The sequence below is a fragment of the beta proteobacterium MWH-UniP1 genome (assembly GCA_036362785.1).
Classification (GTDB): Bacteria; Pseudomonadota; Gammaproteobacteria; order Burkholderiales; family Burkholderiaceae_A; genus Lacustribacter.
On the sequence record CP143625.1, the window covers coordinates 630823 to 688493 of the forward strand.

Below are 57671 nucleotides of genomic sequence, written 5' to 3' on the forward strand. Positions count from 1 at the left end.
GGCCTTGGGTAAAAGCTTGCCAGTGTTGAGCTGGAACCACTCTTCATGGTCAAAGTTTTTGGCACCCGGTAGTGTGCCAGCGCGTGCTGCAGCGGAGTGTTTGTCTTGCCCAAGAAAATAATCCTCTGGGCGCGAGTCGGTGAGCAACAGTTTCTTTTTGCCAGCATTACGCTGGGCGATTAATTCTGCGACTTGGGCAGTGGTTGGAATCTGCCGTTTATCCAAGGTGACTTGAATTTTTGTGGAGGTGATTTTTGGCGTAGCCGTCTCAAGCGGATACTTCAAGGCGCCCCAAGCACCCAGGCCGCCATCCAAGATGGAGATGCGTTGAATGCCAGCGAGTTTCAGTGTCCAGTAAAAACGGGCGGCGCCACCAAAGTCACTGCCGTCAGCACCGGTGTGGGCAATCACAACATAAGTGCTGCGATCAATGCCCCATTGGCTGAGTAATTCGGAGAGTTCTTTATCGGAGATGACTTCTCCAGGGTTTGATTCTGGCCCGCGAATCGACGAGTAGGGTGCAGCAACCGCGCCGGGGATATGGCCGGCTTCGTAATTGGGGGTCTTGCCATCGTTTTGAAATAACTCGCGGATATCCAATACGCGAACGGCCTTACGTTCAATCAGTGTGCGCAATTCTGCTGGCGTGACGATGGGGCTTACGGTTGCCGGGGATTTGGCCTGGGCCACGGGAGTGTGCAGCATTTGTGCGCTGATCAGTCCGATAGCAACGGTCAGGCTCATGAGAATGCGTTGAAAAAACACGGTTATGCTCACTTGAAGGATTGTCTTGTGCCGAAGGCCCGGCAAGAGATCATTAGAATTGGATCGGCAAGGATACGGGAATTTTCATGGCCGTTTTTATCCTTATCTTGATAACGATTTCTCAAATTGGAATATAGGAATGGACGTCGCGATTCTGGGTGGTGGGTGTTTTTGGTGCCTTGAGGCGGTTTATCAAAAGATGCGTGGGGTCCAGTCGGTGACCTCGGGCTATATGGGTGGGCATGTGGCCAACCCCAGTTACGAACAGGTCTGTGGCAAGCAGACTGGCCATGCCGAGGTGGTGCGGGTTGTGTTTGATCCTGCTGTGGTGAGTTACGAAGATCTGTTGGCGGTCTTTTTCACCATTCATGACCCAACCACGCCCAACCGGCAGGGCAATGATGTGGGGCCACAGTACCGCTCGGTGATTTTCGCCACATCGGATGCGCAGATGGCCACGGCTCGGGCAGCGATTGCTGTGTTAAACGGCGGCCCAGCAGCTGCAGATTGCCCCGCAGGCCTGGTGGCACGCTTTGCTGCCATGGCCCCAGGGGTGCCCATCGTGACCGAGTTGATTCAGGTCGGGGCGTCAGGCGAGGTGCCAGGCGAGGTGTCAGACACCCCGGGCAAGGTGTCTGACACCTCGCCTGACATCCCGCCTCAAGCAGTGCCTGACACCTTCTGGCCGGCGGAAGAGGAGCATCACAACTACTTTGAGCGCCACCCCTTCCAGGGCTATTGCCACTTCGTGGTGGCGCCAAAGGTGGTCAAGGCCCAGGCCTATTTTTCAGGGCTTATGCGCGACTAAGTTAGGGTGCCAGCCGCTCAATTGCCCACTGGGCGGGGCCGCCAAGGCCGGGTTGCAGGCGATAGCGGATGCGGTCATGAAGCCTGGACGGCCGCCCCTGCCAGAACTCAAAGGCGCTGGGGCTTAGCCGATACCCACCCCAATGGCTGGGCCGTGGTGGTTCCACCGACTGCTCTGCCGGGAATTTCTCCTGCAGGTTTTGCTGCCGAAGCTCCAGCCACTCTCGATTCGGAATCACTTCGCTCTGGGGCGAGGCCCAGGCGCCGAGTTTGCTGCCCAGGGGCCGCGAGTGGTAGTACTCATCGGACTCTTCGGCGCTGACCTTGGCCACCTTGCCATCAATTCGGACCTGGCGCTCTAGTTCAGGCCAGAAGAACACCAGACTGGCATAGGGATTGGCGGCTAAGCCCTGGCCCTTGCGGCTGTCGTAGTTGGTGAAAAAAGTAACGCCTTGTTCGTCGATGCCCTTGATCAGCACGATTCGGCCGGATGGCCGGCCATCGGGGTCGATCGTGCATAGGGTCATGGCGTTGGGCTCAAGTACCTCGGCCTGCATGGCCTCGTGAAACCAGCGCTCGAATTGGGCCTTGGGGCTGGGATCGACGTCGTGAATGTCTAGCGCCGCCTGTGCGTAGTCCTTGCGCAGGTCGGCAAGCCGTTGGGTATTGGATTTGGGAGTGACCATGGTTTTAGCGCTCTTCGGGGGATAAAAACAACCAGAAAACACCGCAACAGGGCGGTAGATCTCTCATTTTAGGCGGGATCCCCCTAGTGTTCGGCGTGGAAAGATGTCGATAAACTGTCCTAGACGTTCAATTGATTGTTTTAATCAATTAATAAGAAAGTATCAATTGGACTTTTCTAAACATCCTGCCTAGGATGCGGTCGTTCGAAGTTGGTCTTGGAAGGGCTCCAACCTCCAAAACCCATCTTCGGCACCGGTGCAAGTCCGCCTTAAAAAATCGGAAATTGTTGTTTAACTAAAGGAGATCGTAGTCATGCCTCAACTCAAAGGAAGCAAGACTCACCAGCATCTGAAAGATGCCTTCGCAGGTGAGAGCCAAGCAAACCGCCGTTACCTGTACTTCGCGAACAAGGCCGACGTAGAAGGCTACACCGAAGTCGCAGCACTGTTCCGCTCGACCGCAGAAGGCGAGACCGGCCACGCACACGGCCACCTCGACTACCTGGCCGAAGTGGGTGACCCCGCAACGGATATGCCCATTGGTGATTCCGCATCCAACCTGAAGTCTGCTGTTGCTGGCGAGACCCACGAGTACACCGACATGTACCCCGGTATGGCCAAAGACGCACGTGCTGAAGGCTTTGACGAAATCGCTGACTGGTTTGAGACCTTGGCCAAGGCCGAGCGCTCGCACGCCAACAAGTTCCAGAAGGCACTCGAAGCATTGGCAGCGTAATGCCGCGTGATTTGGGCTGATTCAGCCCAAATTGTGCTGAAGGAAAGCAGTTGATTTGCAAGGCCTCAGTCTTCTGGGGCCTTGCGGAACAGATGCTTCAAGACTCTGCGGTAAATCTGTTGTTCCCCTAATTCCCGGCAGTTCAAACAAGAGAGATCGGCTATGACGGTTCGTGAAGGTTCGTTAGAAGCGCCCACGCGGCATCCTATTGATTGGAAAAGCAAGGAGTTTTACGACGAGAAGGCCTGCTTCGATGAGATGGAGCGTGTCTTTGATATCTGCCACGGCTGCCGTCGTTGCGTGAGCCTTTGTAATTCCTTTCCCCGTCTGTTTGATTTGATTGACGAGGGCCCCACCGGCGAGATGGATGGTGTGCCCCGTGAAAAATATTGGGAAGTGGTCGACCAGTGTTATCTGTGCGATGTCTGCTACATGACCAAGTGCCCCTATGTGCCACCACACCCTTGGAACCTGGACTTTCCCCACCTGATGCTGCGGGCCAAGGCCATTCAGTTTAAGCAGGGCACGCCCACGAAATTCCGCGACACCACCTTATCGAACACCGCTGCCAACGGTAAGCTGGCATCGATCCCCATCGTTGTGCAGGCCGTGAACGCTTTGTCGAAAAACAAGACGGCCCGCGCATTAGGTGAAAAAGTTTTGGGCGTGCACAAAGACGCATGGCTGCCTGAGTTTGCAAGCAAGCCGTTTGAAAAGTCGCACGAAACATCCAAGCCGCTTCCTGTGAAAGACGGCGCCAAGACTCCAGGCAAGGTAGCGATCTATTCGACCTGCTATGTGAACTGGAACGAGCCGGGCATTGGCCATGACCTGATCAAAGTGTTACAGCACAACGAGATCCCGTATGTGGTGGTTGAAAAGCAGGCCTGCTGTGGCATGCCCAAGTTAGAACTCGGCGATTTGGAATCTGTCGAGGCCTTGGCGAAGCAGAATCTGCCGGTGTTGGCTAAGCTTGCCCGTGAAGGCTACGCCATCATGACGCCGATTCCTTCTTGTACGCTGATGTTTAAGCAAGAAATTCCGCTCATGTTCCCCAATGACGCCGATGCGCAGGCTGTCAAAGCCGCCATGTTTGATCCGTTTGAGTACTTTGTGAATCGAAACAAAGACGGCCTGTTGAAGACTGACTTCAAACAGGGCCTGGGCAATGTCTCGTATCACATTGCATGTCACCTGCGCGTGCAAAACGTCGGCCAAAAAACCCGCGAGATGTTGGAAATGGTGCCTGACACCACAGTGAATACTGTTGAGCGTTGCTCGGGCCATGCGGGTACCTGGGGCGTGAAGAAAGAGTTCCACGAGATCGCAATGAAGATCGGCCGCCCCGTATTTCGTCAGATGGGCGAGCACCCAAAGGCCAATGGTGGCAAGGGTGGCGAGCCTGATTTCGTGGCGTCGGACTGCCAGCTGGCGGGCCACCATATTGAGCAGGGCATGGCAGGAAAAGCAGACGGCAAGGTGGAACACCCGCTCTCCTTGCTGGCCAAAGCCTACGGGTATTAATTTATTTTTTAATAATGGAGTAACTGGAGAATGACCATGGCACAACTTTCACGTGATTCTCTTTGGACACTGGAGCACTACGCACGGATCCGTAATCAATTCCGTCAGGAAGTGATTGCCCACAAGAAGACTCGCCAAGTAGCGCTCGGGGATCACATCACCCTGTTTTTCGAAGACGAGAAGACCATTCGTTATCAAATTCAGGAAATGCTGCGCATTGAAAAAACATTTGAAGAAGCAGGCATTCAAGACGAACTCGATGCCTACAATCCATTGATTCCCGATGGTCGCAATTTCAAATGCACCATGATGATTGAGTATCCGGATCCTGAAATTCGTAAAGTCGAACTCGCCCGCTTAAAGGGTGTGGAAGACCGTGTCTGGATTCAAGTCGAGGGCCGCGAAAAAGTCTATGCCATTGCAGATGAAGATTTGGAGCGTGAAAACGACGAGAAGACGTCTTCGGTGCACTTTATGCGCTTTGAGTTAGATGAAGACATGGCCAGTGCATTGAAGTATGGCGTTGGTCTTGCCATGGGTGTTGATCATCCCAACTACAACGTTGTGGTTGATCCGGTGGCTCCCGAGACTCGTGCATCGCTGGTCAAAGACTTGGCCTGAGCCGTTTGTCCATGAGCGAGAAAGCAAAAAACGTTTTAGGGACCGAGCTGCAGCCCTGCAGCATGGACCCGCTCACTGGGTTTTTCCGTGATGGCTGCTGTAACACCTGCCAAGATGACTACGGTAGCCACACGGTCTGCGCCCAGATGACCGATGTGTTTTTAGAGTTTTCTAAATCCCGCGGCAACGACCTCAGCACGCCCAATCCTCAGTATCGCTTTCCTGGCCTAAAGGCCGGTGATCGATGGTGCGTCTGTGCGGCCCGCTGGCGGGAGGCTGCCGAGGCGGGCGTGGCACCCCCGGTGGTGCTGGAATCGACCCACGAACGGGCCCTGGAAGTGATTGCCTTGGCAGACTTGGAGTATCACGCCCTACAGGCGGCCTGATTTTTGGCCTATCTTTGATTCAGTTCAATAGAAGCGCTGGGGCGTTCCCGGCTTTCGGCGCAGAATTAAAAGCTGTTCATATCAAGGGAGAGGTCTGGGGGATTTCACATCTCAGGCCCGAAGCACCATGCCAGCATCAAAAGCCTCAGCCAAACGGTCAGCACCAGCCGTAAAGACCGCCAAGGTGACCACGAAGGTCACTTCGAGCACCCAAAACCCCAAAGCTATTCCCCGTAAGTCACGTGCCTCGAAAGCGGCATCTGTAGCGTCGACTGGCGAGAGGATTCGTTCGGTGGGGGCAGGTGATGTGCCGCCTGATCTCAGCCCCGAAGCATTAGAGCGCTATCTGGCAGATCGCGCCGTGCGATCAGCCCGTGGCAAACAAAAAGCAGCGGTCAGCGCTGTTTTGTCAGGTGCTTCTGCTGATCTTCCGCTGGCTCGGCGGGTAGACGATCTGCGCGCCATGATTGCTGGCGCATCGCCCGATGACGCGGCTGCGTTACGCAAGGCGATTATGTCAACGCCTTCTGCGGTAGATGCGGCCGGTGCCCTGCCAAGCAATCCAGATGATGAACTCTCAGCAGATTGGCGCGAAGGGGGCTATCCGTATAAAAACCTGATGCGTCGATCCACGTACGAGGCGCAGAAATACAAACTTCAGGTTGAACTTTTGAAGCTTCAGGCCTGGGTGAAAGAAAACGGTCAGCGTGTGGTGGTGCTGTTTGAGGGCCGCGATGCGGCCGGCAAAGGTGGCACGATTAAGCGCTTTATGGAGCATTTGAATCCGCGGGGTGCGCGTGTGGTGGCACTTGAAAAGCCATCAGAGATTGAGCGTGGCCAGTGGTATTTTCAGCGCTATGTGCAGCACCTCCCCACGGCGGGTGAGATCGCTTTGTTTGACCGCAGTTGGTATAACCGTGCGGGTGTAGAGCGGGTCATGGGCTTTTGCACCGATGCGGAATACAACGAGTTCATGCGGCAGGCCCCTGAGTTTGAGCGGCACTTGGTGCGTAGTGGTGTCTGGCTAATCAAGTTCTGGTTTTCTGTGAGCCAGAAAGAACAGCGCCGTCGATTCAAAGAGCGTGAGGTGCATCCCTTAAAGCAATGGAAATTAAGCCCGATTGATAAGCAATCACTGAACAAATGGAAAGACTACACCGCGGCCAAAGAGGCCATGTTTAGTCAGACCGATACCGCTGATGCGCCGTGGACAGTGATCAAGAGTGACTGTAAAAAACGGGCCCGTTTAAATGCCCTGCGTTATGTGTTGCACAAGCTGCCCTATGCGAACAAAGACGTGGAGCAAATCGGCCGGCTCGACCCTTTGATTGTTGGCCGTGCCCATGTGGTCTATGAGCGTGGCGAACGACCAGGAGAGCTTGGCACAGCGATTCTTTAGCAAAAAGGTGAAATAGCTTTATACGATTCATCACCACGCTAAAAGTCGACTCGTTCGCTTCTGTCATAATCGCCCAATGGATTTTGAGATTTTCCCGGTCACTGCCTTTCAACAAAACTGCTCATTGGTGGTCTGTCCTGAGACTCGCAAGGCCGCCTTTGTCGACCCTGGTGGCGACATTGAGCACCTGCAGGCGGTGGCCCAGCAGGCTGGCGTGGCGATTGAAAAAATCCTGCTCACCCACGGTCATATTGATCACTGTGGCCAGGCCGGTCTTCTGGCAGAGCGCCTGGGTGTGCCCATCGAAGGTCCCCATCAGGCGGACAATTTCTGGATCGAGCAGTTGAAGCATCAGGGCGACATGTTTGGCATGCATGGGGCAGATGCCTTCACGCCCGACCGTTGGCTCGAAGATGGCGACACCGTGACCGTTGGCCATCAGCGATTGGAAGTCATTCATTGCCCTGGCCATACGCCGGGCCACGTGGTGTTTGTGCATGCAAAAGATCGTGTCGCTTTTGTTGGCGATGTTTTGTTTGCAGGGTCGATTGGCCGAACCGATTTCCCCCAGGGCAATCACGCGCAACTGATTTCGTCGATCAAAGAAAAATTATTCCCGCTGGGGGACGACATTGAATTTGTCCCCGGGCATGGGCCCATGAGTACGTTTGGCGAAGAACGCCGATCCAATCCCTTTGTTGGAGAGTAAGTATGTCGAAGTATCAAACTGAAACCGTCTTGAGCGTGCATCATTGGAATGACACGCTGTTTAGTTTTACAACCACCCGCCGTCAGGGCCTGCGCTTTCGCAACGGTCATTTTTTAATGATTGGCTTGGAAGTCGATGGCAAGCCGCTGGTGCGTGCCTACAGTGTGGTCAGCCCAAACTATGAAGAGCACTTGGAGTTCTTGAGCATCAAGGTGCCTAACGGTCCGTTGACCTCACGGCTGCAGAACATCAAGGTCGGCGATCCGGTTTTGGTGAGTGAAAAATCAGTGGGCACCTTGGTGATTGATGACCTAAACCCGGGCAAACATCTCTATCTCTTTAGCACGGGCACTGGCATGGCGCCCTTCATGAGCATCATTCGTGACCCCGAGACTTATGAGCATTTTGAAAAAGTAATTCTGGTGCATGGGGTTCGCTTGGTCAGTGAGTTAGCCTATGCGGATTACCTGAAAAACGAACTGCCCAAAGATGAGTTTCTGGGCGAGATGGTCAGCAATCAGTTTATCTATTACCCCACCGTTACGCGCGAGGCCTTTAAGCAAACTGGCCGGCTGACCACGGCCATTGAGACCGGCCAGCTGTTTAAAGATATTGGCCTGCCACCGTTAGATCCTGCCGTTGATCGGGCCATGATTTGTGGAAGCCCTGCCATGCTGAAAGAAACATCTGAGATGTTGGATGCACGTGGCTTTAAAGTATCGCCCAGCCTGGGGTTGCCCGGCGACTATGTGTTTGAACGGGCCTTTGTTGAAAAGTAAAAAAAGGCGGTGTCAGACACCGCCTTTTTAAACAGCGGTGTCTGACACCGCCGGTTTTGTTTCGAGCGTTTGCTAAAGACTGCCCGGGCCTTTAGACCACCCCCTGGGCCAGCATGGCGTCAGCCACTTTCACAAAGCCAGCCACGTTGGCACCGGTGACATAGCTAAAGCTGCCGTCGGGGTTGCGGCCGTGGCGCAGGCAGGCCTCGTGGATATTGCGCATGATGGCATGCAACCGGGCATCCACTTCTTCACGCGACCAGGCCAGGCGGGTTGCGTTTTGGCTCATCTCTAAGCCTGATGTGGCCACGCCACCAGCGTTGCTGGCCTTGCCGGGGGCATAGAGCACGCCGTTACTTTCAAACACGCCAATTGCATCGATGGTGGTGGGCATGTTGGCGCCCTCGGCGACACAGATCACGCCGTTTTTCACCAGCTCTTCGGCGTCTTTTTTGTGAAGTTCGTTTTGGGTCGCGCAAGGCAGTGCGACATCAACGGGTACATGCCATGGCGTAGCGCCCGCGATAAATTTACTGCCGGGGACTTTTGCAGCGTATTCGCTGATGCGGCCATATTCCACGTTTTTGATGTGCATCAGCAGCTTGAGTTTTTCATCCGTCATGCCGGCCGTGTCGACCACGGTGCCGCTGGAGTCGGAAACAGTGACGACTTTCGCACCAAACTCCATGGCTTTTTCTGCGGCGTATTGGGCCACATTGCCAGACCCAGAGATGCTCACGCGCAGACCATCAAAACTGCGGCTCTTTTGTTTGAGCATTTCGTGGGCGAAGTAGACCGTGCCATAGCCGGTGGATTCGGGGCGAATGAGTGATCCGCCAAAACTGAGTCCCTTGCCGGTGAAAATGCAGTCCGAGCGGTTGCTCAGCTTTTTCATCATGCCGGCCATGTAGCCCACCTCACGACCACCTACACCAATGTCGCCTGCAGGAATGTCGGTATCAGAACCGAGATGGCGATAGAGCTCGCTGATAAACGCCTGGCAGAAACGCATGATCTCGCCGGGGCTTTTGCCCTTGGGATCAAAATCAGAGCCGCCTTTACCGCCGCCCATGGGCAGGGTGGTTAGTGCATTTTTAAAGGTCTGCTCGAATGCAAGAAACTTCAGAATCGACAGGTTGACCGAGGGGTGAAAACGCAGGCCGCCTTTGTAAGGGCCAATCGCTGAGTTGTGTTGAATGCGATAGCCCTTGTTCACGTGCACGTTGTTATGGTCGTCTACCCAAGAGATGCGGAACATGATCACGCGTTCGGGTTCGGTGAGCCGCTCCAGTAGACCGTGCTCAGAGTAATTCGGGTTCTCTTCGATAAAAGGCCACAGCGTTAAGAAAACCTCGGTGGCGGCTTGCAGGAATTCGGGTTCGTTGGGGTTGCGGCGGGCAAGGTTATTGAGAAAGTCTTGCGCAGATTTGTAATGAGACATGAGAGGGCCTGTGATTGGAGAATCTGTTTGAAATGTGACAAACCTGTGAATTTTTGCACTTTTAGGGTGCTTTTTTGGCCTCTTCAGCACTTTTTTTGTGCGGGAGATCAAAAAATATGATCCCGGGGGCCCCGCCGAACGGGACCAGCCATCAAGGCGGGTGTCAGCTTGGGTTGGCTTGGGTCAGATCGCCCCTGTGGGCCTGGGTCGACTGCTCGGGCGAAAAGCTGGCCTAGCGAACCTCGGGCTGAAGCGTGGCGTGATCAATGCCATGTTTTTCGCGAAGCATGGATTGGATTTTTGGCAGATCACGGGCCCAGTGGTCCAGGCTTTGGAGCTCTAAGTGGGCGGTCAGGGTGACATGTCCGGGACTGGTCTCCCAGATATGCAGGTTGTGCACTCTGAGTACTCCCGAAAGACTGGAGAGCTCTTTGCCCACAGTTTCGAAGTCGATATGGCTGGGCACATGCTCCATCAAGATCCCATAAGAGCTTTTCAGAAGGCCAGCGGTGGATTTAAGAATCAAGCCACAGACAAAGAGTGAGAGCAGTGGGTCGATGGGTGTCCAGCCGGTGAAATAAATCACCGCACCCGAGACCAGCGCTGCGACAGACCCCAGCAGGTCCCCCAGGACATGGACAAGCGCCGCCTTGGTGTTCAGGCTGTCTTGGTCTTTGGATAGCACCCAGGCCACGACGATATTGATCAACAAACCAACGCCAGCCACCAGCATGACAGTCTGGCCAGTGATTTCATGGGGGCTCTTAAAGCGGCCCATGGCTTCTATGGCAATCCAGATCGCCAGACCCAGCATGGCCAGTGAGTTGACAAAGGCGGCAAGCGCCTCGATCCGGCCATCACCGTAGGACCGCTGCGCAGACGGTGGGCGACGGGCCATCCACTGGGCGACGAGTGCCAAAAAGAGCGCGGTGGAGTCGGTCACCATGTGGCCTGCATCGGCCATGAGCGCAATCGAGCCCGAGTAAAGGGCGGCGAAAAACTCTACCCCCGCAAACCCCAGGGTGAGGGACACCGCAATGCCGAGCGCGCGGGCGTTGGTCTTGGCTCGGGCATGGCCAACGGCCGCATCGTGGGGATCGTGGTGATGGAGGTGGTCTTGCATGCCGGCATTCTAGCCGTAAGCAAGACAGGCCAGATGACCATCACCACAGAATTACTGGTGATGTCGAGTCTGAGCCGATTTCTGGCGCGTTGGCGACTCTCGCGCCCTTACGTTAATGGAATCTGGACCCAGCGTTTGAATTCCGGCTGCTCGCGCATGGCCGAAAACCAGGGCTTTAGGCCAGCGCATTCTGGGCCATCAATTGAGACGACGCCAATTCCATCGCAGCGGTAAGTGGCCGCGCTCATGATGATGTCGGCAAGGGTCATCTCATTGCCCACAATGAACTGTCGGCCCTGTAAATATTGATTGAGCACCTTCAAGGCATCCACTGTTTTCTTGCGTTCTTCTTCGATGCGCACCGGGTTACGTTGGGCTTCGGGCGTGCGGATGAGTTGCTGAAAGACAAACCCCATGGAGATGCAGAGTGTGCCAATGGCCCAATCCAGCCACTGGTCGACCTGGGCGCGTGATGCAGCATCTGTGGGGTAGAGCGTTTGTCCGGCCGTGATATTGCACAGGTATTTGCAGATGGCGTTGGATTCCCAAACGGTGGTGTCACCATCTTTGATCAGGGGAATTTTCCCGTGGGGATTCATGGCCAGAAACTCTGGCGAGTTGTTCACGCCAAACTGAAGCCCCGCATCAATCCGCTGATACGGAATCTGCAGGTGGTCTAAGACCCACAGGACTTTCTGAACATTGATGGAATTGGTTCGACCCCAGAGTGTGATCATTAGGACACCGTTTGGTAGTAGATATTTTGTGGATGACGGGCTTGTGCGAAAAAGAGCCATCGCTCAGACAGTAGCCCAAGATACTGGATTGGAAAGGCCAGTGCCAGTAGCGCGCGCGAATCTAAGCTGGTGCCCAGCAGAATCAAGATCACGGGCGCGGCGAAGCAAAGCCCCAGCATGAGCGATTTGATATTGCGTACAAAGAATTCGGTCTTGCCGTGGAAGAACTCCCGGGTGTTAAAGGCGCCTGCACTCATGCCCATGGATTTCTGTTGAATCACTGTGTTCTGAATGCCGGTGGCGCTTTGCAGTGTGGATTTGGGTTTAAGCGATGCATTGCGCTGCAAGGCCACCCAGCGGGTGGCCAGGCCAACGAGTGTGGCCACCACGGCCCAGAGCGCGGTCTTTTGGGTGAGCACCGTATCAGCACCGGTGAGTGCAAAGACAGAGGTGAGCAGCACCAGGCCAGAGGCCATGCCCAGCACAAAGTAGTTCACCACCGTGATGCTGTGGGCCCACTCTTGAATAAATTTTATGCAGGCATAGATCATGGCGGTGCAGTACCAGAGCAGGGCCGACATCAGGATGAGTGCCAGCACCAACAGGCTAGAGCCTGCGCCCATCAGTTCTAAGAGCGCCCAGAGTGCGGTTAGCCCAATAAAGATAGGTAACACAATGACTTCGCGCGACAGCCACGAGGTGCGCCACATGGCCGCAGCCCGCCAGGCCCGCTCGGGGTGGCCCAGGTGAAGGAACGATGCCCCTAGGCTGATGATGAGCAACACCACTGCAAAGACGAGTAGCCCAAACAGGTTGGGAATAGTCGCACCGGCCAGTGTGAGCACACTGAGAGCCACCACGAACCCTTGGGTGGCACCGAGCAGGGTGGTAAAGCTAATAACAGAGAACGCGGGATGCATAGTGGGTCTTTCTTAAAAGTCTTTCTTCGCAGCCTCAATGACTGCCGTGATTGAGCGCGGCAGATAATGATTGGCCGGCTTGGTCTCGTGCTCGGGCATCAAGGCGTAGCCATTGCGCTCACGAATGGCCTTGGACACTTCGGATGACTCATCTTTGATGTCGCCAAAGAGCCGCGCGTTGGTGGGGCAGGCCATCACGCAGGCGGGTTTGCGCTCGTTTTCCGGCAGGGTCTTGCTGTAGATGCGATCCACACAGAGCGTGCACTTGGTCATGACCTGGCGATCTTCGTCTAACTCACGTGCGCCATAGGGGCAGGCCCATGAGCAGTATTTGCAGCCAATGCACTTGTCGTAATCGACCAGCACAATGCCGTCTTCCTTGCGTTTGTAGCTTGCGCCAGTTGGACAGACGGGCACACAGGGTGGGTCTTCACAGTGCAGGCATGACTTCGGGAAGTGGATGGTCTGGGTCACAGGAAAGGTGCCGGCCTCATAGGTCTGCACCCGGTTGAAAAATGTTCCCGTTGGGTCTGCGCCATAGGGGTTCTGGTCACTCATGGGACCAGCCGCGCCGGACGTATTCCATTGTTTGCACGACGTGACACAGGCATGGCAGCCCACGCAGACGTTTAAGTCAATGACCAAGGCGAGTTGTTTTTGTGTGCTCATGATGCGTTGTAGGCGAGTTTGGTGGGAGCAGGCGCACCGCCTGGGCTGGACTTGGTGCTGGTCTGTGGGAAGGAGACCTTCTCTTCCGACGGATCAGCGGGGCGAATCCGCACGCGCACGTCATACCAGCCGGCCTGGCCGGTGATGGGGTCGGAGTTGCTGATCACGCGGCCCTGGGCGCCTATTGGAAGCTCTTCACTGATTAAGTGATTGAGCAAAAAGCCTTTGCGCGATTCGTCAGCACCCGGCGCCAGTCGCCATGCGCCATCGGATTTACCAATGGCGTTCCAGGTCCAGACGGTGCCGGGCTCCACCGCTTCCGAGTAACGGGCCATGCAGCGGACCTTGCCCCACTGAGACTCGACCCAGAGCCAGCCGCCATCGTCGACACCTGCTGCTTTCGCGGTGACAGGGTTCACAAAAAGATAGTTGTGGCTATGGATCTGGCGCAGCCAAGCGTTTTGTGAATCCCAGGAGTGATACATCGCCATGGGGCGCTGGGTGAGCGCGTGTAATGGGTAGGCATCTAAATCACTGACGCCATCTTCAAGCGGTGCATACCAAAACGGCAGCGGGTCAAAGAAGGTGGCAATCCGTTCGCGTAACTCTTGCGGGGGCTGTCGGCCGTCGCGTTTGCCCTGGGCGGCCAGGCGGAAATACTGCAGGTGTTCACAGTAGATCGCGATCTGCACGGGTTCTTCTTTTTGCCGCATGCCATAGTCTTTTGCAAAGCGGATGTAATCCCGGTTCCAGTTGCGCATGTATTGCAGCGATGGTTCTAACTCGAAGTGAAAGACGCAATTGTTTTGCTGATACATCTCCCACTGTTTTGGGTTGGGCTCGCCTTTGAGTGACTTACTGCCATCTTTGCCACGCCAGCCGGCTAAAAAGCCAATGCCAGAGCCTGGTGCGGTTTCGAAGTTCACCACAAAGTCTGGGTAGTCCTTAAACTTGCGGCCGCCTTCGGCAGTGGTAAATGCTGGAAGTTTTAATCGCGAGGCCAATTCCACCAAGACTTCTTGGAAGGGTTTGCATTCGCCCTTGGGGGCCACCACGGGAATACGCACGGAATCCACTGGGCCATCAAACTCGGAGATGGGGCGGTCTAACATGCTCATGCAGTCGTGGCGCTCTAAATAAGTGGTGTCCGGCAGTACTAAGTCGGCATAGGCCACCATCTCGGAATCAAACGCATCACAAACAACCAAAAATGGAATCTTGAATTCGCCCTTGTCATCCTTGGCATTGAGCATGTCACGCACGGCCATGGTGTTCATGGTGGAGTTCCAGGCCATATTGGCCATGAAGATCATGAGCGTGTCGATGGGATAGGGATCACCGCGAACTGCATTGGTGATCACGTTGTGCATCAGACCGTGGGCCGACAGTGGGTGTTCCCAAGAAAAGGCCTTGTCGATACGAATCGGGTCCCCCGATGCGGTGACCGCCAGATCTTCTGGCCGTGCGGGCCAGCCCAGTGGCGCAGCACCGAGTGGCGTATTGGGTTTGATCTGATCTTCCGATGATGTGGAACGAATCCGTGGTGGTGTCTGCCGGGGATAGGGCGCCTTGTGGCGAAAGCCGCCTGGCCGATCAATGGTCCCCAGCAGGCTCATCAGAATGGCAAGGGAACGAATGGTTTGAAAGCCGTTGGAGTGCGCAGCGAGTCCACGCATGGCATGAAAGGCCACTGGCCGGCCAATCACTTTGTCATGGGTCTTGCCCCAGGCATCGGTCCATTGAATTGGCAGATCAAAGGCCTGTTGAAAGGCGCTGTAGGCCATTTCTTTGGCAAGCAATTTGATTCGTACGGCAGGAATACCAGTAATCGATTCGGCCCACTCTGGCGTGGCGTGCTGGACCTGGCGCTTGAGTAATTCAAAGCTGGTGGCGACACGCTTACCAGCGTGTACGCCGCTGGTGATTTCGAACTCGCCTTCGAGCGCGAAAGATTCTGTTTCGCTCGTTTCACGGGGTACTGGTCGATTGGTTTTGGTGCACCAGGCCAGTTTATTCAGTGGCAGGTCTTCGCTCACCACAGGCCGATCGGGGTCTAGCAGAAAGAGTCCCTGATCGGGCCCTTCGTTCATGATGATGAGATCAGGGCTATTGGAAAACGAACGCAGAAACTCATGATCGATCTGATTGGAATTGATCAGTTCACGAACCAAGGCAAGCAGTAGTGCGCCGTCGGTACCGGGGCGAATTGGGATCCACTCATCGGCAATCGCGGAGTAGCCGGTGCGCACCGGGTTAATTGAAATGAACCGGCCGCCATCGCGCTTAAATTTTGAGAGCGCGATCTTCATGGGGTTGCTGTGGTGATCTTCGGCAGTGCCAATCATCACAAAGAGTTTGGCCTGATCCAGATCGGGCCCGCCAAATTCCCAGAAGCTGCCGCCAATGGTGTAGATCATGCCGGCGGCCATGTTGACCGAGCAAAAACCACCGTGGGCCGCGTAGTTGGGTGTACCGAATTGCCGCGCAAACAGCCCCGTGAGTGCCTGCATCTGATCGCGGCCGGTAAAGAGTGCAAACCTCTTGGGATCGGTGGCACGAATATGGGCAAGGCGCTTTTCCAGCATGGAAAAGGCTTCTCCCCAACTGATCTCCTCAAAGTTGGATTCGCCACGATCAGCCCCGGCGACTCGGCGCAGTGGCTTGGTCAGCCGTGCAGGCGAGTGCTGCTTCATGATGCCGGAAGACCCCTTGGCGCAGATCACACCCTTGTTCAGCGGGTGCTCTGGGTTGCCGTCGATATAGCGGACTTCGCCATCGCGCAGGTGCACGCGAATGCCGCAGCGGCAGGCACACATATAACAGGTGGTGTTTTTGATCTCGGCCTTACCCGTTGATGGGTCCTGGGTCGGGTCATGAATAGGGCTGTTGTCTCGCATATTTATTTTTTCTTATGGTTACTTGGAATGTCGTGCGGCACGCACGGCCAAGGCCGCAGAGGCCACCCGTGAAAAAGTGCTGTCAGAGCGTGAGATCAGGGCAATCGGTGCCGACACACCGGTCACAATGCCGGCGCAGGCGGCGCCAGCCATGTAGACCAGTGACTTAAACAGGATATTGGCTGCGTCTAAATCTGGAAGTAGTAAGAGATCAGGGTCGCCCGCAACGTTGGATTGAATGCCTTTGATTTTTGCTGACTCTTTTGAGATGGCGTTATCAAAGCCAAAGGGTCCTTCCACAATGGAATCTGGAAACTGCCCCTGCTTGGCCATCTCTACCAAGGCGGCGGCATCGAGTGTGGCCACCATGGCGGGGTTAACACTTTCTACCGCCCCCACGATCGCAACCTTTGGCTGTTTAATGCCAAGACGCTGCAGTAGTGTGATCGCATCAAACAGGAACTGTTTTTTGTGTTCCAGTGTCGGTGCGATGTTGACCACACAATCAGAGAGTGACAACAGCTTGTGATAGGCCGGCACATCGCAAATGATCACGTGCCCAATTCGGTGGGGGGTGCGCAGCCCGGTTTCTTTGTTCACGGCGGCGGCCATGAGTTCATCGGTGTGGAGTGACCCCTTCATCAATGCGGCAAGCTTTCCCTCGCGCACCAGCTTGGTGGCAGTTGTGGCCGTGACCTTGGGGTCATCGATCGTGTCCACAATGGTCATCAATGACAGATCGGCATTGGCCCCCTTTGCTGCAGCTTGAATCTTTGCAGTGGGTCCAATCAAAAAGACTTTGGCAATACCCAGCGATGCAATCTGATGGGCGGCCGTCATGGCTGGAACATCGCAGGGATAGACCACCCCCAGCGGCGTGTCGGAACGCTCCTGGGCAATGATCTCGGATAGGCGTGGGTGGGATGGACTATGCATGGCGTGATTTGGTCATCATGTTAACGATCTCAAGTAAAACAGCTTCACTAATTCCCCCGCCGAGATCCAGGGCTAATCGGTGCCGATAAAAACAGCCCAGATCTAGCCCAACGCCCAGCGCAGACACTTCAATGGATTTGCCGAATTCTATTTCTCTTATGACCTGCTTGAGGTGTTCATCCAGATAATGGTCATCATTTTCCTGGTGTGTTGCACTGTCCATCGGGCAGCCATCCGAGACCACGATCAGTAAGCGGCGATTGGCCGGGGTTTGGTTTAGCCGTTGTGCCGCCCAAGCCAATGCTTCGCCATCAATGCCTTCACGGAACAAGTCAAGACGACGCATGCCAGCAAGTCCCATACGTGCACGACGCCAGTCACGATTGGCGGGCTTGAAAACAATGTGGAGCTGTTCATTTAATCGGCCAGGCAGCTCTGGCTTTCCGGCCCGCATCCAGTCGCGTTTGGCTCGGCCACCATTCCAGCTCTGGGTTGAAAAGCCCAGCACTTCATTGCTGACACCAGCCATATCCAGAGCGCGGCAGAGCACATCCATCATTAGCGATAGCTGCTGTGCATGGGCCTTCATTGATCCAGAGCAGTCCAGTAAAAAGGTCACAGCCGCATTGCTTATCGGATGGACGAATTCCTGTTGAAAAACATCACGGGCCTGTGGGTCGGCAATGAGTCTGGCCAGTCTTCTGCCATCGATATAGCCCTCTTCCTGTTCAAACTCCCAGCCGTCACGCTCTGGCCGTGAGAGTCGATTCAAAAATATTCGGGCAAGCCTGGGCACATTGACACCAAGTTCGATGAGTTCCTGATCCATCTGGGCGCGGAACTCTCGCAGCTGAGCCGTGCGCACGAGATCGGTGGCATCGGATTCTTGGTCATAAGCTTTGGTGAAAACCCGATAGCGCTGATGCGATGCCTGCCAGGCTTTGCTCTGGCCACTGGCAGCAATCGGTGCTTCTGGCGTTTGCGATGACTCAAAATGCAGCCGCAGTGAAAACCCATTGCGCTGCGGCCGATTGCGTGTGGTACTGCCCGCTTGGCTTTCGGCGGTCTCAATGGCCGTGGCCACCCATTGGGCCAGCGCAATCGCGTGTGGAATAAAGGCGGACTGATCGGCCAAATGGTCTTTCATGCCGCGAAGCATGGGGCCAATTTCGGGCACGATATTCACACGGGTGCCTTCCATCAAATCCGACATCTGGTCGGGCGGCTCTTCACCAGTCAGCCGTGACCACGAGGCCACGGCAATCGTGAAGAGCAAAATCCCCAGACTCGTTTCCGTTAAGCCAGAGTTTTGAAACTCATCGGCCCAGAGCAAAAACCGTTTACGCAGATTGTGTTTCAGTCCTGGCAGGTCATCGGGGGCAAGGGCCTCGACTCGGATCTGCTCTAACAACTCAAAGACAAAACGTTGCGTCTCATTGCTGGGGCAGTGCTGCGCGTGAAGTGCAGCATCACTCAAGCGCAGCCTTAGCGCAGCCCCATCAAGCAGTGCCCGTTGATCCAAAAGCCGCTGGGCCACATCACTCTGATGGGCTGCATTGAGCGGCACCACCTCTGTGCCGCGATAGAGTGTCTGGCCACTCCACTGCAGGCTTGCATCATTGGCCAGTGCGCGCACCACGGCACCACCCACCGACGCAAACCGATCGGTGTCAGACACCCATCTTCCGCATCTTCCGGTGTCTGACACCGGGGTGATCAGTCGGCTAGTGTCTGACACCATGGTGTGCGCTGGGCTCACAAAATTAGGCCTGGTCTTGGCTGCTTTGTGGCAGCACGAGTTCTTGGTTAAAGCAGCGTTGGAAATATTCCGCGACCAGGGCGCGCTCTACGGGCTCGCACTTATTCAGAAATGAGAGCTGAAAGGCCAGGCCAAGATCGTGAAAAATCTCGCTGTTCTCTGCCCAGGTAATGATGGTTCGCGGTGTCATCAAAAGCGACAAATCCCCTGCGGCAAATCCCTTTCGGGTTAGACCGGCCAGGGCCACCATGGCACGAATCTGGGCCATCCCGGCGGTGTTGTTCATCGACGGCACGCGGGCCAACACAATGGCCACTTCTTCTTCGGGTGAGAGATAGTCAAGCGATGCCACCAGGTTCCAGCGATCAAGCTGGGCATGATTGAGAAGCTGTGTGCCCTGATACGAGCCGCTTAAATTACCAAGCCCCAGCGTATTCATGGTGGCAAACAATCGAAACGATGGGTGGGGCCGGATCACACGTTTTTGATCAATCAGGGTGAAGCTGCCCTCGCGCTCTAAAATCCGTTGAATCACAAACATCACATCGGGCCGGCCAGCATCGTATTCATCAAAGATCATGGCCATGGGCCGCTGAAGTGCCCAGGGCAAGATGCCTTCTTGAAACTCGGTCACCTGATTGCCATCGCGCAGCACGATCACATCCTTGCCCACCAGATCCAGGCGGCTGATGTGGCCATCCAGATTCACGCGAACACAGGGCCAATTCAATCGCGCAGCAACCTGCTCAATGTGGGTGGATTTTCCCGTGCCATGCATGCCTTGCAGCACCACTCGCCGATTAAAGGCAAAGCCCGCAAGAATGGTGAGTGTGACTTGTGGATTAAAGCGATAAGCCAAGTCGATTTCCGGCACATGGTCATCTTGCTCGGCAAAGGCCGGCACCATCATGTCGCTATCAATGCCAAAGACCTCTCTCACCGAGAGTCGTTGGGTGGGCTGGAGTTGCTCAAGATCAGTCGTCATGGGTTTGCTCGGCAGTGAAGTCGTCGTTAATGCGCGCAATGGCCTGGGCCGCACGCTGCAAGGCGGGAAGACAAGACAGTGCGCGTTCCATCGAAAACCGCATGACCGGGGCCTGCAGGGCCAGGCCCATGTTGGAACTGCCAGTGGGCGAGGGCACCAACACGCCCAAGCAGAGCAGGCCCGGCAGAAACTCTTCGTTATCGAAAGCGTAGCCCTGCTGCTTCACCTGCAGGATTTCTTTTTCGAGTGACTCTAAGGTGGTGTAGGTGTTGGCGGTGAATTTTTCCAGCGTGCCTGCATCCAGCAGTCGACGGCGCTGGGCTGGCGCCATCTGGCTTAAAAACAATTTGCCCGTGGCCGAGCAGTGGGCCGGTACACGGGAGCCAGGGTGAAGATAAAAACGCAGCGGTGCTGCGGTCTCGACTCGGTCGAGATAGAGCACTTCGCCGCCAGAAAATGCGGTGAGGTTGCAGCTCTCGCCAATCTCATCAACGAGTTGACGCAATATCGCGTGGCGTGCCCCATGGGTGGTGGTGTTCAACAGCAGCCGCTCGGCAAGCCGAATGAGTCGCTGCCCCGTGCTGTAGTGCCGGCCATTGCCGTCTCGCTGCAAGATGCCAGCGCTTTCTAACTGCGACAGCATGCGGTGCAGGGTGGGCTTAGGCAGGCCAGTCTCTTCCACCATGGCCTGAAGGGTGAAAGGCGCGTCTTTGCCGGCGATAACTTCCAGCAGGGCAAAGAGCCGCAGGTTGGGCGTGTCGCCGTCAATCCGGCTGCCGCCTAGGGGGTCGGTTAAGGTGTTCATCGTGCCGAAATCATAAGTTATTCCATTTTTTTTAACAATAAGTTCCGAAAAAAGAGATTTTGTTTGACATCGAAGATTTTCGCCCCTAGAGTTCGGCTCACTGGCCCCGGGGGAGCGGGGCCACCCCAATACAAAAAGAGGAGATGGAAATGAATGCAATGAACGAGATGCGCAAGGTGGCCCAGGGCGTCCAAAAAATGACGCCGTCGGAGGCTTTTGTGGAGACCTGTGTGGCCAACGGCGTGACCGAAATGTTCGGTATCATGGGCTCGGCTTTTATGGATGCCATGGATATTTTTGCCCCGGCTGGTATTCGGTTGATTCCAGTCGTGCATGAGCAGGGCGCAGCCCACATGGCCGACGGCTATGCCCGCGTGTCGGGCCGCCACGGTGTGGTGATTGGTCAAAACGGCCCTGGCATTAGTAACTGCGTGACAGCAATCGCTGCCGCGTATTGGGCTCACAGCCCTGTGGTCATCATCACGCCCGAGACCGGCACCATGGGCATTGGCCTTGGCGGTTTCCAAGAGGCCAATCAGTTGCCCATGTTCCAGGAATTCACCAAGTATCAGGGCCATGTGGTCAACCCCAAGCGCATGGCTGAAATTACGGCACGCTGCTTTGATCGTGCCATTTCTGAGATGGGCCCAACCCAGCTGAACATTCCCCGTGACTACTTCTACGGCGAGATCACTTGCGAGATTCCCAAGCCCATGCGTGTTGAGCGTGGCTCGGGTGGTGAGAACAGCCTGAAGGCTGCTGCTGAATTGTTGGCGACCGCTAAATTCCCGGTAATTCTTGCTGGCGGTGGCGTGGTCATGGGTGATGCGGTGGAAGAATGCAAGGCACTGGCTGAGCGTTTGGGGTCACCAGTTGCGGTGGGTTATTTGCGTAACGACGCATTCCCGGCAAGCCATCCGCTGTGGGCCGGTCCCCTGGGTTATCAGGGCTCTAAGGCTGCAATGAAATTAATTTCACAGGCAGATGTGGTGATCGCTCTTGGGTCGCGCATGGGGCCATTTGGCACGCTGCCACAGCACGGCATGGATTACTGGCCCAAAGAAGCCAAGATCATTCAGGTGGAAGCCGATCACACCAACCTGGGTTTGGTGAAAAAGATTGCCGTTGGTATTCACGGTGATGCCAAGGCCGTGGCCAAGGCATTACTTGCCCATATCAGCAAGGCCACTTTGGCATGTGACGCCACCAAGGCCGAGCGTGCTGCGAAGATCAAGGCTGAAAAAGATGCATGGGAAAAAGAACTCACCGAGTGGACTCATGAGCGCGATGCCTATAGCTTGGACATGATTGAAGAGGCTAAAAAAGAGCGTACCTTTAACGGCGGCCACTATCTGCATCCACGCCAGGTGCTACGCGAGTTGGAAAAGGCCATGCCCCCACGTGTCATGGTGTCCACCGATATCGGCAACATCAATTCGGTGGCCAACAGTTACCTGCGGTTTGAAGAGCCACGCAGCTTCTTTGCCCCCATGAGCTTTGGTAACTGCGGCTATGCCCTGCCCACGATGATTGGCGCGAAGGTCGCTGCACCGGATCGCCCTGCAGTGGCTTACGCGGGTGATGGTGCCTGGGCCATGAGCATGGTGGAGATCATGACGGCCGTGCGTCACGACATTCCGGTCACGGCCGTGGTCTTCCACAATCGCCAGTGGGGTGCTGAGAAGAAAAACCAGGTCGACTTCTACAACCGTCGATTCGTGGCGGGTGAGCTCGAGAGCCCCAGCTTTGCGGACATTGCGAAGTCGATGGGTGCAGAAGGCATTGTGGTCGACGAGCTTGAAAATGTTGGCCCAGCGCTCAAAAAAGCGATCGATATGCAGATGAATCAGCGCAAGACCTGCGTGATTGAAATCATGTGTACCCGTGAGCTGGGGGATCCCTTCCGCCGTGATGCGCTGAGCAAACCCGTGCGCTTTTTGGAGAAGTACAAAGATTACGTTTGATCTGCAAATTCGGAGTCGCTGCAGAAGGATTTTCCAATCGCTTCTGCAGCACTTCGCATCTTGGGCACAAAGCCTAACAAATCCTCTAGACTTTTTCTTCCAACCGGGGCCTGCACAGAGATCGCTGCGCAGGCTTTTTCTTTTGTCAGCATCACCGGCACGGCAACGGCAATCAGTCCCTGCAGGTGTTCTTCCTGATTGATCCCAATTTTTTCACGACGGGTTTTGACAAGGTCTTGTTCTAAGGCATGACGCTCGGTGTGTGTTTTGCCGGTGATGGGCCGCATGGGCATGAGATTGAGCAGCCGCTCTCGTTGTGGCTTGGGCAATAGACTGAGCAAGAGTTTGCCGCTGGCCGTGGCATGTAGTGGCACATGGCTTCCCGGTGTCAGGATGGCCCGCAGTGGCCAGGCAGCCTCGACCCGATCGAGATAAACAATGTCAGAGCCTGCCAAGGCAGTGATGTTGCAGGTTTCCCCCAGATCATCAACCAAGGACTGCAGGATGGCGTGCCGTTCACGCTGGCTTGGCGAGTGCATCAGGGCTGAGACCGCAAAGTCTTCAATTCGGCGCCCGAGCTGATAGCGCCGATCCCCTGGGTACTTCACCACCAGTCCTGCCAAGAGCAGCTGCTCCAGGATTCGGTGCACGGTCTGTTTGGGCAGGGCCGTGTCCCGCATGAGCTCGGACATGGTTTTGCCATCGGATTGTTGGGCGATGCACTCCAGCATGCGAAAGGCGCGCAGGGCCGAGGAGTTTGATTGATTGCTTTCCATGGTCACCCAGGATACCTCATAAATACCAGATATCGGGACTTTTTTGCATCGCAATCTGCAATAACGTACGTTTAATCACACCACAGGAGACGCCTCATGAACACTTTTCAAACACGCCGCCGCTTGTTGCAGTCCACCTTGGCTCTGTCTGCGGGTGCTGCTGGCTTGGTCCATGCACCGTCGCTCTTTGCCCAGGCCAAGTACCCCAGCCGCCCTGTGGAATTCATCGTGCCCTGGGGTGCTGGGGGCGGGGCCGATCAGCTGGCCCGCAAGGTTGGAAAAATTCTTGAGGCAGATCTCAAGGCCTCTTTCCCCATCGTGAACGTGGCCGGTGCTACCGGAAACACGGGCATGACCAAGATGCTGACTGCGGCAGCCGATGGTTATTCAATTGGTATTTTGATTGGTGACACGCTGGCCACCTTGGCCGGCGGTGGGGCCCGCTGGAAACTCAACGAGATCGTGCCTCTGGGCATCATGATCCGTCAGCCGACCGGCATCTTTGTGAAGGCGGACAGCAAGTACAAGACTTTCCAAGATCTGCTCAATGACACGAAGAGTAACGAAGTGAAGGTGGCCATTCTTGGTTTCGGTAGCGCCGACGAAATCATGGTCAAGCAGATGGTGGCCAAGGGCCACAAGATGCGCATGGTGCCATTTGCCAAACCCGGCGAGCGTTACTCGTCAATCCTGGGTGGCCATGCGGACGTGCTCTTGGAGCAGGCCGGTGATGTCGGCTCCTTCCTGAGTTCAAAACAGATGCGTCCATTGGCATTTTTTGCCGATGCTCCCGCCCCTGGGTTTCCTAATGTTCCGCTGGTGAAAGATTCTGGGTTCCCCATCAGCATTAGTCAGTTCCGTGCGATTGTGATGCGCGCTGGCACTGATGCGGGTCAGGTGTCGGCACTGGCGGCAGCGATTGAGCGTGCCGCAAAGTCGGCCGAATTTAAGCAGTATCTCTCTGACGAGCAGGCGTATGCCGACAGCTTTATTGCGCAGAAAGACTCGATGGCGTTTTTGCAGCGGGAACTCAAGGCGATTGAATCGAATAAATCCTGAACTTGTGATTGGAATCGTCTTATGACACGCATTCGCCGTGCGGCGCCGTACATGTTGTTACTGGTGGTGTCTTTTGTGTTGTTGTGGTCTTTAAGCCAGACGCCCACCGATAGCGTGCCCGAGGGCACACTTGGGCCAACCGCCTGGCCCAAGGCCATCGTGGCCCTAATGATTTTGTTGTGCGTCTACGAGACATTGAAACGTCTGGCGCGGGCAAAAGATTTGTTTACTGGATTTATTGATCGGCAGGAGCAGGCTGCTGCGCGCGGCGAAGAGGTGGGCTCCATCAAGACGCTGCTCGCGCCCACGGTGGAAGAATCGCAAGACGACGACCCGCCAATTCAGCCGCTCAAACTGATGGGTGGTATCGCGCTGATCGCAGGCTATGCAGTGGGCATCACCACCCTTGGTTTTTTTCTCAGTAGCGCCGTGTTTCTGTCGGTCTTCGCAGCGATCGGTGGCTATCGGCACGTGATTTGGAACCCGGTGATCTGCCTGATTGGCAGCTTTGGTTTTTTCTTTGTGTTTATGCGGGTGGCTTATATCTCGCTTCCTTTGGGGGAGGGCCTTTTTAAAGAGTTTTCCCTGCTGTTACTCAAACTGATCGGAGTGAGCTAAAGCTATGGACGTCTTACTCAATCTATTTCAAGGGGTCGTCACCGTTTTCACGCCAGTGAATTTTCTGGTGATGGTGATTGGCCTGGTGCTGGGCATGCTGGTGGCAGTGCTGCCTGGGCTAACACTCGTGATGGGCGTGGTGCTCGCCCTGCCGTTTACCTATCAAATGGGGGTTGGCCCCGCACTCATTTTGCTTACCGCCATGTATGTGTCGGGCACCTACGGCGGTGCCATTACCGCGATTCTTTTTCGCATTCCTGGGGAACCCATGGATGTGCCCCTGCTGTGGGACGGTTATGAAATGACCAAGCAGGGTCTGGCTGCCAAGGCCCTGGGCTATTCGCTGATCGCAGCGCTGGTGGGTGGGTTGGCTTCTGCGGTGTTGATGGTGGCCATGGCCAAGCCGGTTGCTGAAGTTGCCCTGAAGTTTTCCTCGCCAGAATTTTTTGCAGTTATTGTTTTTGGCTTATCCAGTGTGGTGTCGTTGGGCGGCAAGTCATTGGTCAATGCCTTGATCAGTCTGTGTCTTGGCCTGTTGTTCGCAACGGTGGGTGTCGATTCTATTTATGGACAAGAGCGCCTGACTTTTTCTCAGCCATTTCTCATGGATGGCATTGAGTTTCTCTTGGTCATGGTGGGGGCCTATGGGATTGGTGAAGTACTCACGCGGCTCTCGGTGGGCTATCCCAGCGAGGGCGGTGATGATCAGGCCGCCAAGCCAAGTCGGTTTGTGACCGCGTTTCCCAAGCTTCGCGAATTGCTGCCACTGAAGGGGAGTTTTGTGCGTGGCACCGGCACTGGTGTCGTGGTGGGATTGGTTCCCGGTGCAGGCGCCACCGTGTCGTCGTTTGTGGCCTACGGTATTGAGCGGCAATACGGTAAGAACGGCAATAAGCTGGGCACCGGTGCACCCGAGGGCATTATTGCGGCCAAGTCAGCGGCCACGGCGTCAGTCGGTGGGGCCTTGGTACCCCTGCTGACCATGGGTATTCCGGGAAGTGGTGCCACCGCCATTATTTTGGCGGCCTTTTTGTTGCACGGCATTCAGCCAGGCCCCCAGGTTTTTGTGAGCAGCTCTGCCTTGATCTACACGGTTTTTGCATCCGTTTTTATTGGTGTGATTGGCATGTGTATCTTGGGCTACTTTGCAATCAAGCCGCTCACCAAGGTCTTGGATGCGCCCGAAGCCGTGGTCTCGGCCTTTGTGATTATGTTTTGTTTTGTCGGCGCCTTTGCTGCCCGCAACAACACATCCGATCTTTATGTGATTGCGGCGTTTGGCCTGTTGGGATTTTTGTTTGAGCGGTTTAAGTTTCCGATTGCACCGCTTGTGCTGGGAACGATTCTTGGCCCGCTTGCGGAAGACAACTTCATGACGACCATGGTCAGTTTTAATAACGACTGGACGGTCTTTCTTACCCGGCCGATTAGCCTTGGTATTCTGATCGTGGCTGCCATAGGCGTGTTTTATCCCATGATTCGCTCGACCTACGCCAAGAAATCGCAAACCTAAAAAGAAAAACAAGTAACACCAAGATCCCTCACGAAAGGTAATACAGATGGCAGAAGTGGTTGCAACACCCGCAGGCCCAGTTGGCACAATGGTCCAGGGCTTGATTGATCGGGCCCGTCAGGCCCAACAGAAAATTGACGGGTATACCCAGGCGCAGGTGGACCTGATGGTGTCATCGGTCGCCTGGGCTATTTTGGAGCCGGGCCGCAATCGGCTACTGGCTGACCTGGCGGTAAAGGATTCTGGCATTGGCAATGCAGACGACAAGTTCACCAAAAATTTTCGCAAGACCTTAGGCCTGGTGCGCGACTTAAAGGGCGCCATCTCGGTGGGCGTGTTGCGTGAAGACCCCGCCAATGGCATTACTGAAATTGCGCGGCCCGCAGGGGTGGTAGCGGCCATTACACCGTCGACCAATCCCGGGGCAACACCGATTAATAAAATTCTAAATTCCTTGAAATGCCGAAATGCCGTGATCTTGGCACCATCGCCCAAGGGCGCATCCACCTGTGCCACGTTGTTGGGTTTTGTGCATGAGCAGTTACGAAAGGTGGGTGCGCCAGAAGATCTGGTGCAGATGCTGCCCGCCCCGATCTCAAAAGAAGCCACTCATGAACTGATGCGCCGCGCGGATCTGATTGTGGCCACCGGCTCTCAGGCCAATATTCGCTCGGCCTATTCCAGCGGCACGCCGGCCTTTGGCGTGGGTGCAGGTAATGCGGCAGCGATTATCGATGAGTATGCCGATGTCGCAGCAACTGCAGTCAAGATTGCCCGCTCGAAGACGTTTGATCACGCCACGAGCTGTTCTAGTGAAAATGGTGCTGTGATTGTCGATGCCATCTACGACAAGGCGATTGCCGCATTACAAACGGCTGGTGGTGTGATGCTGACACCTGAAGATCAGGCCAGGCTGCAGGCGTTTATGTTCCCCGGCGGCAAACTCTCATCCGCCGCAACCGCCCAGTCGGCGGTGACGATTGCACAGCGTGCTGGCTTAACCACTCCTGGTGCGAATAAGGCCAAGTTCTTGATGGTGACCGCGACCTCAGCGGGCAAAGAAGAACCTTTTTCTGGTGAGAAGCTCAGCCCCGTGTTGACCGTCTGGCGTGTGGCCGACTTTCAAGCGGCGGCTGCCATGGTGGCCAAGATCTATGCCTATCAGGGTGCCGGCCATTCGGTCAGTCTTCATACCGCCGCCAGTGGCGATGTCTTGGAAACCCGCGCCCGCGACCTTGCCCACCACTTGCCGGTCTGCCGTGTGATTGTGAATCAGGCCCATGCGATTGCCACAGGCGGCAGTTTTGACAATGGCCTGCCATTCTCGCTTTCCATGGGCTGCGGCACCTGGGGCAAGAATAGTTTTTCAGAGAATATGAATTATCGGCATTACATGAACATCACGCGGATTGCCCGGCCCATCCCGGAAAAGGTGCCAACCGTCGACGAGTTGCTGGCTGACTATTTTGAAAAGTTTGGACGTTAAATCAATGAAGACGCTTCAAGACGTATGGGTGCACTGGGCAGTGAGCCAGCCCGATGCACCCATATTGATCTCCCCTGAAACCGATCGCCGTGTCACTTACGCCGAGTTGCATCAGCAGACTCGGGAGCTGGCCGGTACGCTTAAGCGCATGGGCATTCAACCGGGCACCCATATTGGCCTGTATTTGCAAAATGGTCTGCAGACGACCCGATTGTTTTTGTCCATCATGGCGGCAGGTTATGTGGTCACGCCGTTTAATCTGCTGGCCCATGTGGATCAGCTGGCCTGGGTCTTGGACCACAGTGATTGTGAGCTGGTGTTCTATGGGGAAGGCCAGCGCGAGACCCTGTTGGCAGCACTCAAGAAAACCCAACGCAGTTTTGCCACCCGTCAGATTGATTCCGATGCGCAAACGCTCGCGCTTGACGATGGCGCGGCAGTGGAACTCAGCCCCTTGGCGGCAGATCAGCCCGCCCTGCTGATGTACACATCAGGCACTACGGGCACGCCCAAGGGCGTGCGGCTCACGCATCGCAATCTTTTGCATGCGGCCCACACAGTCAGCCAGTGGCACCAGCTCACACATCAAGACCGTGTGCTGAGTTCATTGCCCATTTATCACATCAACGGGCAGTCGATTGCCACCATCACGCCGTTTTATTCGGGCGGCAGCATTGTGTTGCCCCAGAAGTTCTCGGTGTCGCAGTGGTGGCCTGCCGTGCTGAAGTACGAGTGCACCTGGATCAACATGGTGCCCACCATCATTGCTTACTTACTCAATTCGGCAAAAGATGCCAATGCACCTGCGGCCCAGGCCCTAAAGCGGGTGCGGTTTGGCCGATCTGCATCGGCACCGCTTCCGCCGGAGCATCATCGGGCCTTTGAGGAGCGCTTTGGCATTCCCGTGATTGAAGCCATGGGCATGACGGAATCGGCGTCTGTTGTATTTTGTAATCCGCATGATGATCGGCGTCGCTATGGCAGTCCGGGCCTGCCCTGTGGTGTGCAGGCCAAGGTGGTCAGCCCCGATGGCGTGGCGCTTGGGGACAACGAAACAGGTGAGCTCTGTTTGTATGGCGATAACGTGATGTCTGGCTACTACAAGTCTGATGCAGAAACAGCAAAGGCATTTGATGCCCAGGGCTGGTTAAAGACAGGAGACTTGGGCTATCGCGATGCAGATGGTTTTTATTTTGTAACGGGCCGGCTGAAAGAGCTGATCATCAAAGGCGGGGAAAACATTGCGCCCCGCGAGATCGATGAAGTCTTGTTAAAGCACCCATCGGTACTCGATGCCGCCTGCGTGGGCATTCCCGACCCAAACTATGGACAAGAGATTCTGGCCTGCATTGTCTTGAAAGAAGGAAGTGCTTGTACCGAAGAGGAAATTCGTGGGTTTTCCATTGAACGACTTGGCAAATACAAGACACCAAAGGTGTTTCATTTCGTTGCCGATCTTCCACGCGGACCATCTGGAAAGGTGCAAAGGCTAAAACTGATCGATTGGGTATAGTGGCGCCCATGAAGTATCTGCCCTTTGCGCGATGGTCCCAGGATTGGAAAACGCCTGGCACCATTCGCACGGATCTGCTTGCTGGTCTTACCGGCGCCATTGTGGTGCTGCCCCAGGGGCTGGCCTTTGCTACTTTGGCGGGCATGCCACCGCACTACGGCCTGTATGCCGCGATTCTGCCGTGCATCATTGCCGCGCTGTTTGGTTCGAGCCGACTGATGGTAACGGGGCCTGCCAACGCAATTTCGCTCACCACCATGGCCCTGATTGGGTCGATGGCAATTCCCGAGAGCCCAGAGTACGTCAGTCTTGTGTTGACCTTGAGTTTCTTGGTGGGCATCTTGCAGATTGCGCTTGGGCTTGGGGGTGTTGGCAAGTGGGTTGAAAAAGTGCCGCACTCGGTCATTGTGGGCTTCACCACAGGGGCCGCCATTCTGATTATCAATAGCCAGGTGGGCAGCCTGGTTGGCGTAGAGATTCCCAGGGGCGTGAGTGTGGCCGAGACACTGCAGGCTGCGTTTACTGGCGTTGTACAGGGTGTGGCCCAGCCCCTTGCACCGCTGTTGGTCGTCTTAACTCTGATTGTGATGCGTCTGTGGCGGCCTTTGAATCGAAAAATTCCGGCAATGTTGATTGCGGTTATTTTTGGAAGCCTTGCGGCGATGGCGCTTGAGCACTGGCTGGGTAACGGCTACACATTTCGCCGAGTGAGTGCTATTCCGGGGGCGATCCCACCGCTCTCCATGCCCGATTTTCGACTGAGCACTGTTCAGCAGCTCTTTGGTGCGGCGATGGTCATGGTGTTGTTGGCGTCGACCGAGGCCATGGCGATTGCCCGTGCCATGGCGCTCAAAACCAAAGATCCGTTCGATGCCAATCAGGAATTTATTGGTCAGGGCCTGGCCAATCTTGGTGGCGCCTTTACATCGGCCTATCCGGCAAGCGGTTCCTTTAATCGATCGGGTGTGAACTTTGCCGCAGGTGCGCGCACGCCGCTATCGGCAGCCAGTGCCGGCGTGTTTCTGGTGCTGATTTTGCTGTTCGTGTCACCCCTGGCCATGTATCTGCCCTATGTGGTGATCTCGGCTTTGCTGTTGGCGGTTGCCTGGGGCCTGATCGACATGAGACAGATTCGGCATGAAATTCATGCAGGCCCACGCGAGTGGCTGCCGATGGCCGTCACCGGCATTGGCACGGTCGCTGCGTCACTGGAGTGGGCCGTGTTACTTGGCATTTGCACCGCCATGATCACGCATCGCTTTTTAAAGAAAAAGCACTGAATTACCCCGGGTGTTTTATTGGCCGGGGCGAGGCCGGCCGACACAGTATTTACCCCTAGACATTCCATCTAACGCCCCCAAATCGTTGTGAACACGGCATCCTGCGGTGGCGCCGTTTTTCTGCGGTGCAGCGTGGATCTAAACAAAACAGATCCCTGGACCTATCCGAGCAGATTGTCTGATCGGTAGTCTTTGCCTTACTAAAATAATTACGAGGAGATAGACATGCACATCAACATTATTCGCCGCGCAGTCGTGGGTGCAATTGCCGCAAGCGGACTCATGGGTGCTCAAGCGTATGCACAGCCCAAAGAAGTCACGATTGCATACCAAGACATGATGATGCCCTGGCGTTTTGCTCACGCCACGGGTGAGATTGAAAAAGCCACCGGTTACAAAATCAATTACCGCAAGTTTGGCGGTGGTGGCGATGTGATTCGCGCGATGGCCTCTGGCCAGGTGCAAATTGGCGAAGCCGGTTCCGCGCCGATTGCCTCGGCACTCTCGCAAGGTCTGCCGGTGGAATTAATCTGGATCATGGCGGATATTGGAGACGCCGAAGCCTTGGTGGCCCGTAAGGCCAGCGGCGTGAAGAGTGTTGCCGATCTGAAAGGCAAAAAAATTGGGGTGCCGTTTACATCGACCACTCACTTTCATACCCTGGTTGCTCTGGAGGCTGCAAAGCTGAAAGCCACTGATGTGCGCATTCTGAATATGCGCCCGCCAGAGGTTGCAGCAGCCTGGGAGCGTGGCGATATTGATGCCACCTTTATCTGGGACCCGGTATTGGCCAAGGTGAAGTCCAGCGGTGTGGTGCTCACCACTTCTGGAAAAATTTCCCAAGACACAGGCAAGGCAACTTTTGAGGGCATCTTGGCCCAAAAGGAATGGGCCAAGTCGAATCAAGACTTTGTGGTGAAGTTTCTAAAAGTCATCGCAAACGCCGACGACAACTATCGTAAAAACGCTGCCAAGTGGGTGGTGGGCTCGCCCATGGTGAAAGCCGTGGCCGATGTCACGGGTGCCAAGGCTGAAGATGTACCACCCGGTATGCAGTTGTATCGCTTCCCGACCATCGCTGAGCAGACATCGAAGACCTGGATGGGCGGCGGTAAAGACAGCGGGGCAGCGAAGTCACTGGCGGCTACTGCTGCATTTCTAAAGTCGCAGGGCACGATATCGGCCACGTTAAACGACTACTCGGTTGGCGTGAACCCACGCTTTGCTGAGTCAGCGGGTAAATAATAAAAAAATAACGGGGGAGACACCATTGAGTACGTTGCATATCCAAGATGTATCGGTTCAGTTTGAGACTCGACGTGGCGAATCCACGCTGGCGCTCTCGACGGTCAATCTCGAGATGAACTCGGGAGATTTTGTGGTGGCCATCGGGGCGTCGGGCTGCGGGAAGACCACACTACTGTCTTGCATTGCCGGGTTCTTGGAGCCGTCACAAGGCGATATCGTGCTCAATGGTGCCGTTGTCCACGGCCCCGGTGCCGACCGGGGCGTGGTGTTTCAAAAGCATGCGCTCATGCCCTGGCTTAACGTGATCGAAAACGTTGAGTTTGGTTTGAAAATGCGGGGTGTTCCGAAAAAAGAGCGCCGCGAAGTCGCGATGGACAAGATCCAAGCGGTTGGACTGACCAAATATGTGAATTCGCCGGTCTATCAGCTCTCGGGCGGCATGCAGCAGCGGGTGGGCATTGCCCGTGCATTGGCCTCTAACCCAGAAGTGTTGCTTATGGATGAACCACTGGGGGCGCTGGATGCCTTAACCCGTGAGTCAATTCAAGAAACCATTCTTCGGCTCTGGGACAAAGAAAAGAAGATTGTCTTTTTTATTACCCACTCGGTAGAAGAGGCGCTTTTCTTGGCAACCGACTTGATTGTGATGTCGCCATCACCTGGCCGGATTGTGAAGCGCTACAAGCTGTCGTTTTGTCATGACTTTATCCGCACGGGCGATGCACGTGCCGTCAAGTCGCAGCCCGAATTTATTCGCATGCGTGAAGAAGTGGTCTCGCTGATTCACGACACCAAACATTGAGCCACGGAGAGAAACGATGAGTGCATCCAGTGCGCCGATGAGAAAAGTAAAGGGCTATCGTGTACCGGGCGAGGGCCCGACCATGACGATTTCATTGATCACCACCGCAGCGATTTTTATTCTCTGGTGGGCCATCACGGCGGCAGGGTTGTTACCGCCCCTGGTGCTACCAACCCCAGCAGCGGTCTGGGAAGCCTTTATGGCGGGCAACCGTGGGGAATTACAGGGCGGCATTACGCTGATTGAGCACTTTGGTTGGAGCGTCTACCGTGTGTTCGGCGCCTTTTTTCTGGCCTGCCTGTTTGCCATTCCAGTGGGTATCTTGATGGGTGTGTCACGGATCATGCGCGGTATTTTTGACCCGCCGATTGAGTTTTATCGCCCCCTGCCACCACTGGCTTATCTGCCCCTGGTCATCATCTGGTTTGGGATTGATGAAACTTCAAAAATCATTCTGATTTATTTGGCCTGCTTTGCGCCCCTGGCGGTTGCGGCCCGCGCCGGTGTGCGTTCAGTCACGGTAGAGCAAATCAATGCAGCATTTTCTATGGGGGCATCGCGCTCACAGGTGGTCTGGCATGTGATTTTGCCGGCGGCCCTGCCCGAGATTCTCACCGGCATGCGCATTGCGATTGGTTTTGGCTGGACCACCCTGGTGGCAGCCGAGATGGTGGCAGCCACGGCTGGCCTTGGTCAGATGGTGCTCAATGCATCGAACTTCTTGCGCACCGATGTGGTCATCATGGGCATTATCGTGATCGGTATTGTTGCCCTGCTGTTTGATGCGCTGATGCGCCGGATCGAAATCTGGGCCGTGCCTTGGCGCGGCCGCATGTAAATTCTTGCCATGTCCAATACCGCACCCGCCTTAAACGCTGTGATGTGGCGCGAGATTTTCGAGCGCTACCGCACGGACGGCCGAAATCTGCAAAACCAAATTCGAACCATGATTGTCGAGGCCATTCTGGATGGCCGTCTGCCGGCCAATAGTGAAGTGCCATCCAGCCGTGAACTCTCTGAAGCATTAGGCGTGGCACGCAATACCGTGGTCTTGGCCTATCAACAGCTGGTGGCCAAGGGCTATCTGGTCACGCGAGACCGCAGCGGCCATCGGGTGAACCCAGAGATGGCCAAGCCATCCGGGCTGCAGGCCCCCAAGCGTGCCGAGCCCGCCCGGGCGCAGGTGGTGCCGATTAATCATCGTGCGCCGGATTGGACCAGCCGGCTTCAGCTGTCGGTGGGCAGCCAGCGCAATATTGTGAAGCGCTCTGATTGGCAGAAATTGCCGTATCCGTTTCTGTATGGCCAATTTGATGCCAGTCTATTTCCAACGGCGGAGTGGCGTGAGTGCTGCATGAAGGCCCTGTCGGTCGGGGATATTCGTGAGTGGGCCCAGGATCTGATTCTGCATGATGATGAAGCCCTGATTAATGAAATCTGCACCAAGGTCTTGCCGCGCAGGGGTGTCTGGGCCACACCCGATCAGGTGGTGGTCACAGTAGGCGCGCAAAACGCGCTCTACATGATTGCTGATCTCTTGTTTTCGGAAACCACACGGGTCGGCATGGAGAATCCGTGCTACCCGGATGCGCGCAATATTTTTTCTTTAAAGTCGGGGAAGATTGTTCCCATTGATGTGGATGACCAGGGGCTGCCAGTCGATGATCGGCTTGATGGCTGTGACTATGTCTATGTCACTCCCAGCCATCAATGCCCCACCGCCACCAAGATGTCCGTGGAGCGTCGTGAAGCGTTGTTGCGCGCCGCCGAGCAGCATGACTTTGTGATTGTCGAAGATGACTACGAAGCAGAGTCGGTCTTTGGCGAAAACCCCAGTCCTGCATTAAAGAGCAGTGACCGTTCCGGCCGCGTGCTTTATGTGGGCAGCCTATCCAAGACATTTGCGCCGGGCTTGCGCCTGGGCTATCTGGTGGGGCCCACCCCCATCATCAGTGAGCTACGCGGTCTGCGCCGGCTGATGGTGCGGCATCCGTCCGCCTTTATCCAACGTGCTTTTGCGCTTTTTATTTCTTTGGGGCATTTAGATGCCATGGTCCGCAAGCAGACCGTGATCTATCGCCAGCGTGCCATGGCGTTGCAAGAAGCCCTGGCCCGACACATGCCCGAGTTCGAGGTCTATCCCAGCCACGGCGGCTCATCACTCTGGGTCCGGGGACCACGGGGGTTAGATGCGCGGTGGCTTGCCGAGCAGGCAGAAAAAGTTGGCGTGTTGATTGAGTGTGGCGATGTGTTTTTTGAGGAGCCTGCACCGCGTGAGTTTTTTCGACTGGGTTTTTCGGCCATCAATGTCGAGCGGATTGAGTCCGGCATTGAATTACTGGCCAAGGTCTCGCGCGGCTGATTCCTGTCTGGACCGTAATTTAGTAGCGCTCTGGATCTAACGGCCCGTCGGTCTTCTACATAACAATGTCATCTGATCATTAAGGAGAGGCGAGTGAGTAAACCGGTCACTGTTGAAACCTTGGCGGCGTTTTCCGCCGCATGGAATGCCCATGACATTGATGCCCTAATGTCTTTCATGACAGACGATTGCATTTTTGAAACAGTGGCAGGGCCGGATGCCTGTGGCACACGCGTCAGCGGTGCGGCCGCAGTGCGTACAGCGTTCGAGGCAGCCTGGAAAAACTTCCCCGATGCCCAGTGGCTCGATGGCCGACATTTTGTTGCCGGTGATCGCGGTGTGTCGGAGTGGCGTTTTGTTGGCACTGGATTAGACGGTAAGCGCATCGAGGCCAATGGCGTGGATATCTTCACCTTTCGCGACGGCAAGATCTTGATTAAGAACGCCTTTAGAAAAAACCGTGTGACCTCATGAGCGCTGCGCTACAACACCCACTTTTTCAGGCGGGCCAGCAGGCCTATAACCCACGCTTTGACCCATTGGTCTCACCCTCGGTGGGCACTGGCATGGCCTATGCACCCACCTATTGGGTGGCCACTGCAGGCGACCCCCCAGAAGATGATGGCCCCGTGAAGGCCGACATGGATGCCGATGTGGTGATTATTGGCGCGGGCTTTACGGGCCTGGCGACCACGCTTTTCTTGGCCAAGGAATACGGCATCAAGGCCACCTTGTTGGAAGCCAATCAAACCGCCTGGGGCTGCACCAGTCGCAATGGTGGCCAGGGCCAAAACGCAAGTGGCCGGCTTTATCGTTCCCAATGGATTAAGCGTTGGGGCATGGACACGGCCAAAAAATTAGACCGCGAAATTCGAAGTGGCTTTGAGACCTTTCGTTCTTTGGTGGCGCAGATTCCCTGTGATGCGCAAGACAAGGGCCATCTCTACACAGCCCACCGCGCAAAGAAGATGGAGTTTCTGCGCAATGAAGCCCAGGTCATGCGTGAGCACTTTGGTTACCAGACTCGGGTCTTAACACCCGAACAGGTAAAAGAAGAATTCTGCGGTGATCGTGAGGCCTTCGGTGCACTCTACGAGCCCGAAGGCGTTGGTGTGCACCCCCTGAAACTGGCCCACGGCTATCACCGCATGGCCCGATCATTGGGCGCCAAGATTCATACCTCAAGCCCCGTGCAGGGCTGGGAGAGGCGCAATGGTTATTACTATCTGCGTACGCCCGGTGGCGTTGTGCGGGCCAAGACGGTGGGCGTGGCCACGGGTGCCTATGGCGGGCAGAGCCTGACACCGTTGCTGCATAACAAGATCATGCCGATTCTGTCGAACTCCATGGTGACACGGCCGCTCACACCAGATGAACTTGCGGCAGTGGGCATGAAGTCAGAGGCCTTTATTACAGACACACGGACCCTGCGTTTTTATTACCGGCTCTTGCCTGACAATCGGTTTCAGATTGGTAGCCGTAGTGCCATTCATGGTGCCGATGCCGAAGCGCCGCATCATATGCAACTGCTTCGCGATGGTCTGGCCCGCAAGTTTCCTGTGTTGAAAAATATTCAGGTGGACTATTCCTGGTGGGGCTGGGTGGATGTCAGCCACGACATGATGCCCCGCATCGTGCAGCCGGACCCAGCCCAGTCAATTTTTTATGCCTTGGGCTATGGCGGCAATGGCGTGTCGTTTTCCGCCCATGCAGGCAAGCGCATGGCCGATCGGATTGCGGGCAAACAAGACACGGCCTTTCAATTGCCGATCTACAACTCACCGCTGCCTGGCCATTTGTTTGCGCCATTTCGCCGGCTTGGCCAGGCCATGTTGTATCGCTGGTATTACCTGCGCGACGAAGTGCTTTGACCGTCGTGGTCGTGTGACCAAACAAGCAGTACCTATCGGGCCCCAAGTTGGGCCCGAAGTTTTTCCAGCGTGTGTAAAACGGTGGGGTAGCGAAGTTTTAGGCGCAGTTCTGTATCAAGCCTTGTGGTGCGTACGCGGCGGGATTCACTTAAGAAACTCATCATCATGGGGTTGATCACCCCCGTCTTACCCAGTGCGCGCATCTCCTCACGAGACACACGTGGTGGGCGGGGTTGCCCCAGCGTGTCGGCTACGGCATCGAAATAGTCGGCCATCTTTAAATCTGTCTTATCCACGGCATTGGTCACGCGGGCCGGGCGCCCACGGAAGACCGCAATCCAGGCCATGTGGCCCAGATCATCGGCATGAATGTGGTTGGTGAAGACGTCGTCTTCGGCGCGCAGCGCAGGGTGTCGCGCAGCAAGTCGCGCCGTGGGCAGGCGGTCTTCTGCGTAGATGCCGGGGGCCCGAAGAATGTGGGCCCCCAAAGGCCGAAGAATGCGCTCTGCATCAAGGCGGCGCTGTGATCGGGCCTGCGAAGGGCGGCAGTTGCTGACTTCGGTGACCACAGCACCCTGGTGATTGCCGTAGACGCCTGTGGTGCTGAGATAAACCAATGGCAGACGGCGGCCAGATTTTCGAATGCAGCGTGCCATGAGCCGCATCCGGGAATCTTTGGCGTGGTTGCGCGCAGAGGCATCGGCCGTTGGCACATAGACAATGGCGGCCTGGCTGATTTGAATTAAGCGCTCCGTATCGCTGCGGCGATCAACATCGGTGCGAAGCACGGCGTGCCGGTTGTGAATGAGCGTTGGTTTGAGTGAGTCAGGAATGGTGTCCCACCCGGCTCTACTGGCCAGTATCAAACGTGGCCCGTGGCTACCTAGATTGCGGCCGAGTTGTTGGGTTAGCGTGCGTTTGGCGACATCACCCACACCAACCAGGGCCACACGCAAGCGACGGAATTGACGGGGAAGTGCCATGGGCAACTACGATACCTGAAATAAAAAAGCCTTCCGTTTCACGGGAAGGCTTTTCACTCCTGCACGTCAACTTACGCGCAGATCAGGCCAACAGAATTACTTGATGGCCAGAACGTACTTGGCCAGTGTCAGTGCATCGGCTTCAGACAGCTGGGGGTGTGGGGGCATGGGGATTGGGCCCCAAACGCCTTGGCCACCGGCCTTGATTTTCTTGGCCAGCTTTTCAGCTGCGCCAGCGTCTGCTTTGTACTTAGCAGCAACATCTTTGTAAGCAGGGCCAACCAGTTTTTTGTCGTTGGCGTGGCAAGCCGTACAGTTATTTTTCTTCAGCATTTCGGCCGAAGCAAAGGCTGAACTGGCAGAAGCCATCAGGCCAGCAGCGATCGACAGAGCAACAAACTTACGCATTCAGAGTCTCCTAAAGGTTAAGGCGATTTTGTAACCAAGCAATTCAACTCCACCTATCAACGTGCGGCCTAGACTGCTGGTTGACCGAGATTTTAGCTTTATTTTTACGGCTCACAGCCCTAGGACTTACTCGGGTTGAGAAAGTTCAGGGTCGGTCACCGCTCCGCGGCTGGCACTCGAGGCCAGTTTGCCGAACTTAGCCAGCACACCGCGGGTATAGCGGGGCTTTGGCGGTTGCCAGGCGGCCTTGCGGGCAGCAAACTCAGCATTCGAGATGTTCAGCTGGATGAGCTGCTGGTGGGCATCAATCGTTACGGAGTCGCCTTCCTTGATCAGGCCAATCGGCCCGCCCACGGCGGCTTCGGGCGCCACGTGGCCCACGACCATGCCCCAGGTGCCGCCAGAGAAGCGGCCGTCGGTGATCAGACCCACAGACTCGCCCAGGCCCTGACCAACAAGTGCCGATGTGGGCGCGAGCATTTCACGCATGCCGGGGCCGCCACGTGGGCCCTCGTAGCGAATGACGACGATATCGCCTGCCTGGATGGAGCGGGCCATGATGGCCTCCATGGCGGCATCTTCCGAGTCAAAGACCCGGGCTGGGCCGGTGATGACTGGATTTTTCAGGCCGGTGATTTTGGCCACGCAGCCCTCGGGGGACAGATTGCCTTTGAGAATCGCCAGGTGACCCTGGGGATAGAGGGCCTTACTGATTGGCAGAATCACTTCTTGGTCAGCGCGTGGCGTGCTCGGAATATCTTTGAGCATTTCCGCAACCGTTTTACCGGTGATCGTCATGCAGTGGCCATGCAGCAGGCCAGCGTCTAACAAGATCTTCATGACCTGGGGAATGCCGCCTGCCTTGTGCAGGTCTGTGGCCACGAACCGGCCGGATGGTTTCAAGTCGCAGATCACCGGCACTTTGCGGCGCACACGCTCGAAGTCATCAATGGTCCACTTCACTTCTGCCGCGTGGGCAATGGCCAGGAAGTGCAGCACCGCGTTGGTGGAGCCGCCCACGGCCATGATCACGCTCACGGCGTTTTCAATCGATTCACGCGTGATGATGTCGCGCGGCTTTAAGCCCTTTTTGATGGCCTCGACCAAGGCGCGGGCCGAATCGGCAGCGCTGTCGATCTTTTCCTGATCCTCGTTGGCCATGGTGGAGGAGTAGGGCAGGCTCATGCCCAGGGCCTCAAAGGCCGAGCTCATGGTGTTGGCCGTGTACATGCCGCCACAAGAGCCGGTGCCCGGGCAGGATTTCTTTTCGATCTCTTTGAATTCCGATTCGTCGAGTCGGCCAGCGGTGAATTCGCCAACGGCCTCAAAGGCCGACACGATGGTCAGGTCTTTGCCTTTGTGGTGGCCAGGTTTGATCGTGCCGCCGTAGACATAAATCGCGGGAACATTGGTGCGGGCAATGGCCATCATGCCGCCCGGCATGTTTTTGTCGCAGCCACCGATCACGACTACGCCATCCAACCACTGGCCATTGACGCAGGTCTCGATACAGTCAGCGATCACCTCGCGAGAGATCAGGGAATACTTCATGCCCTCGGTGCCCATGCTCATGCCATCGGAAATCGTAGGTGTACCAAACACCTGGGGATTGGCATTGGCACCTTTGAGCGCAGCGACTGCTGCATCGGCCAGGGGCTGAAGTCCGCTGTTACACGGGGTGATGGTGGAGTGGCCATTGGCAACGCCGACCATGGGCTTATTGATGAAATCTTCTTCCTTGTAACCCATGGCGTAGTACATGGATCGATTCGGCGCCCTGGCGACACCCTCGGTCACCATGCGGGAGCGCTCGTTTAGGCGCTTTGGTGCGTTGGAATTGGCGGGTTTTGACGAATCACTCTGGGACATTTCCGAATACTCCTGACGGTCGCAAAGGGTATATTGTGCCGCATGAACTCGCCTGTCTTGACCCATCCGCAGTTTGATCCCGTCGCTTTTTCTGTTGGCCCATTTGCTGTCCACTGGTATGGCCTGATGTATTTGGTGGCCTTTGCCGGCGTGCTGGTGCTGGGCCGCTTGCGGCTTCGGGCGGCCCGCGATCAGGGGTCAGGTTTTGATGCCAAAACACTCGACGATTTATTGCTATTTGGTGTTTTGGGTGTGGTGTTGGGCGGCCGGCTTGGCTACGTGTTGTTTTATAAGCCAGCGTATTACTTGGCCCACCCAGCGGAAATCCTGGCGATCTGGCAGGGTGGCATGGCCTTTCACGGCGGCATGCTCGGTGTGATTCTTGCCTTGGCCCTGTTTGCCCGGCTGCGTGGCCTGCGTTTTTTAGCGGTGACCGATTTCATTGCCCCCCTGGTGCCGTTTGGCCTGGCCGCGGGCCGCCTGGGTAACTTTATTAATGGCGAGCTCTGGGGCCGCCCGGTCGAATCCACGGGGCTGCCTTGGGCCATGGTCTTTCCCCAGGCCGGTGATGGCATTGCCCGCCACCCATCTCAGCTGTACCAGATGGGGCTAGAGGGCATCACGCTTTTTGTGCTGCTCTGGTGGTTCTCATCCAAGCCCCGGCCTGTTGGCGCGGTGTCAGGCACCTTTCTTTTTGGCTACGGTGTGTTTCGATTTCTAGCCGAGTTTGCCCGTGAGCCCGATGGCTTTTTGGGACTCTTATCCCTTGGTTTGTCCATGGGACAATGGCTGTCTTTACCCATGGTGATCGCGGGCCTGGCGTTGATCGTGATGGCCTATCGCACAACAGAACAAAGACATGTCTAACCCATCAAATTCGGTGGCCGGTGCCATTAGCTGGTCAGCCCAAGACAATGTGGCCACGGTACTGATCTCAAACCCTGGCCATTTGAATGCCATTAATGTGGCCATGTGGGGCCAGCTTAAAAATTGTTTTCAACAGATCAGTGCCCGAGATGATTTGCGGGCCGTGGTGGTGCGTGGTGCGCCTGGTGCCTTTGCAGCGGGTGCCGATATTGCAGAATTCAAACGTGTGCGCATGAATCGTGATCAGGTGCGCCACTATCACGAAGAAATGATTGCGCCGGCTCTGGCCAGTGTCGCGAATTGCTCAATACCTGTGTTGGCCGCAATTGATGGCCCTTGTGTTGGGGGTGGCCTAGAGATTGCCAGTGTTTGTGATCTGCGAATTGCGACCGAGCGTAGTCGCTTTGGCATTCCAATTCTGCGGCTGGGCTTTCCCCTGGCCCCCACCGAGGCGGCAGGGCTGGTGAGCCTGGTGGGCAAGGCAGTCGCGCTTGAGATCTTGCTGGAAGGCCGCATCATGGAAGTAGATGAGGCCTATGACAAGGGCCTGGTGAATCGCATTATTCCCCTGTCGATCTGGGAAGACGAGTTGGCCGCAACCATCCATCGCATTGCCAGTGGCGCGCCACACGCCGCGAAACGCAATAAGTGGCTGATCAATCGCCTAAGCGCAATTCACGATCACGAGATTTTGTCGCCACAGCAGCGCGAGGCCTGTTGGGATTTTGTCGAGACCCAGGACTATGTGCGCGGCATCGAGGCTTTTTTAAGTAAGACCGCACCGAAATTTGAAAACAATTAATTTAATTTTTTACAGCACAGATCATGAGTAATCTTTATCAACTTCTTGAGTCCCGCTTTCCCACCACACCCAACACTTGCGCCTTTGAAACGCCAGATGGCCGCTATTACACCTTTGATGATCTGCGTGCCGGTAGTGCCAAGATCGCCAACTGGTTAACGTCGCTCAATATTCCGCTGGGCAGCCGCGTTGCGGTGCAGGTGGAAAAATCTGTGGAGGCGGTGATGCTGTATTTGGGCACACTGCGTGCGGGCATGGTGTTTTTGCCACTCAACACCGCCTATCGCGAAGGCGAGATTTCATACTTCTTAAAAGATGCCGAGCCCGCTGTGGTGGTCTGCAGCCCCGACAACCTTGGCTGGATTGCACCTGCTGCACAAGCGGCGGGATGCCAGGTGGTGAAGACCCTGGGCGAGTCTGCTGATGGCAGCCTGATTGAGGCGGCCACTCCCCATGCGGCCACGTTTAAAACAGTGCGCTCTAAGCCCGATGACTTGGCGGCCATTCTTTACACATCGGGTACGACTGGCCGCAGCAAGGGTGCCATGCTGAGCCACCGCAATCTCTCGTCTAATGCGTTAACACTACAAAAATACTGGGGCTGGAAAAAGGGCGATGTGCTTTTGCATGCGCTGCCAATTTTTCACGTGCACGGTCTGTTTGTGGCGCTTCACGGTGCTTTGATTAACGGCAGTAAATCATTCTGGCTGCCCAAGTTTGATACCGATCTGATTGTCAAACTTTTGCCACGCTCAACGGTGATGATGGGTGTGCCCACCTTTTATGTTCGCCTGGCTGCTGACCCGCGTGTGGACCGAAAGTTAGTCAGCAATATGCGCCTTTTTATCTCGGGATCAGCGCCGCTGCTCACCGAGACCCACTCGCTTTTCGCGGAACGCACCGGCCACACCATTTTGGAGCGCTACGGCATGAGCGAAACCGTGATGCTCACATCCAACCCGTATAAGGGCGAGCGCCGCGCAGGCACGGTGGGTTTTCCTTTGCCGGGCGTGCAGGTGCGCCTGGTTGATGATGGGGGCAAGCCCATTGCGCAGAAGAAAAAAACCGAGTCGGCCATTGGTAGCGTGCAGGTCAAGGGCCCCAATGTATTTGGTGGCTATTGGCGTATGCCGGAAAAAACCAAGGAAGAATTCACAGCTGATGGCTGGTTTAAAACCGGCGATATGGGCAAGTGGGACGCCGACGGTTATTTGAATCTGGTGGGCCGCAGCAAAGATTTGATCATTACCGGGGGCTACAACGTCTACCCCAAAGAAATTGAGATGCTGATTGATGACATGCCGGGTGTGGATGAAACCGCTGTCATTGGTGTGCCGCACCCTGATTTCGGGGAAGCCGTGACTGCAGTGGTGGTGGCCAAGCCGGGTGCCAAGCTTGATGCCGAGGATATGGTTGGTTTTCTAAAAACCAAAATCGCCAACTACAAGGTGCCCAAGAAGATTTATGTGGTCGACAGCCTGCCAAGGAACGCCATGGGCAAGGTGCAAAAAAACTTATTGCGTGAGAAGTATCAGGCGGCTTGAGGAATAAAGGGGTTTGGTGGGAACCAAATCCCCATTTGGCGGACCGACCCGAGAAGGGGTTCGCCGGGGGTGATCAGGATTCTTGGGGGAGTTGCTCGATTAAGTGCTCGACCTTTTGAACCGCGGTATTGAGCCGCTGCTGCAGGTCGCGGTGTTCGGCAGACAGTTTGGCGAAGTCGCTTCGCAACTGTTTGTTTTCCTGGCGCAGTTGATCCAGGGTGGCGATCACCGCATCGGTTTTTTCGGCAAGCGATTCAATGTCATTGAGCATGGCGACAATGGTATCAATTTGAATGTGGCAAAGATGACGGCATTTAAAAAAATCCTTTCAGCCTTAATCGGCAGCCTGGCCTTGCTTGGCCCGGGGCTACACATGGCCCACGCCCAGGGCCTGTTGCAAAAGGCCCAGTCGGTGCAGGCCCAATCGGGTGGCCGCGAGGGGCTGGTGCGGGCAGGGGAGGTCCAGGCCGGTCTGGTCGCAGAAAAAACGGCTGCACTGGCTGGCAAACCGTTTGCTTTGGGCTTGCGCATCATTCACGACCCCCATTGGCACACCTATTGGCGAAACCCTGGGGACTCTGGCCTGCCCACCAGCATGGCGTGGCAGTTGCCCTCTGGCTGGCAGGCCGGACCAATTCAGTGGCCCACCCCGAAGCGTTTACCGGTGGGCCCGCTGGCCAACTTTGGCTTCGAGGGTGATCTGCTTCTGCCCGTAGAACTCGTGGTGCCGGCCAACGCCACGCCGGGTCCGGTGCGACTCACGGCAAAGGCCAGCTGGCTCGTCTGCAAAGATGTCTGCATTCCCGGTGAAGCGGAGCTGGCGATTGTCGTTACCGTCACGCGTGATGCATCAAGCATTCAAGACACATCGGATGCGGCGCTTTTTGCGCGGGCAAGAAGTGCAATTCCAAAGCCCGATACGACTCGGGTGGTGCGCGCGTACTTGGCGGACAAGACCCTGTCTTTGGTGTGGTTGTCCAATCAGGCCAGCGAATCAGCGGGCTTTTTCTATCCCTATACCGAAGCTCTCATTCACCCCGCAGGAGCCCAGCGTTTAGTCAAAACCGCAGATGGTTTCCGGGTAGACATTGCATTGGGTGAGGCATCGAAGTCAGCCGTGCAAGAGGTGCAAAAAACCAAACACGTTGAGGGCATCTGGGTGGTGTCAGACACCGCGGGGGTGGCGTGGCGGGCGGCATTGCAGTCGGGCCCAGCGCCAGCAGAAGTTGCCCTGGTGAGTGCGGGTCAGACGGCTGAGCAGGCGGCACCCCGTAAGGCCGAATCGGCGGGTTGGGGCGCACTCGGGGCCGCCATGATTGGCGCGCTTTTGGGCGGCATGATTTTGAATCTGATGCCCTGCGTGTTTCCGGTGATTGGCTTAAAGGTCTTGTCGTTTGCGCAGTCGGCCCATTCGCGCGCGGGTGCAATTCAACATGCACTTATCTTTGCTTCTGGTGTGATTGTGAGTTTCTTGGCCCTTGCGGGCCTGCTCTTAGCTCTGCGCGCCGCAGGGGATGCCGTGGGTTGGGGCTTTCAGTTGCAAAGCCCTTGGGTGGTCTTGCTCTTGGCATTTTTATTTGTGGCCATCGCCGTGAATTTATTTGGCGGCTTTGAGATGGGCCTGATGGGTAGCCGTGTGGCGAACTTAAGTTTTGCAGAGCGTGCGTCATCGTCGTCGGGTGCGCTGGGCGCGTTTTCTTCCGGCATCTTGGCCGTGGTGGTGGCGTCGCCCTGCACCGCACCGTTTATGGGAAGCGCGATTGGCTTTACCGCAACTGCCGGCATTGCGGAGACGCTTGCGGTCTTTGCTGCATTGGGCGTGGGCATGTCACTGCCCTATTTGGTGTTGGCCGCATGGCCGGGGCTTTTGGAAAGAATGCCGCGGCCGGGCCTTTGGATGGTGCGCTTTAAGCAGGCCATGGCCTTTCCCATGCTGGCTGCAGCAGCATGGTTGTTTTGGGTCTTGGCCAATCTGCAGGGGCCGCAGGTGGTGCTGGCTGCATTGATTGGCGCGATCGCCTTAAGTCTTGGTCTGTGGTGTTACGGCGTGATTCAGCGTGGTGGTTCGAAGATTGCTGCTGGCCTCACTCTCGTGTTGATGATGGTGCTCGTTGCTTATGCAGCGATAGAGGCAACACGCGCGGTCTCACCAGCTGCAGCACCAACCAATCTATCATCCACTGGCCCTGGCGTTTCTGTCTCGGGTGATGGGCCTGTGTCTTCTTTCGCCCCGCAAAATAGTGCGGCAATGTGGCAGCCGTGGGCGCCGGGCCTGCCAGAGCGCCTGCAGGCCCAGGGCCACACGGTGTTTGTCGATTTCACTGCCACCTGGTGTATTTCATGCCAGGCCAACAAGGTGCGTGTCTTACAAAAAGAGTCTGTGATCAATGCGTTCACGCAAAGTGGTGTGAAGACTGTTCGTGCGGACTGGACAAGGCGTGATGATCAGATTGGCGCAGAGTTAGCGCGGCATGGCCGCAACGGGATTCCGCTCTATCTGGTCTACCCCCGCGGCGGGGGTGCACCAAAAATTCTGTCGGAGTGGCTGACCGAAAAAGAAGTGATGGACGCGATTCGTTGATCGCGGCTTCACTCACATGCGCTTGCTGATTTGCTTGGCGAGCGCTGCGACCTTAACCCCGAAGCCCCAGCACGTCTTGCATATCAAAGACGCCCTTGGGCTGTTGCATCAGAAATTTCGCGGCCCGCACGGCACCCTGCGCATAAGTCGCGCGAGAAGACGATTTGTGGGTAATTTCAATGCGCTCACCTGTGCCGGCAAAGAGCACCGTGTGATCGCCAACAATATCGCCGCCACGAATCACCGAAAACCCAATCTCTTTGGGGTCGCGCTCACCGGTGTGGCCCTCGCGGGCGTATCGCGCAACATCTTGTAGATTGCGGCCGGCTGCCTTGGCCACGACTTCACCAAGTTTTAATGCGGTGCCCGATGGTGCATCGACCTTGTGCCGATGATGGGCCTCGATGACTTCAATATCAAAGCCATCGGACAGATACTTGCCAGCGACTTCCAAGAGTTTCAGCGTGATGTTCACGCCCACACTCATGTTCGGTGCGAAGACTGCGGATTGTGTTTTGCCGAATTGCTGAATCGCTGCAAGGCCAGCCGCATCAAAGCCTGTGGTGCCAATCACGGCACGCACACCATTGGCCTGGCAGGCCTTTAGGTAATCCAGTGTTGCGGCGGGCCGGGTGAAGTCGATCAGCACATCGCTGTCTTTTAAGGCGCTCATGGCGTCTGCAGAGATCTTGATGCCCGTGGCCTGGCCCATGAAGTCACCGGCATCTTTGCCCAGCATGGGGCTTGAGGCGATATCCAGTGCCGCGCTTAAGCGTGTCTGTGGGTCGGCCAAGACCGTTTCAATCAGCATGCGGCCCATACGACCGGTCGCACCCGAAATAGCGATTCGAACAGGGGAAGTGTTGTTGGTCATGATTTAGCGTGCCGGACGTGATGGAAGAATGCCTTCGCCACCATCTTTGGGCAGGGGATCTCCCCCCCAGCTAGCCAGCAGGTTGTCTTTGAAAGTCACGGAAAAACGGCGGCGTTCTTTTCGGCCATCGCCGCGTTGAATGTCGAACACGTAATCCCAGCGGTCACTGCGAAATGGGTCAACCAGAAGTGGGGTGCCCAATACCGCCCGGACTTGTTCCTTGGTCATGCCTTCTTTGAGCTGGGCGGCCATGGCCTCGGACACATAGTTACCCTGGCCAATATCCACGCGATACGGCGTGAGCCAATTGGGTGGGTTTTCCCTGGCGGATTTCACCCACTGTGGGGTACTGCAGCCCGCAAGCAGCAGGGGGGTTAGCAAAAGTCCGGTAAGGCGTAGTGGCTTGGTCATGGAAATCTCGGTGTTGGCAGAAGGCCTAGCCCGTTATGATACGTCCCATGCCCGGAATCGAGGATCTCAAAACCACTGGCCTGAAGGTCACCACGCCCCGACTTAAGGTGCTGGATATCTTTCATCGGGCCAGCACCCGCCACCTGACGGCCGAAGACGTGTATCGGGCGCTGTTGGCAGAGAACTTGGATATTGGCCTGGCCACCGTTTATCGCGTGCTGACCCAGTTTGAGCAGGCCGGTATCCTGGCCAGAAGTAATTTCGAATCGGGCAAGGCGGTCTTTGAGCTAAACGAGGGCAACCATCACGACCATCTGGTCTGCCTGGATTGCGGCCGCGTGGAAGAGTTTTTTGATTCCCAGATCGAAGATCGTCAGCATGAGATCGCCGAGAAAAAAGGCTTTCGGCTGCAAGAGCATGCCCTGGCACTTTATGGCCACTGCACCCGAACCGATTGTGACTTTAAGCGGGGCTCAGCTGCCGACGGAAAGCTCGTCAAGGGCAAGTAGGCTTTTGGCGTGTTCCCGAGAGGTTTTCTCGGTACCCTGATCGCCCAGCATTCGGGCAATCTCATCCACCCGTTCTTTACTCCCCAGGGCCGTGAGTTCGCTGCTTGGTGCGCCTTTGGCGGCGGCACGTTTGGTAATGCGAAAGTGTTGATGGCCGCGTGATGCAACTTGTGGCAAGTGGGTGACACACAGCACCTGCCGTGCCTCACCAAGTTGCCGCAGAAGTTTGCCAACGGTGTGGGCCACGTTGCCGCCAATGCCGGTATCCACCTCGTCAAAGATGAGTGTCGGAATGTCGCTGGCTGCAGAGGTGACCACTGCAATGGCCAGACTGATTCGTGCCAGCTCCCCCCCTGATGCCACCTTCTGAATGGGGAAGGGCGCACCACCCGCGTGATTGCGCAGGGTGAAGATTACGTCTTCCAGGCCAAACGATGCCGGCTGCTCACGGGGCTCACAGACGGCCTGAAAGACCATCGACCCCATGGCCAACTGCCCAAACCAATCATTGACCGCGACCGAGAGCTGGTCGCAGGCTTTTTGTCGGGCCTTGGAGATCTGCTGGGCAAGTTTTTGAAAGGCGGCATCGGTGGTGGCCAACTGTTTTTTCAGCTGGGCCACATCGGCGGCCGCCTGGGCACTGGCCAATTCGCGGCGGGCGTCTTCCAAAATGTCGGTGAGTTGTTCCGGCCGGGTCTTTAATTTGCGTGCAGTGGTGAAGATCGCCTCAACGCGGCTTTCCACTTCCGCCAATCGCTCGGGATCAAGATCGGTTTTGTCTAAGTATTTTTGAAGCGCATCGGCAGCCTCTTGAAACTGAATCGCCGTGGCCTGAACCGCTTCGGCTGCTGCGGCGATTCTTGGGTCTTTGTCGGTCAGATTGGCTAAGCGTTGGGCAATCCGTTCTGTCTGACTGAGCAGCGAGTTTTCTTCTTCATCAATACTGCTTAAGGCCGACTGGGCAGTCTGTAAGAGTTCTGCAGCGTGAGAGAGGCGCTTTTGTTCTTCTGACAAAGATGCCCACTCACCGGGCTGGAGTTTGAGCGATTCAATCTCTTCGATCTTCCACTCGAGTTGATCGCGCAGTGCCTGCATCTGTTCCGAGTGTTGCTCGGCCTGATCCAAGGCCTGCTGAATTTTTTGTTTTTCACGCCAGAGTTCAGCCAGGGCCTGGGTGTCTTTTTGCAGGCCCGCGTGGGCATCTAAGAGTTGCCGCTGTGCATTGGGCCGAAGCAGATTCTGGTGGGCATGCTGGCCGTGAATATCCACCAAGGCCTCGCCGAGTGTTTTAAGTTGCGCAAGCGTGGCAGGCTGCCCATTGATCCAGGCCCTGGATTTGCCAGTGGATTCCACCGTGCGCCGAATCAGTAGCGTTGTGGGCTCGTCTTCATCTGCTGGCTCGAGTCCCGCTTCGGTTAGCCAGGCCTGGACCTGGGGCAGGCTGCCGATATCAAAGCAGGCGGAAAGATCGGCCTTGGCAGCGCCCTCGCGAATTACCGATGTATCGGCCCGCCCACCCAGCATGAGATCCAGGGCATCAATCAGAATGGATTTGCCAGCGCCCGTTTCACCGGTCATCACGGTAAAGCCACGGGCAATGTCGAGCTCAAGGCGCTCGACAATCACAAACTGATGAACCGATAGTGAGACAAGCATGGCCAGCGCCTGGGCTAATGATTTTCGGAAGGGGGCTGCGGGTCAGGCCTGCCGACAAAAAGCGGGTTGGTACTCCAGTGGAGTTTGCGCCGAAGCATGACAAAGTAGTCGTAGCTCTTGGGGTGAAGCAGCCGGGCCTTGTGGGCTGCATGCCGGATCACGATCTTGTCACCGTCTTCCAGCGAGGCCAGCGCCTGCATATCGCAGTGCAGGCTGGTGCCTGCACCATCGTTGACAACGACTTGTACTTCCACCGTTTCCGGCAGCACGATGGGCCGGCTCGAGAGCGCCTGTGGGGCCACGGGAACCAGGGTCGTTCCGGCAAGTGCAGGATGCAAAATCGAGCCAAGTGCCGAAAGCGAGTAGGCCGTTGACCCGGTGGGGGTCGAGACAATTAATCCGTCGGCCCGCAGGGTCTGCAGATAGTGGCCATCGACAAAGATTTCCAGCTCCACCATGCGGCTCACGGCCCCGCGGCTGATCACGGCATCGTTGAGCGCAGGGGCATCAAAGACGGCCACACGGCTGTGTTCGCTATTTTTTCGGCGCATGACCGAGACCTGCAGCATGCTGCGGTCTTCTTGGACATAGTCGCCCTGTAGTACCGCTGGAAGTTCGGTGTCCACCTGGGAGATATCCAGGTCGGTCATAAAGCCGAGCCGGCCCTGGTTCACACCAATCAGGGCAATCCCGTAGGGGGCGAGCTGTCGGGCAACGCCAAGCAGGGTGCCATCGCCCCCAAGAATCACGGCCAGGTCAATGTGTTGGGCAAGTTCGGTAAGCGTGCCGGTGCCGTCAGACTCGCCTTTGCCAAGGCCCGCGCTGGTGGCGGTCTCCTGTTCCAGCCAGACGGTGCCGCCCGCAGCACGGACGGTGGCGATGATTTTTCGCAAAGGCGCACCCAGGCCATCGGTCTGAGGCCGACCGAAAAGCCCAATCCGTTTAAAGGGTGTTTGACCGTTACGCATGTCCTGCATTACACCATAGGACCGGGGATGGGGAATAATGCGGTCTATGCTTGATGATCGATCCCGCAACCTTCTGAAAACCCTGATTGAGCACTACATTGCCGACGGCCAGCCGGTCGGTTCGCGTGCGCTTTCCAAGTTCTCGGGCCTGGATTTGTCACCGGCCACCATTCGCAATGTGATGGCTGATTTAGAAGATATGGGCCTGGTGGCCAGCCCCCACACATCGGCTGGCCGGGTGCCCACGCCCAAGGGCTACCGGCTCTTTGTGGATAGCCTGCTCACGGTTCAGCCGATTGCCCCAACCCAGGCGGCAATGCTGGAGGGCCAGCTTCAGGCCGATGCCCCCCACCGCCTGATGAATCATGCGGCCCAGCTGCTCTCAAGCTTGTCGAGTTTTGCGGGTGTGGTGGTCACGCCCAAACGTGGCGGCGTGTTTCGGCATATTGAATTTCTGCGCTTAAGTGAGTGCCGTGTGCTGCTGATTGTGGTGAGCCCCGAAGGTGATGTGCATAACCGTATTTTGCAGACCGACCGTGATTACACCCCCACCGAACTCACCGAGGCAGGCAATTACATCAATAGCCATTACGCGGGCCTTGATTTCGAGGCCGTGCGCCAGCGTTTAAAAGGCGAGTTGTCGGAACTTCGCAATGACATCTCGGCGCTCATGCAGTTGGCCGTTCAGACCGGTGAAGATGTGATGAAAAGCCCAGATGATGCGGTATTGGTTTCGGGTGAGCGCCGGCTTTTGGATATTTCTGATTTGTCAGAAAACATGAGTCGCTTGCGCCGGCTCTTTGACTTGTTTGAGCAAAAGGCATCGCTTGCCCAGCTGCTTGATGCGTCGACGCAAGGGCAGGGCGTGCAGATTTTCATTGGCGGAGAATCGTCATTGGTGCCAATTGAAGAGTTGTCGGTGGTGGCGGCACCCTATGAGATTGATGGCCGAGTGGTGGGCACACTTGGTGTGATTGGCCCCACCCGCATGGCTTATGAGCGGGTGATTCCAATTGTGGACATCACTGCAAAACTACTTTCCACCGCATTGAGTCAGCCCGGCTCGGCGCATCACAATTAAAACGACAATAAAACCTAAATGCCTTTCCCTTTAAAGCCCGAACCGGATTACAGCCACGGCACACCGCTGCGCACCGGTGTGTTGTTGATCAATCTGGGCACGCCCGATGCGCCGACAGCGCCTGCTTTACGCAGCTATCTGAAAGAGTTTCTGTCAGACCCGCGTGTGGTGGAGATTCCCAAGCTAGTCTGGTGGCCCATTCTGAATGGCATCATTTTGAATGTGCGGCCGCAGAAGTCTGCCGTGAAATACGCCAGCATCTGGATGGACGAGGGCTCGCCGCTTCGTGTCTACACCGAGCGTCAGGCCGCTTTAATTAAAGCTGAACTTGTCAATCGCGGGGTTGATGTGGATGTCGACTACGCCATGCGTTATGGCAACCCCAGCATTCCTGCGGTGATAGAGCAGATGCGCGCCCGTGGTCTGCGCCGCTTGTTGGTGCTGCCCATGTACCCGCAGTATTCATCGAGCACCACGGCGACTGCGTTTGATGTGCTGATGGATGAATTCACCGCCATTCGCAATCAGCCCGATCTTCGACTGATTCGCAGTTTCCATGATTACGACCCGTATATCTCGGCGCTTGCCAAGAGTGTGGAGCGGCATTGGGCCGCCCATGGCCGGGGTGATCTACTGCTCTTTAGTTTCCACGGTGTGCCCAAGCGATCGCTGTTAAAGGGCGACCCCTATCACTGCGAGTGCCATAAGACCGCACGGTTGGTGGCTGAAAAGTTGGGCCTTCCTACTTCCGCCTGGCGCCTGGCCTTTCAGTCGCGATTCGGCAAGGCCGAGTGGCTAAAGCCGTACACGTCTGAAGTGATCCATGACCTGCCCAAGCAGGGTGTTAAAACGCTAGATGTCATGTGCCCAGGTTTTCCTGCCGATTGCTTGGAGACACTGGAAGAGATCGCCATGGAGGGCAAGGAAGATTTCTTAACGGCGGGTGGCGAGCACTATCGTTACATTCCCTGCCTGAACGATGATGCGAATGGCATTTCTGCTTTGACGGACCTGATCGAGCAGCACATGCAGGGCTGGCCCGTTAAGCGCGCCGAAGTGCCCACCCAGGGCGAGCTGGAGTTGCAGCGCGCACGTGCATTGCAGCGCGGCGCTGAGAAATAGTTTTCTGTGGTGTCAGACACCGGGTTTCTCGCTCAGGACCTCTGACACTTTTTGGGTGATCGCCAACTCTTGCGAAGTGAGCGGGTCTGCAGACTGTAGTTGATGGGCTAGCACATCGAGCGTGGCCTCTGATGCGTCTTTTTCGCTTTGCTGGCGTTGCAAGATTCGTTCGCGACAAATCTCTGGCGCCACATCTGCATCCATGATCGTGGCAGGAACGCGGAGTTGTGCCGCGAGCGCAATAAACCTTTCGCGCAAGAGGTGGCGTAAAAAGGTGGCATCGACAATCACGCCAAAGCCAGCCTGCAAAAGCCTGGCGGCCTGTTGTTCCAAGTGATGAAAGGTGTCTTGCGTCGCCTGCTCTTGATACAGCGCTGTATTGAGTTCGGATCGGCTGCTCTCTTGAGCAGCAAGCCCATGCAGGCGCTTGCGCTCTACATCTGAGCGCAGCCGAATCATGCCCCTAGATTCCAAAATACGTTGCGACGCATAGGTCTTTCCGCTGCCAGAGAAACCATGCATCAGCATGAGTGTTGGAACTGGTGGGGATGAGAATTCCGTGGCAAGGGTCAAATAGCGATTCGCATCATCCGATTTCTTTTGATGCAGACTAATTTTGGCCCGCACCAATGCACGATAGGCTGCATAAAACGGAAGGGTGACCAGCCCCGCGCAGTCTCCCGTGTGTTCCAGCCAGCGGTTGAGCATACGCCAGGCCAGTGGCTTGTGGTTCCGCGCGCATAAGTCCATGAATAAAAATGCGATTTCGCTCATCACATCAATACAGCGCAGCGTGTCGCTAAATTCGATACAGTCAAAGATTAGCGGCCGACCCTCGGCCCAGGCGATATTGCCCAGGTGTAAATCACCATGCCCATCTTTCACAGCGCCTTGCTGTTTGCGTGCGGTGAAGACGGGTGTGAGTCGATTGATGTCTTTTTCGGTCCATTGTTGTAGTGCCTGAATCCTTTGGTCTTCGGGCAGCATGGCCGCGAGTTCGGCCAGGTTTTCTCGGGCGATTCGGGCGACTTCGGCGGCGCTTCCCAGTGGACTGTCCGCTGGGATTGATGGCTCGCTTTGGTGAAACTGCGCGATCCGGTCCGCAATCGCATCGATCTGGGCTGGCTCAACGGTCGCGGCATGGTCTAGTGTGGCGTCGGCCTCAAAAGCCTTCATCTTGACTGCCCACTCGACAATCTCGTTTGGGGCGGGTGGGGTTGTTGGGTCAATGGCCCATTCGTTCGTACTAGCGCTAAACACAATCGGCACCACGCCCAGATAAATCTCGGGCGCAAACCGCTGGTTCAGTCGGATTTCTTCTTCGCAAAAATGCTTTCGGCGCTCAAGGGTCAGAAAGTCAACAAAGGCAAACTTCACCGGCTTTTTGATCTTGTAGGCGAACCTGCCTGCGATCAGTACCCAGGAGATATGGGTTTCGATTGGCCGCGGCTGTGTGTCTGGATAACGCCTCGACAAGTTATCGAGTAGGGCGGGAATGTTCACGGTGTCAGGCACGGTGTTTCAATCACCACATTTTTACTTTCTACTTGCCCCATAGCGACGACAATGGCGCCGCCCAGATGCCGCCCCCCAAGGTCATCGTCTCGGTCCCGTCGTAAAGCAACACCCCCATTTTGAATTGCTTGCCCGCTAGACTGGCCAGCTTTTTCAGCCCACGAAAATCGGTCTCTTTAACGGTGGCGGCTGCTTTGACCTCGACCCCTATCAATAGCCCGGCAGTATTTTCAATCACAATATCTACCTCAAACTTGTCTAAGTCCCGGTAGTACATCAGTTGGTAATCCCCCTCCGCTGTGGTCGTGTGCTTGAGCAGTTCACTAAAGACAAAGGTTTCCAGCACGTTGCCAAATCGCGTACGGTCTTGATGTGCCTCGTCGGCGGTTAAATCGAGCAACGCCGCTAGCAATCCGGAATCAATGAACTGCAGCTTCGATGTTTTCACTAAACGGTTTAGGCGGTTGCGTGCCCAGACATCGATACGCTTCAGCAGGTACATCTGCTCGAAAACACTCACGTAACGCGAGGCAGTCTTGCCGTCTAGTCCGACCTGGCCACCGAGTTGTGTGTAATTGCACATTTGGCCAGCCGTCTGCGCCAGGGCGCGCAGGAATCGCGGTAGTTGACCCAACTTTTCGATGCTTGCCACATCACGAAGGTCACGCTGAATGATTGCGTCGATGTATTGACGTGCCCAAGCGACACGGCGCCTGGGCGATGCGCGCGCAATTGCTTCGGGGTAGCCGCCGCGCATTACCCGTTCGATAAGATCACCGCCAATTGCAGGCTGATCTACCTTGAGTATCTGACCCGCGAAGGCGCGATCGATCCAGTTCGCTGAGCGCGACTCGATTTCGCTCTGCGATAAAGGGAGTAGCGAGAGGGTTTCCATTCGGCCGGCAAGTGAGTCAGCCACGGTTGGCAGCGCCATTAAGTTGGCTGAACCGGTCAGCAGGAACCGGCCAGGGCGCCGGTCTTCGTCCACGCTCTTTTTGATGGCCAACAGCAGCTGAGGTGCGCGCTGGATTTCATCAATCACAGCCCGATCCAGGCTACGAATCATCCCGGCCGGATCCTCCCGTGCCGACAGCAATGTCAGTTCGTCATCCATCGTCAGGTAACGAAAGCCCTGCTGCTCTGCGATACGCCGCACCAGGGTTGTCTTCCCGGCCTGACGAGGGCCTGCCAGCAACACGACTGGCGTGTCCAGCAGGGCTTCAGCGACGCGTGGTTGGATTCGACGCGGGAAAAGGGCTGCTACATTCATGTGGTGATGGTACCGTAAATCTCGGAAGCAAGATACGTAAATTTCGGAATTAAACTACGTAAATCCCGGAATTTAGTAAATATAAATCAAAGCGATAGTCTGTTTAGAACGAATTCGGGTGCCTTGAGAGGCCGCATCAAAGTGTGTCTGACACCTCGCTGGACTGCCGGGCCAAGATACCCCCTTGAATCCCCTAAATTCGTCCCCATCTACAGGAAATCCGTGTTGAACAGAAGGCACCCTCATGACCAATCAAGACAAAGAACAACAACCCAAGTCTGAAGACACTGCCGGCTTGACCGACCAGGAGCTAGACCAGGCCGCCAAGGCCGACCAGCCGCTATCCCTGGAAGCCCAGCTCGAAGAGGCGCTGGCCAAGGTCAAGGCCTGGGAAGAAGAGTACCTGCGGGCCAGGGCCGATATGGAAAACCTGCGTAAACGCAGTGCCCAGGAAGTGATCAATGCCGGCAAGTTCGCCATTGAATCCTTTGCCGAGGCCCTGCTACCCGTGGCCGACAGCCTGGAAACGGCACTCAGCCTGGAAAACCAGACCTTTGAGGGCTTGCGTGGCGGTGTGGAACTCACGTTGAAGCAGCTGCAGCAGGCCTTCCAGAAAGGCCGCTTAGCGGTCGTGGACCCCAAGGGCGAGAAATTCGATCCCAACCGCCACCAGGCGGTCTCCATGGTCGATGGCAGCACCCAGGCCCCCCCGGTGGCCTCGGGCCACGTGGTGGCGGTGATGCAAAAGGGCTATACCGTGGCCGAGCGGGTCTTGCGGCCAGCCATTGTGGTGGTCGCCCAGTAATCTTGAAATCAACGAATTCACCCCCATTTACCGAAACAACTGAATAACCCTTTTTGAAGGAACGCAAACATGGCAAAGATTATTGGTATTGACCTGGGCACCACGAACTCGTGTGTGGCCATTTTGGAAGGCGGCACGCCCAAGGTGATTGAGAACTCTGAAGGCGCCCGCACCACCCCATCAATCATCGCCTACATGGAAGACGGCGAGATCCTGGTGGGCGCGCCTGCAAAGCGTCAGGCGGTGACCAACCCCAAGAACACGCTCTATGCAGTAAAGCGCCTGATCGGCCGCAAGTTCGACGAAAAAGAAGTTCAAAAAGACATCGATCTGATGCCTTTTGAAATCTCCAAGGCCGATAACGGCGATGCATGGGTCAAGGTCCGCGATAAGAAGCTGGCACCCCCACAAGTGTCCGCCGAAGTGCTACGCAAGATGAAGAAAACCGCCGAAGACTATCTTGGCGAAGAAGTGACCGAGGCCGTGATCACAGTACCCGCTTACTTTAACGACGCGCAGCGCCAGGCCACCAAAGATGCTGGCCGCATTGCTGGCCTGGAAGTCAAACGCATCATCAACGAACCCACGGCCGCAGCACTAGCTTTCGGTTTAGATAAAGCTGCCGGCAAAGATCGCAAGATCGCGGTCTATGACCTGGGTGGCGGTACGTTTGACGTGTCGATCATTGAAATTGCTGACGTAGATGGCGAGAAGCAGTTTGAAGTGCTTTCCACCAACGGTGACACCTTCTTGGGTGGTGAAGACTTCGACCAGCGCATCATCGATCACATCATTGAAGACTTTAAAAAGCAAAGCGGTGTTGATCTTTCCAAAGACCCGATTGCGCTGCAGCGGATCAAAGCGGCTGCCGAGCGGGCCAAGATCGAGTTGTCGTCTAGCCAGCAGACCGAATTGAATGAGCCGTACATCGCCATGGCCAATGGCGCTCCTGTGCACCTGACCTTTAAGATCACGCGTGCCAAGCTCGAGTCTTTGGTCGATGAGCTGATTGCCCGCACGATCGAGCCCTGCAAGATCGCGCTGAAAGACGCCGGCGTGTCGGCATCGGATATTGACGATGTGATTCTGGTGGGCGGTATGTCCCGCATGCCCAAGGTGCAAGATGCAGTCAAGGCCTTCTTTGGCAAAGAGCCACGCAAAGACGTGAACCCCGATGAAGCCGTTGCCGTTGGTGCAGCCATTCAGGGCTCGGTGTTGGCTGGTGACCGT

At 56.1% G+C, this 57671-nt stretch carries 53 protein-coding genes (2 of these 53 only partly in view); 30 read left to right on the forward strand and 23 right to left on the reverse strand.

What is annotated here, in order from left to right; translation table 11 throughout:
* Positions 1–744, reverse strand: the 5' portion of a protein-coding gene (locus AOB54_03080; protein ID WVN42374.1) for a sulfurtransferase. Its footprint begins 252 nt before the window's first position; only the first 744 of its 996 coding nucleotides appear in the window; its start codon is at positions 742–744; its stop codon lies off the left edge, out of view.
* A gap of 160 nt (positions 745–904) precedes the next feature.
* Here AOB54_03080 and msrA point away from each other — a divergent pair, with 160 nt between their 5' ends.
* Positions 905–1573 (forward strand): peptide-methionine (S)-S-oxide reductase MsrA, encoded by a 669-nt coding sequence (msrA, locus tag AOB54_03085; protein WVN42375.1) that lies wholly within the window; start codon positions 905–907, stop codon positions 1571–1573.
* A gap of 1 nt (position 1574) precedes the next feature.
* Here the strand turns inward: msrA and pdxH are convergent, their stop codons facing one another.
* Complete coding sequence (pdxH, locus tag AOB54_03090) at positions 1575–2258, reverse strand: pyridoxamine 5'-phosphate oxidase (protein ID WVN42376.1); 684 nt, start codon at positions 2256–2258, stop codon at positions 1575–1577.
* Between the two features lie 313 nt (positions 2259–2571).
* Here pdxH and AOB54_03095 point away from each other — a divergent pair, with 313 nt between their 5' ends.
* The 7 genes from AOB54_03095 (at position 2572) to AOB54_03125 (ending at position 8412) form a co-directional block, all read left to right on the forward strand.
* The gene (locus tag AOB54_03095; GenBank protein WVN42377.1) at positions 2572–2994 is read left to right on the forward strand and encodes a rubrerythrin family protein; all 423 of its coding nucleotides are present in this window, start codon (positions 2572–2574) and stop codon (positions 2992–2994) included.
* A gap of 162 nt (positions 2995–3156) precedes the next feature.
* Entirely contained in the window at positions 3157–4518 is a 1362-nt protein-coding gene (locus AOB54_03100) for a heterodisulfide reductase-related iron-sulfur binding cluster (GenBank protein WVN42378.1), read from the forward strand.
* A 36-nt stretch (positions 4519–4554) separates the two neighbouring features.
* Positions 4555–5139: a DUF3501 family protein gene (locus tag AOB54_03105; GenBank protein WVN42379.1), complete on the forward strand. Its 585-nt coding sequence runs from the start codon at positions 4555–4557 to the stop codon at positions 5137–5139.
* Between the two features lie 11 nt (positions 5140–5150).
* Entirely contained in the window at positions 5151–5525 is a 375-nt protein-coding gene (locus AOB54_03110; protein ID WVN42380.1) for a DUF2237 domain-containing protein, read from the forward strand.
* Positions 5526–5652: 127 nt separating this feature from the next.
* The gene (gene ppk2 / locus AOB54_03115; GenBank protein ID WVN42381.1) at positions 5653–6924 is read left to right on the forward strand and encodes a polyphosphate kinase 2; all 1272 of its coding nucleotides are present in this window, start codon (positions 5653–5655) and stop codon (positions 6922–6924) included.
* Between the two features lie 76 nt (positions 6925–7000).
* Positions 7001–7633 carry an MBL fold metallo-hydrolase gene (locus AOB54_03120; protein WVN42382.1) on the forward strand — a complete coding sequence of 211 codons (633 nt, stop codon included), beginning with the start codon at positions 7001–7003 and terminating at the stop codon, positions 7631–7633.
* 2 nt (positions 7634–7635) lie between these two features.
* Positions 7636–8412 carry a ferredoxin--NADP reductase gene (locus AOB54_03125; GenBank protein WVN42383.1) on the forward strand — a complete coding sequence of 259 codons (777 nt, stop codon included), beginning with the start codon at positions 7636–7638 and terminating at the stop codon, positions 8410–8412.
* Between the two features lie 91 nt (positions 8413–8503).
* On the opposite strand, the gene gdhA is transcribed toward AOB54_03125, so the two are convergent.
* From gdhA to AOB54_03175, 10 genes are all read right to left on the reverse strand, one after another.
* The gene (gene gdhA, locus AOB54_03130; protein WVN42384.1) at positions 8504–9853 is read right to left on the reverse strand and encodes an NADP-specific glutamate dehydrogenase; all 1350 of its coding nucleotides are present in this window, start codon (positions 9851–9853) and stop codon (positions 8504–8506) included.
* 232 nt (positions 9854–10085) lie between these two features.
* Entirely contained in the window at positions 10086–10976 is an 891-nt protein-coding gene (locus AOB54_03135) for a cation diffusion facilitator family transporter (protein WVN42385.1), read from the reverse strand.
* A gap of 107 nt (positions 10977–11083) precedes the next feature.
* Positions 11084–11713, reverse strand: coding sequence for a glutathione S-transferase family protein (locus AOB54_03140; GenBank protein WVN42386.1), 630 nt, complete (start codon positions 11711–11713; stop codon positions 11084–11086).
* Positions 11713–12633, reverse strand: coding sequence for a DmsC/YnfH family molybdoenzyme membrane anchor subunit (locus AOB54_03145; GenBank protein ID WVN42387.1), 921 nt, complete (start codon positions 12631–12633; stop codon positions 11713–11715). The genes AOB54_03140 and AOB54_03145 overlap by 1 nt, the downstream gene beginning before the upstream one ends.
* Positions 12634–12645: 12 nt before the next feature.
* Positions 12646–13302, reverse strand: coding sequence for a 4Fe-4S dicluster domain-containing protein (locus tag AOB54_03150; protein ID WVN42388.1), 657 nt, complete (start codon positions 13300–13302; stop codon positions 12646–12648).
* Positions 13299–16199 (reverse strand): molybdopterin oxidoreductase family protein, encoded by a 2901-nt coding sequence (locus AOB54_03155; protein ID WVN42389.1) that lies wholly within the window; start codon positions 16197–16199, stop codon positions 13299–13301. Before AOB54_03155 ends, AOB54_03150 begins: the two co-directional genes overlap by 4 nt.
* An 18-nt stretch (positions 16200–16217) precedes the next feature.
* Positions 16218–17135: a bifunctional enoyl-CoA hydratase/phosphate acetyltransferase gene (locus tag AOB54_03160; protein WVN42390.1), complete on the reverse strand. Its 918-nt coding sequence runs from the start codon at positions 17133–17135 to the stop codon at positions 16218–16220.
* Positions 17128–18894 (reverse strand): cobalt chelatase, encoded by a 1767-nt coding sequence (locus tag AOB54_03165; protein WVN42391.1) that lies wholly within the window; start codon positions 18892–18894, stop codon positions 17128–17130. The genes AOB54_03160 and AOB54_03165 overlap by 8 nt, the downstream gene beginning before the upstream one ends.
* A 4-nt stretch (positions 18895–18898) precedes the next feature.
* Positions 18899–19879 carry a MoxR family ATPase gene (locus tag AOB54_03170; GenBank protein ID WVN42392.1) on the reverse strand — a complete coding sequence of 327 codons (981 nt, stop codon included), beginning with the start codon at positions 19877–19879 and terminating at the stop codon, positions 18899–18901.
* Positions 19869–20684, reverse strand: coding sequence for an IclR family transcriptional regulator (locus AOB54_03175; GenBank protein ID WVN42393.1), 816 nt, complete (start codon positions 20682–20684; stop codon positions 19869–19871). The genes AOB54_03170 and AOB54_03175 overlap by 11 nt, the downstream gene beginning before the upstream one ends.
* A 158-nt stretch (positions 20685–20842) precedes the next feature.
* Between AOB54_03175 and xsc the strand changes: the two genes are divergently transcribed.
* Positions 20843–22648, forward strand: a complete 1806-nt coding sequence (gene xsc, locus AOB54_03180; GenBank protein ID WVN42750.1) for a sulfoacetaldehyde acetyltransferase — start codon at positions 20843–20845, stop codon at positions 22646–22648.
* Here the strand turns inward: xsc and AOB54_03185 are convergent.
* Positions 22639–23424 carry an IclR family transcriptional regulator gene (locus AOB54_03185; GenBank protein WVN42394.1) on the reverse strand — a complete coding sequence of 262 codons (786 nt, stop codon included), beginning with the start codon at positions 23422–23424 and terminating at the stop codon, positions 22639–22641. The two genes, xsc and AOB54_03185, sit on opposite strands and share 10 nt — an antisense overlap.
* A gap of 96 nt (positions 23425–23520) precedes the next feature.
* On the opposite strand from AOB54_03185, the gene AOB54_03190 reads away from it, so the two are divergent.
* The 12 genes from AOB54_03190 (at position 23521) to AOB54_03245 (ending at position 37176) form a co-directional block, all read left to right on the forward strand.
* Positions 23521–24483, forward strand: coding sequence for a tripartite tricarboxylate transporter substrate binding protein (locus tag AOB54_03190; protein ID WVN42395.1), 963 nt, complete (start codon positions 23521–23523; stop codon positions 24481–24483).
* A 21-nt stretch (positions 24484–24504) separates the two neighbouring features.
* The gene (locus AOB54_03195) at positions 24505–25101 is read left to right on the forward strand and encodes a tripartite tricarboxylate transporter TctB family protein (protein ID WVN42396.1); all 597 of its coding nucleotides are present in this window, start codon (positions 24505–24507) and stop codon (positions 25099–25101) included.
* A 4-nt stretch (positions 25102–25105) separates the two neighbouring features.
* Positions 25106–26614: a tripartite tricarboxylate transporter permease gene (locus AOB54_03200; protein WVN42397.1), complete on the forward strand. Its 1509-nt coding sequence runs from the start codon at positions 25106–25108 to the stop codon at positions 26612–26614.
* 46 nt (positions 26615–26660) lie between these two features.
* A complete protein-coding gene (locus tag AOB54_03205; protein WVN42398.1) occupies positions 26661–28100 on the forward strand; it encodes an aldehyde dehydrogenase family protein in 1440 nt (479 codons plus the stop codon).
* Positions 28101–28104: 4 nt separating this feature from the next.
* Positions 28105–29613: an AMP-binding protein gene (locus AOB54_03210; protein ID WVN42399.1), complete on the forward strand. Its 1509-nt coding sequence runs from the start codon at positions 28105–28107 to the stop codon at positions 29611–29613.
* Positions 29614–29621: 8 nt separating this feature from the next.
* Complete coding sequence (locus tag AOB54_03215; protein WVN42400.1) at positions 29622–30893, forward strand: solute carrier family 23 protein; 1272 nt, start codon at positions 29622–29624, stop codon at positions 30891–30893.
* Positions 30894–31118: 225 nt separating this feature from the next.
* Positions 31119–32138 (forward strand): taurine ABC transporter substrate-binding protein, encoded by a 1020-nt coding sequence (tauA, locus tag AOB54_03220; GenBank protein ID WVN42401.1) that lies wholly within the window; start codon positions 31119–31121, stop codon positions 32136–32138.
* Positions 32139–32163: 25 nt separating this feature from the next.
* Positions 32164–32943 (forward strand): ATP-binding cassette domain-containing protein, encoded by a 780-nt coding sequence (locus tag AOB54_03225; protein WVN42402.1) that lies wholly within the window; start codon positions 32164–32166, stop codon positions 32941–32943.
* A 16-nt stretch (positions 32944–32959) separates the two neighbouring features.
* Positions 32960–33781 carry an ABC transporter permease subunit gene (locus AOB54_03230; protein ID WVN42403.1) on the forward strand — a complete coding sequence of 274 codons (822 nt, stop codon included), beginning with the start codon at positions 32960–32962 and terminating at the stop codon, positions 33779–33781.
* A gap of 9 nt (positions 33782–33790) precedes the next feature.
* Positions 33791–35305, forward strand: a complete 1515-nt coding sequence (locus tag AOB54_03235) for a PLP-dependent aminotransferase family protein (GenBank protein ID WVN42404.1) — start codon at positions 33791–33793, stop codon at positions 35303–35305.
* Positions 35306–35398: 93 nt separating this feature from the next.
* Positions 35399–35779, forward strand: a complete 381-nt coding sequence (locus AOB54_03240; GenBank protein ID WVN42405.1) for a nuclear transport factor 2 family protein — start codon at positions 35399–35401, stop codon at positions 35777–35779.
* Entirely contained in the window at positions 35776–37176 is a 1401-nt protein-coding gene (locus AOB54_03245; protein ID WVN42406.1) for an FAD-binding oxidoreductase, read from the forward strand. Before AOB54_03240 ends, AOB54_03245 begins: the two co-directional genes overlap by 4 nt.
* 32 nt (positions 37177–37208) lie before the next feature.
* Here AOB54_03245 and AOB54_03250 read toward each other — a convergent pair whose 3' ends face one another.
* The 3 genes from AOB54_03250 to ilvD form a co-directional block, all read right to left on the reverse strand.
* Complete coding sequence (locus AOB54_03250; protein WVN42407.1) at positions 37209–38159, reverse strand: SDR family NAD(P)-dependent oxidoreductase; 951 nt, start codon at positions 38157–38159, stop codon at positions 37209–37211.
* A 96-nt stretch (positions 38160–38255) separates the two neighbouring features.
* Positions 38256–38567: a c-type cytochrome gene (locus AOB54_03255; protein WVN42408.1), complete on the reverse strand. Its 312-nt coding sequence runs from the start codon at positions 38565–38567 to the stop codon at positions 38256–38258.
* 126 nt (positions 38568–38693) lie between these two features.
* Positions 38694–40436, reverse strand: a complete 1743-nt coding sequence (gene ilvD / locus AOB54_03260) for a dihydroxy-acid dehydratase (protein WVN42409.1) — start codon at positions 40434–40436, stop codon at positions 38694–38696.
* Positions 40437–40478: 42 nt separating this feature from the next.
* Between ilvD and lgt the strand changes: the two genes are divergently transcribed.
* The 3 genes from lgt to AOB54_03275 are packed head-to-tail and all read left to right on the forward strand — an operon-like array spanning position 40479 to position 43649.
* Entirely contained in the window at positions 40479–41303 is an 825-nt protein-coding gene (gene lgt, locus AOB54_03265) for a prolipoprotein diacylglyceryl transferase (GenBank protein ID WVN42410.1), read from the forward strand.
* On the forward strand, positions 41296–42105 hold the full coding sequence (locus AOB54_03270; GenBank protein ID WVN42411.1) for an enoyl-CoA hydratase-related protein: 810 nt from the start codon (positions 41296–41298) through the stop codon (positions 42103–42105). The genes lgt and AOB54_03270 overlap by 8 nt, the downstream gene beginning before the upstream one ends.
* Before the next feature lie 23 nt (positions 42106–42128).
* Positions 42129–43649, forward strand: coding sequence for a malonyl-CoA synthase (locus AOB54_03275; protein WVN42412.1), 1521 nt, complete (start codon positions 42129–42131; stop codon positions 43647–43649).
* 73 nt (positions 43650–43722) lie between these two features.
* Here AOB54_03275 and AOB54_03280 read toward each other — a convergent pair whose 3' ends face one another.
* Positions 43723–43920, reverse strand: coding sequence for a hypothetical protein (locus AOB54_03280; GenBank protein ID WVN42413.1), 198 nt, complete (start codon positions 43918–43920; stop codon positions 43723–43725).
* A gap of 33 nt (positions 43921–43953) precedes the next feature.
* Here AOB54_03280 and AOB54_03285 point away from each other — a divergent pair, with 33 nt between their 5' ends.
* Complete coding sequence (locus AOB54_03285) at positions 43954–46230, forward strand: protein-disulfide reductase DsbD domain-containing protein (protein WVN42414.1); 2277 nt, start codon at positions 43954–43956, stop codon at positions 46228–46230.
* A 52-nt stretch (positions 46231–46282) separates the two neighbouring features.
* Here AOB54_03285 and dapB read toward each other — a convergent pair whose 3' ends face one another.
* Both dapB and AOB54_03295 read right to left on the reverse strand, forming a co-directional pair.
* Positions 46283–47104 carry a 4-hydroxy-tetrahydrodipicolinate reductase gene (dapB, locus tag AOB54_03290; protein ID WVN42415.1) on the reverse strand — a complete coding sequence of 274 codons (822 nt, stop codon included), beginning with the start codon at positions 47102–47104 and terminating at the stop codon, positions 46283–46285.
* Positions 47105–47107: 3 nt separating this feature from the next.
* Entirely contained in the window at positions 47108–47515 is a 408-nt protein-coding gene (locus AOB54_03295; GenBank protein ID WVN42416.1) for an outer membrane protein assembly factor BamE, read from the reverse strand.
* 47 nt (positions 47516–47562) lie between these two features.
* Between AOB54_03295 and fur the strand changes: the two genes are divergently transcribed.
* The gene (gene fur / locus AOB54_03300) at positions 47563–48024 is read left to right on the forward strand and encodes a ferric iron uptake transcriptional regulator (protein ID WVN42417.1); all 462 of its coding nucleotides are present in this window, start codon (positions 47563–47565) and stop codon (positions 48022–48024) included.
* Here the strand turns inward: fur and recN are convergent.
* Complete coding sequence (gene recN / locus AOB54_03305; GenBank protein ID WVN42418.1) at positions 47989–49680, reverse strand: DNA repair protein RecN; 1692 nt, start codon at positions 49678–49680, stop codon at positions 47989–47991. The two genes, fur and recN, sit on opposite strands and share 36 nt — an antisense overlap.
* Before the next feature lie 14 nt (positions 49681–49694).
* Entirely contained in the window at positions 49695–50648 is a 954-nt protein-coding gene (locus tag AOB54_03310) for an NAD(+)/NADH kinase (protein ID WVN42419.1), read from the reverse strand.
* 46 nt (positions 50649–50694) lie between these two features.
* On the opposite strand from AOB54_03310, the gene hrcA reads away from it, so the two are divergent.
* Both hrcA and hemH read left to right on the forward strand, forming a co-directional pair.
* Complete coding sequence (gene hrcA / locus AOB54_03315; GenBank protein WVN42420.1) at positions 50695–51729, forward strand: heat-inducible transcriptional repressor HrcA; 1035 nt, start codon at positions 50695–50697, stop codon at positions 51727–51729.
* A gap of 18 nt (positions 51730–51747) precedes the next feature.
* Entirely contained in the window at positions 51748–52851 is a 1104-nt protein-coding gene (gene hemH, locus AOB54_03320; GenBank protein ID WVN42421.1) for a ferrochelatase, read from the forward strand.
* 12 nt (positions 52852–52863) lie between these two features.
* On the opposite strand, the gene AOB54_03325 is transcribed toward hemH, so the two are convergent.
* Both AOB54_03325 and AOB54_03330 read right to left on the reverse strand, forming a co-directional pair.
* Positions 52864–54366: an AAA family ATPase gene (locus tag AOB54_03325; GenBank protein WVN42422.1), complete on the reverse strand. Its 1503-nt coding sequence runs from the start codon at positions 54364–54366 to the stop codon at positions 52864–52866.
* A 28-nt stretch (positions 54367–54394) separates the two neighbouring features.
* Entirely contained in the window at positions 54395–55636 is a 1242-nt protein-coding gene (locus AOB54_03330; protein ID WVN42423.1) for an ATP-binding protein, read from the reverse strand.
* Between the two features lie 244 nt (positions 55637–55880).
* On the opposite strand from AOB54_03330, the gene grpE reads away from it, so the two are divergent.
* Positions 55881–56441, forward strand: a complete 561-nt coding sequence (gene grpE / locus AOB54_03335; protein WVN42424.1) for a nucleotide exchange factor GrpE — start codon at positions 55881–55883, stop codon at positions 56439–56441.
* 69 nt (positions 56442–56510) lie between these two features.
* Positions 56511–57671 carry the 5' portion of a molecular chaperone DnaK gene (dnaK, locus tag AOB54_03340; protein WVN42425.1) on the forward strand. Its footprint extends 771 nt past the window's final position, so the window shows 1161 of its 1932 coding nt (coding positions 1–1161); its start codon is at positions 56511–56513; its stop codon lies off the right edge, out of view.

Coding starts and splice junctions, on each gene's coding strand:
- AOB54_03135 (WVN42385.1), bottom strand. CDS start 10,976: ATGCAAGACCACCTCCATCACCACGATCCCCACGATGCGGCCGTTGGC.
- gdhA (WVN42384.1), bottom strand. CDS start 9,853: ATGTCTCATTACAAATCTGCGCAAGACTTTCTCAATAACCTTGCCCGC.
- AOB54_03095 (WVN42377.1), top strand. CDS start 2,572: ATGCCTCAACTCAAAGGAAGCAAGACTCACCAGCATCTGAAAGATGCC.
- pdxH (WVN42376.1), bottom strand. CDS start 2,258: ATGGTCACTCCCAAATCCAATACCCAACGGCTTGCCGACCTGCGCAAG.
- AOB54_03330 (WVN42423.1), bottom strand. CDS start 55,636: ATGAATGTAGCAGCCCTTTTCCCGCGTCGAATCCAACCACGCGTCGCT.
- ppk2 (WVN42381.1), top strand. CDS start 5,653: ATGCCAGCATCAAAAGCCTCAGCCAAACGGTCAGCACCAGCCGTAAAG.
- AOB54_03210 (WVN42399.1), top strand. CDS start 28,105: ATGAAGACGCTTCAAGACGTATGGGTGCACTGGGCAGTGAGCCAGCCC.
- AOB54_03275 (WVN42412.1), top strand. CDS start 42,129: ATGAGTAATCTTTATCAACTTCTTGAGTCCCGCTTTCCCACCACACCC.
- AOB54_03215 (WVN42400.1), top strand. CDS start 29,622: ATGAAGTATCTGCCCTTTGCGCGATGGTCCCAGGATTGGAAAACGCCT.
- xsc (WVN42750.1), top strand. CDS start 20,843: ATGAACGAGATGCGCAAGGTGGCCCAGGGCGTCCAAAAAATGACGCCG.
- lgt (WVN42410.1), top strand. CDS start 40,479: ATGAACTCGCCTGTCTTGACCCATCCGCAGTTTGATCCCGTCGCTTTT.
- AOB54_03140 (WVN42386.1), bottom strand. CDS start 11,713: ATGATCACACTCTGGGGTCGAACCAATTCCATCAATGTTCAGAAAGTC.
- hrcA (WVN42420.1), top strand. CDS start 50,695: ATGCTTGATGATCGATCCCGCAACCTTCTGAAAACCCTGATTGAGCAC.
- AOB54_03145 (WVN42387.1), bottom strand. CDS start 12,633: ATGCATCCCGCGTTCTCTGTTATTAGCTTTACCACCCTGCTCGGTGCC.
- dapB (WVN42415.1), bottom strand. CDS start 47,104: ATGACCAACAACACTTCCCCTGTTCGAATCGCTATTTCGGGTGCGACC.
- AOB54_03125 (WVN42383.1), top strand. CDS start 7,636: ATGTCGAAGTATCAAACTGAAACCGTCTTGAGCGTGCATCATTGGAAT.
- AOB54_03195 (WVN42396.1), top strand. CDS start 24,505: ATGACACGCATTCGCCGTGCGGCGCCGTACATGTTGTTACTGGTGGTG.
- msrA (WVN42375.1), top strand. CDS start 905: ATGGACGTCGCGATTCTGGGTGGTGGGTGTTTTTGGTGCCTTGAGGCG.
- AOB54_03280 (WVN42413.1), bottom strand. CDS start 43,920: ATGCTCAATGACATTGAATCGCTTGCCGAAAAAACCGATGCGGTGATC.
- tauA (WVN42401.1), top strand. CDS start 31,119: ATGCACATCAACATTATTCGCCGCGCAGTCGTGGGTGCAATTGCCGCA.
- AOB54_03110 (WVN42380.1), top strand. CDS start 5,151: ATGAGCGAGAAAGCAAAAAACGTTTTAGGGACCGAGCTGCAGCCCTGC.
- AOB54_03310 (WVN42419.1), bottom strand. CDS start 50,648: ATGCGTAACGGTCAAACACCCTTTAAACGGATTGGGCTTTTCGGTCGG.
- AOB54_03200 (WVN42397.1), top strand. CDS start 25,106: ATGGACGTCTTACTCAATCTATTTCAAGGGGTCGTCACCGTTTTCACG.
- AOB54_03205 (WVN42398.1), top strand. CDS start 26,661: ATGGCAGAAGTGGTTGCAACACCCGCAGGCCCAGTTGGCACAATGGTC.
- AOB54_03255 (WVN42408.1), bottom strand. CDS start 38,567: ATGCGTAAGTTTGTTGCTCTGTCGATCGCTGCTGGCCTGATGGCTTCT.
- AOB54_03190 (WVN42395.1), top strand. CDS start 23,521: ATGAACACTTTTCAAACACGCCGCCGCTTGTTGCAGTCCACCTTGGCT.
- AOB54_03250 (WVN42407.1), bottom strand. CDS start 38,159: ATGGCACTTCCCCGTCAATTCCGTCGCTTGCGTGTGGCCCTGGTTGGT.
- AOB54_03175 (WVN42393.1), bottom strand. CDS start 20,684: ATGAACACCTTAACCGACCCCCTAGGCGGCAGCCGGATTGACGGCGAC.
- AOB54_03105 (WVN42379.1), top strand. CDS start 4,555: ATGGCACAACTTTCACGTGATTCTCTTTGGACACTGGAGCACTACGCA.
- hemH (WVN42421.1), top strand. CDS start 51,748: ATGCCTTTCCCTTTAAAGCCCGAACCGGATTACAGCCACGGCACACCG.
- recN (WVN42418.1), bottom strand. CDS start 49,680: ATGCTTGTCTCACTATCGGTTCATCAGTTTGTGATTGTCGAGCGCCTT.
- AOB54_03100 (WVN42378.1), top strand. CDS start 3,157: ATGACGGTTCGTGAAGGTTCGTTAGAAGCGCCCACGCGGCATCCTATT.
- AOB54_03150 (WVN42388.1), bottom strand. CDS start 13,302: ATGAGCACACAAAAACAACTCGCCTTGGTCATTGACTTAAACGTCTGC.
- AOB54_03160 (WVN42390.1), bottom strand. CDS start 17,135: ATGCATAGTCCATCCCACCCACGCCTATCCGAGATCATTGCCCAGGAG.
- AOB54_03295 (WVN42416.1), bottom strand. CDS start 47,515: ATGACCAAGCCACTACGCCTTACCGGACTTTTGCTAACCCCCCTGCTG.
- AOB54_03185 (WVN42394.1), bottom strand. CDS start 23,424: ATGGAAAGCAATCAATCAAACTCCTCGGCCCTGCGCGCCTTTCGCATG.
- AOB54_03230 (WVN42403.1), top strand. CDS start 32,960: ATGAGTGCATCCAGTGCGCCGATGAGAAAAGTAAAGGGCTATCGTGTA.
- fur (WVN42417.1), top strand. CDS start 47,563: ATGCCCGGAATCGAGGATCTCAAAACCACTGGCCTGAAGGTCACCACG.
- AOB54_03235 (WVN42404.1), top strand. CDS start 33,791: ATGTCCAATACCGCACCCGCCTTAAACGCTGTGATGTGGCGCGAGATT.
- AOB54_03170 (WVN42392.1), bottom strand. CDS start 19,879: ATGACGACTGATCTTGAGCAACTCCAGCCCACCCAACGACTCTCGGTG.
- AOB54_03120 (WVN42382.1), top strand. CDS start 7,001: ATGGATTTTGAGATTTTCCCGGTCACTGCCTTTCAACAAAACTGCTCA.
- grpE (WVN42424.1), top strand. CDS start 55,881: ATGACCAATCAAGACAAAGAACAACAACCCAAGTCTGAAGACACTGCC.
- AOB54_03270 (WVN42411.1), top strand. CDS start 41,296: ATGTCTAACCCATCAAATTCGGTGGCCGGTGCCATTAGCTGGTCAGCC.
- AOB54_03285 (WVN42414.1), top strand. CDS start 43,954: ATGACGGCATTTAAAAAAATCCTTTCAGCCTTAATCGGCAGCCTGGCC.
- ilvD (WVN42409.1), bottom strand. CDS start 40,436: ATGTCCCAGAGTGATTCGTCAAAACCCGCCAATTCCAACGCACCAAAG.
- AOB54_03245 (WVN42406.1), top strand. CDS start 35,776: ATGAGCGCTGCGCTACAACACCCACTTTTTCAGGCGGGCCAGCAGGCC.
- AOB54_03155 (WVN42389.1), bottom strand. CDS start 16,199: ATGCGAGACAACAGCCCTATTCATGACCCGACCCAGGACCCATCAACG.